Annotated in this window: 46 protein-coding genes and 3 tRNA genes (1 of these 49 running past the window's edge); 25 read left to right on the top strand and 24 right to left on the bottom strand. The window is 74.6% G+C overall.

Features of this window, described 5'->3' with window-relative positions; translation table 11 throughout:
* The 5 genes from ACFQ8E_RS20170 to ACFQ8E_RS20150 form a co-directional block, all read right to left on the bottom strand.
* Positions 1–930: the 5' portion of an ABC transporter permease gene (locus ACFQ8E_RS20170; RefSeq protein ID WP_430552344.1), read on the bottom strand. It extends 39 nt beyond the left edge of the window; 930 of the gene's 969 nt are visible here — the first part of the coding sequence; its start codon is at positions 928–930; its stop codon lies beyond the left edge, outside the window.
* A gap of 5 nt (positions 931–935) precedes the next feature.
* Positions 936–1,916, bottom strand: a complete 981-nt coding sequence (locus ACFQ8E_RS20165) for an ABC transporter permease (protein WP_429730146.1) — start codon at positions 1,914–1,916, stop codon at positions 936–938.
* A gap of 87 nt (positions 1,917–2,003) precedes the next feature.
* Positions 2,004–3,665, bottom strand: a complete 1,662-nt coding sequence (locus ACFQ8E_RS20160) for an ABC transporter substrate-binding protein (RefSeq protein ID WP_430552343.1) — start codon at positions 3,663–3,665, stop codon at positions 2,004–2,006.
* Between the two features lie 160 nt (positions 3,666–3,825).
* Positions 3,826–4,956 (bottom strand): LacI family DNA-binding transcriptional regulator, encoded by a 1,131-nt coding sequence (locus ACFQ8E_RS20155; RefSeq protein ID WP_430552342.1) that lies wholly within the window; start codon positions 4,954–4,956, stop codon positions 3,826–3,828.
* 112 nt (positions 4,957–5,068) lie between these two features.
* Positions 5,069–6,889 (bottom strand): ABC transporter ATP-binding protein, encoded by a 1,821-nt coding sequence (locus tag ACFQ8E_RS20150; protein WP_430552341.1) that lies wholly within the window; start codon positions 6,887–6,889, stop codon positions 5,069–5,071.
* Between the two features lie 152 nt (positions 6,890–7,041).
* Between ACFQ8E_RS20150 and ACFQ8E_RS20145 the strand changes: the two genes are divergently transcribed.
* On the top strand, positions 7,042–7,602 hold the full coding sequence (locus tag ACFQ8E_RS20145) for a TetR/AcrR family transcriptional regulator (protein ID WP_430552340.1): 561 nt from the start codon (positions 7,042–7,044) through the stop codon (positions 7,600–7,602).
* Positions 7,603–7,617: 15 nt separating this feature from the next.
* Here ACFQ8E_RS20145 and ACFQ8E_RS20140 read toward each other — a convergent pair whose 3' ends face one another.
* The 7 genes from ACFQ8E_RS20140 to hemE form a co-directional block, all read right to left on the bottom strand.
* A complete protein-coding gene (locus ACFQ8E_RS20140; RefSeq protein ID WP_430552339.1) occupies positions 7,618–8,133 on the bottom strand; it encodes an isochorismatase family protein in 516 nt (171 codons plus the stop codon).
* Positions 8,134–8,193: 60 nt separating this feature from the next.
* Entirely contained in the window at positions 8,194–9,552 is a 1,359-nt protein-coding gene (hemL, locus tag ACFQ8E_RS20135) for a glutamate-1-semialdehyde 2,1-aminomutase (protein ID WP_430552338.1), read from the bottom strand.
* Positions 9,540–10,505 carry a porphobilinogen synthase gene (hemB, locus tag ACFQ8E_RS20130; RefSeq protein ID WP_430552370.1) on the bottom strand — a complete coding sequence of 322 codons (966 nt, stop codon included), beginning with the start codon at positions 10,503–10,505 and terminating at the stop codon, positions 9,540–9,542. The genes hemL and hemB overlap by 13 nt, the downstream gene beginning before the upstream one ends.
* A gap of 56 nt (positions 10,506–10,561) precedes the next feature.
* Positions 10,562–11,434 carry a uroporphyrinogen-III synthase gene (locus ACFQ8E_RS20125; RefSeq protein WP_430552337.1) on the bottom strand — a complete coding sequence of 291 codons (873 nt, stop codon included), beginning with the start codon at positions 11,432–11,434 and terminating at the stop codon, positions 10,562–10,564.
* Positions 11,431–12,519 (bottom strand): hydroxymethylbilane synthase, encoded by a 1,089-nt coding sequence (gene hemC / locus ACFQ8E_RS20120; RefSeq protein ID WP_430552336.1) that lies wholly within the window; start codon positions 12,517–12,519, stop codon positions 11,431–11,433. Before hemC ends, ACFQ8E_RS20125 begins: the two co-directional genes overlap by 4 nt.
* 237 nt (positions 12,520–12,756) lie before the next feature.
* A complete protein-coding gene (locus ACFQ8E_RS20115) occupies positions 12,757–14,262 on the bottom strand; it encodes a protoporphyrinogen/coproporphyrinogen oxidase (RefSeq protein WP_430552335.1) in 1,506 nt (501 codons plus the stop codon).
* Complete coding sequence (gene hemE / locus ACFQ8E_RS20110; RefSeq protein WP_430552334.1) at positions 14,259–15,413, bottom strand: uroporphyrinogen decarboxylase; 1,155 nt, start codon at positions 15,411–15,413, stop codon at positions 14,259–14,261. Before hemE ends, ACFQ8E_RS20115 begins: the two co-directional genes overlap by 4 nt.
* Before the next feature lie 49 nt (positions 15,414–15,462).
* Here hemE and ACFQ8E_RS20105 point away from each other — a divergent pair, with 49 nt between their 5' ends.
* From ACFQ8E_RS20105 to ACFQ8E_RS20095, 3 genes are all read left to right on the top strand, one after another.
* Positions 15,463–16,896, top strand: a complete 1,434-nt coding sequence (locus tag ACFQ8E_RS20105) for a glutamyl-tRNA reductase (protein ID WP_430552333.1) — start codon at positions 15,463–15,465, stop codon at positions 16,894–16,896.
* 188 nt (positions 16,897–17,084) lie between these two features.
* A complete protein-coding gene (locus tag ACFQ8E_RS20100) occupies positions 17,085–17,459 on the top strand; it encodes an SHOCT domain-containing protein (protein ID WP_430552332.1) in 375 nt (124 codons plus the stop codon).
* A 104-nt stretch (positions 17,460–17,563) separates the two neighbouring features.
* Complete coding sequence (locus ACFQ8E_RS20095; protein WP_430552331.1) at positions 17,564–18,514, top strand: Ppx/GppA phosphatase family protein; 951 nt, start codon at positions 17,564–17,566, stop codon at positions 18,512–18,514.
* A 37-nt stretch (positions 18,515–18,551) separates the two neighbouring features.
* On the opposite strand, the gene ACFQ8E_RS20090 is transcribed toward ACFQ8E_RS20095, so the two are convergent.
* The 4 genes from ACFQ8E_RS20090 to ACFQ8E_RS20075 all read right to left on the bottom strand — a co-directional run bounded on the left by ACFQ8E_RS20090 (position 18,552) and on the right by ACFQ8E_RS20075 (position 21,610).
* Positions 18,552–18,839 carry a DUF6510 family protein gene (locus ACFQ8E_RS20090; RefSeq protein ID WP_430552330.1) on the bottom strand — a complete coding sequence of 96 codons (288 nt, stop codon included), beginning with the start codon at positions 18,837–18,839 and terminating at the stop codon, positions 18,552–18,554.
* Complete coding sequence (locus ACFQ8E_RS20085; protein ID WP_430552329.1) at positions 18,839–19,549, bottom strand: FAD-binding oxidoreductase; 711 nt, start codon at positions 19,547–19,549, stop codon at positions 18,839–18,841. The genes ACFQ8E_RS20090 and ACFQ8E_RS20085 overlap by 1 nt, the downstream gene beginning before the upstream one ends.
* On the bottom strand, positions 19,546–20,139 hold the full coding sequence (locus ACFQ8E_RS20080; protein WP_430552328.1) for a molybdopterin-dependent oxidoreductase: 594 nt from the start codon (positions 20,137–20,139) through the stop codon (positions 19,546–19,548). Before ACFQ8E_RS20080 ends, ACFQ8E_RS20085 begins: the two co-directional genes overlap by 4 nt.
* Positions 20,140–20,242: 103 nt before the next feature.
* Positions 20,243–21,610 (bottom strand): CoA transferase, encoded by a 1,368-nt coding sequence (locus tag ACFQ8E_RS20075; RefSeq protein ID WP_430552327.1) that lies wholly within the window; start codon positions 21,608–21,610, stop codon positions 20,243–20,245.
* A 63-nt stretch (positions 21,611–21,673) separates the two neighbouring features.
* Between ACFQ8E_RS20075 and ACFQ8E_RS20070 the strand changes: the two genes are divergently transcribed.
* The 5 genes from ACFQ8E_RS20070 to ACFQ8E_RS20050 all read left to right on the top strand — a co-directional run bounded on the left by ACFQ8E_RS20070 (position 21,674) and on the right by ACFQ8E_RS20050 (position 27,280).
* A complete protein-coding gene (locus ACFQ8E_RS20070; protein ID WP_430552326.1) occupies positions 21,674–22,507 on the top strand; it encodes a DUF5926 family protein in 834 nt (277 codons plus the stop codon).
* Between the two features lie 243 nt (positions 22,508–22,750).
* Positions 22,751–23,671 carry a glycosyltransferase family 2 protein gene (locus ACFQ8E_RS20065; RefSeq protein WP_430552325.1) on the top strand — a complete coding sequence of 307 codons (921 nt, stop codon included), beginning with the start codon at positions 22,751–22,753 and terminating at the stop codon, positions 23,669–23,671.
* Between the two features lie 128 nt (positions 23,672–23,799).
* Positions 23,800–24,957 (top strand): ROK family protein, encoded by a 1,158-nt coding sequence (locus tag ACFQ8E_RS20060; RefSeq protein ID WP_430552324.1) that lies wholly within the window; start codon positions 23,800–23,802, stop codon positions 24,955–24,957.
* Positions 24,954–25,910, top strand: coding sequence for a ChbG/HpnK family deacetylase (locus tag ACFQ8E_RS20055; protein WP_430552323.1), 957 nt, complete (start codon positions 24,954–24,956; stop codon positions 25,908–25,910). The genes ACFQ8E_RS20060 and ACFQ8E_RS20055 overlap by 4 nt, the downstream gene beginning before the upstream one ends.
* Positions 25,907–27,280 (top strand): MFS transporter, encoded by a 1,374-nt coding sequence (locus ACFQ8E_RS20050; RefSeq protein ID WP_430552322.1) that lies wholly within the window; start codon positions 25,907–25,909, stop codon positions 27,278–27,280. The genes ACFQ8E_RS20055 and ACFQ8E_RS20050 overlap by 4 nt, the downstream gene beginning before the upstream one ends.
* Here the strand turns inward: ACFQ8E_RS20050 and ACFQ8E_RS20045 are convergent.
* A complete protein-coding gene (locus ACFQ8E_RS20045; protein ID WP_430552321.1) occupies positions 27,226–28,482 on the bottom strand; it encodes an MFS transporter in 1,257 nt (418 codons plus the stop codon). The genes ACFQ8E_RS20050 and ACFQ8E_RS20045 overlap by 55 nt on opposite strands.
* Positions 28,483–28,725: 243 nt before the next feature.
* Here ACFQ8E_RS20045 and ACFQ8E_RS20040 point away from each other — a divergent pair, with 243 nt between their 5' ends.
* Complete coding sequence (locus ACFQ8E_RS20040; protein WP_430552320.1) at positions 28,726–30,330, top strand: SulP family inorganic anion transporter; 1,605 nt, start codon at positions 28,726–28,728, stop codon at positions 30,328–30,330.
* Positions 30,331–30,386: 56 nt separating this feature from the next.
* Positions 30,387–31,406 carry a prolipoprotein diacylglyceryl transferase gene (lgt, locus tag ACFQ8E_RS20035; RefSeq protein WP_430552369.1) on the top strand — a complete coding sequence of 340 codons (1,020 nt, stop codon included), beginning with the start codon at positions 30,387–30,389 and terminating at the stop codon, positions 31,404–31,406.
* On the opposite strand, the gene ACFQ8E_RS20030 is transcribed toward lgt, so the two are convergent.
* Both ACFQ8E_RS20030 and ACFQ8E_RS20025 read right to left on the bottom strand, forming a co-directional pair.
* Positions 31,289–36,001 carry a hypothetical protein gene (locus ACFQ8E_RS20030; protein ID WP_430552319.1) on the bottom strand — a complete coding sequence of 1,571 codons (4,713 nt, stop codon included), beginning with the start codon at positions 35,999–36,001 and terminating at the stop codon, positions 31,289–31,291. The two genes, lgt and ACFQ8E_RS20030, sit on opposite strands and share 118 nt — an antisense overlap.
* 71 nt (positions 36,002–36,072) lie before the next feature.
* Positions 36,073–37,188 (bottom strand): diacylglycerol/lipid kinase family protein, encoded by a 1,116-nt coding sequence (locus tag ACFQ8E_RS20025; protein ID WP_430552318.1) that lies wholly within the window; start codon positions 37,186–37,188, stop codon positions 36,073–36,075.
* Between the two features lie 212 nt (positions 37,189–37,400).
* On the opposite strand from ACFQ8E_RS20025, the gene serS reads away from it, so the two are divergent.
* Both serS and ACFQ8E_RS20015 read left to right on the top strand, forming a co-directional pair.
* Positions 37,401–38,672 carry a serine--tRNA ligase gene (gene serS / locus ACFQ8E_RS20020; RefSeq protein ID WP_430552317.1) on the top strand — a complete coding sequence of 424 codons (1,272 nt, stop codon included), beginning with the start codon at positions 37,401–37,403 and terminating at the stop codon, positions 38,670–38,672.
* Positions 38,669–39,505, top strand: coding sequence for an HAD family hydrolase (locus ACFQ8E_RS20015; protein ID WP_430552316.1), 837 nt, complete (start codon positions 38,669–38,671; stop codon positions 39,503–39,505). Before serS ends, ACFQ8E_RS20015 begins: the two co-directional genes overlap by 4 nt.
* On the opposite strand, the gene map is transcribed toward ACFQ8E_RS20015, so the two are convergent.
* Positions 39,489–40,271, bottom strand: coding sequence for a type I methionyl aminopeptidase (gene map, locus ACFQ8E_RS20010; RefSeq protein ID WP_430552315.1), 783 nt, complete (start codon positions 40,269–40,271; stop codon positions 39,489–39,491). The two genes, ACFQ8E_RS20015 and map, sit on opposite strands and share 17 nt — an antisense overlap.
* A gap of 224 nt (positions 40,272–40,495) precedes the next feature.
* On the opposite strand from map, the gene ACFQ8E_RS20005 reads away from it, so the two are divergent.
* The 3 genes from ACFQ8E_RS20005 (at position 40,496) to ACFQ8E_RS19995 (ending at position 43,946) form a co-directional block, all read left to right on the top strand.
* Positions 40,496–41,887 carry an ABC transporter substrate-binding protein gene (locus tag ACFQ8E_RS20005; protein ID WP_430552314.1) on the top strand — a complete coding sequence of 464 codons (1,392 nt, stop codon included), beginning with the start codon at positions 40,496–40,498 and terminating at the stop codon, positions 41,885–41,887.
* A 110-nt stretch (positions 41,888–41,997) separates the two neighbouring features.
* On the top strand, positions 41,998–42,987 hold the full coding sequence (locus tag ACFQ8E_RS20000; RefSeq protein ID WP_430552313.1) for a carbohydrate ABC transporter permease: 990 nt from the start codon (positions 41,998–42,000) through the stop codon (positions 42,985–42,987).
* Positions 42,984–43,946 (top strand): carbohydrate ABC transporter permease, encoded by a 963-nt coding sequence (locus ACFQ8E_RS19995; protein ID WP_430552312.1) that lies wholly within the window; start codon positions 42,984–42,986, stop codon positions 43,944–43,946. The genes ACFQ8E_RS20000 and ACFQ8E_RS19995 overlap by 4 nt, the downstream gene beginning before the upstream one ends.
* A gap of 94 nt (positions 43,947–44,040) precedes the next feature.
* Here ACFQ8E_RS19995 and ACFQ8E_RS19990 read toward each other — a convergent pair whose 3' ends face one another.
* Positions 44,041–44,496: a DUF805 domain-containing protein gene (locus ACFQ8E_RS19990; protein ID WP_430552311.1), complete on the bottom strand. Its 456-nt coding sequence runs from the start codon at positions 44,494–44,496 to the stop codon at positions 44,041–44,043.
* 248 nt (positions 44,497–44,744) lie between these two features.
* Here ACFQ8E_RS19990 and ACFQ8E_RS19985 point away from each other — a divergent pair, with 248 nt between their 5' ends.
* Entirely contained in the window at positions 44,745–45,575 is an 831-nt protein-coding gene (locus ACFQ8E_RS19985) for a DMT family transporter (protein WP_430552368.1), read from the top strand.
* A 19-nt stretch (positions 45,576–45,594) separates the two neighbouring features.
* On the opposite strand, the gene ACFQ8E_RS19980 is transcribed toward ACFQ8E_RS19985, so the two are convergent.
* Together ACFQ8E_RS19980 and ACFQ8E_RS19975 are read right to left on the bottom strand one after the other, a co-directional pair.
* Positions 45,595–46,188 carry a bacterial proteasome activator family protein gene (locus tag ACFQ8E_RS19980; protein ID WP_430552310.1) on the bottom strand — a complete coding sequence of 198 codons (594 nt, stop codon included), beginning with the start codon at positions 46,186–46,188 and terminating at the stop codon, positions 45,595–45,597.
* A gap of 66 nt (positions 46,189–46,254) precedes the next feature.
* Positions 46,255–47,232, bottom strand: coding sequence for an NAD(P)H-quinone oxidoreductase (locus ACFQ8E_RS19975; RefSeq protein ID WP_430552309.1), 978 nt, complete (start codon positions 47,230–47,232; stop codon positions 46,255–46,257).
* 181 nt (positions 47,233–47,413) lie between these two features.
* Here ACFQ8E_RS19975 and ACFQ8E_RS19970 point away from each other — a divergent pair, with 181 nt between their 5' ends.
* The 5 genes from ACFQ8E_RS19970 to ACFQ8E_RS19950 all read left to right on the top strand — a co-directional run bounded on the left by ACFQ8E_RS19970 (position 47,414) and on the right by ACFQ8E_RS19950 (position 53,231).
* Entirely contained in the window at positions 47,414–51,163 is a 3,750-nt protein-coding gene (locus tag ACFQ8E_RS19970) for an ATP-binding protein (RefSeq protein WP_430552308.1), read from the top strand.
* A gap of 33 nt (positions 51,164–51,196) precedes the next feature.
* Positions 51,197–51,646, top strand: a complete 450-nt coding sequence (locus ACFQ8E_RS19965) for a roadblock/LC7 domain-containing protein (protein WP_079573344.1) — start codon at positions 51,197–51,199, stop codon at positions 51,644–51,646.
* Positions 51,647–51,656: 10 nt separating this feature from the next.
* Positions 51,657–52,073 carry a DUF742 domain-containing protein gene (locus ACFQ8E_RS19960; protein ID WP_429730019.1) on the top strand — a complete coding sequence of 139 codons (417 nt, stop codon included), beginning with the start codon at positions 51,657–51,659 and terminating at the stop codon, positions 52,071–52,073.
* Between the two features lie 406 nt (positions 52,074–52,479).
* Positions 52,480–53,034 carry a GTP-binding protein gene (locus ACFQ8E_RS19955; protein WP_429731380.1) on the top strand — a complete coding sequence of 185 codons (555 nt, stop codon included), beginning with the start codon at positions 52,480–52,482 and terminating at the stop codon, positions 53,032–53,034.
* 112 nt (positions 53,035–53,146) lie between these two features.
* A tRNA-Ser gene (locus tag ACFQ8E_RS19950) sits at positions 53,147–53,231 on the top strand.
* A gap of 68 nt (positions 53,232–53,299) precedes the next feature.
* Here the strand turns inward: ACFQ8E_RS19950 and ACFQ8E_RS19945 are convergent.
* Positions 53,300–55,138 carry a GMC family oxidoreductase N-terminal domain-containing protein gene (locus ACFQ8E_RS19945; protein ID WP_430552307.1) on the bottom strand — a complete coding sequence of 613 codons (1,839 nt, stop codon included), beginning with the start codon at positions 55,136–55,138 and terminating at the stop codon, positions 53,300–53,302.
* A gap of 112 nt (positions 55,139–55,250) precedes the next feature.
* On the opposite strand from ACFQ8E_RS19945, the gene ACFQ8E_RS19940 reads away from it, so the two are divergent.
* The 3 genes from ACFQ8E_RS19940 to putP all read left to right on the top strand — a co-directional run bounded on the left by ACFQ8E_RS19940 (position 55,251) and on the right by putP (position 57,282).
* Positions 55,251–55,342: transfer RNA gene (locus tag ACFQ8E_RS19940), tRNA-Ser, on the top strand.
* 156 nt (positions 55,343–55,498) lie between these two features.
* Positions 55,499–55,571 (top strand) — tRNA-Arg (locus ACFQ8E_RS19935).
* A gap of 199 nt (positions 55,572–55,770) precedes the next feature.
* On the top strand, positions 55,771–57,282 hold the full coding sequence (gene putP / locus ACFQ8E_RS19930) for a sodium/proline symporter PutP (protein ID WP_430552306.1): 1,512 nt from the start codon (positions 55,771–55,773) through the stop codon (positions 57,280–57,282).
* Positions 57,283–57,671: the final 389 nt, after the last annotated feature.

The raw sequence follows: 57,671 nt of genomic DNA, 5'->3' as shown, positions 1-57,671 counted from the left end.
CCCGTCGACGCCGAAGTTCACGAGGGTCATGGAGGTCGCCAGCAGCGCGATGCACAGGCCCGGGGCGAACAGGAGGATCCACTGGCCGGTGAGGATCGCCATCGAGTTCTGGGCCCAGAAGATCATCGAGCCCCAGCTCACGGTGGCCATGTCGCCCAGGCCGAGGAACGACAGGCCGGACTCGGCGAGCACCGCCGACGTCGCGGCGCCGAAGAACGACCCCGCGATCATCGAGGTCATGTTCGGCAGGATCTCGCGGAAGATGACGCGGGCCGAGCTCTCGCCGGAGAAGATCGCCGCCGTGACGAAGTCGCGCGAGCGCAGCGACTGCGTCTGCGAGCGCAGCACGCGGGCGCCCCAGGCCCAGCCGGTGATGACGACGACCAGGATGATCATCGGCAGCCCGCCGTTCTGCAGGTACGCCGCGATGATGATCATCAGCGGCAGGCCCGGCATCACGAGGAACAGGTTGACGAGGAAGTTGACGACGTCGTTGCCCCAGCCGCGCAGGTAGCCCCACGACAGGCCGATGACGACGGCGACGAGCGTCGACAGGCCGCCGGCGACGAAGCCGACCAGCAGCGAGACGCGGGCGCCGTAGATCACCTGGGACAGCACGTCCTCGCCGGCGCCGGTGGTGCCGAGCCAGTGCGCGGCGCTGCCGGGCTCGTTGCGGGCGAACGAGTCGTCGTGCGGGGAGTACGGGGCGAGCAAGGGCGCGAAGATCGCCATGAGGACGAACATCCCCAGGATGACGAGCCCCACGCGGGCCTTGGGGTTGGCCCAGACGGTCGCGAACGCGCGGCCGAGCACCTGGCCGGTGCGGCCGAGGCGGGTGCGGGCGGGCCGGGAGGGGCCCTGCACGGACTCGGGGGCGGGGCCCTCGGGGTCCGGGATCGTCGCGGTGGTCGTGGTGGTCGGGTCAGCCATCGGGGTCACCGCCTCGTTCGGGGGTCGAGGACGCCGTAGAGGATCTCCACCAGGAAGTTCGCGAGCAGCACGCTCACGGTGATCATGAGGAAGAGCGCCTGCATCAGCGGGAAGTCCTGGTTGGTGACGGCGTTGAACAGCAGGTAGCCGACGCCGGGGTAGGCGAACACCTGCTCCACGAGCAGGGACCCGCCGACGACGCCGCCGAGGGCCATGCCGAAGCCGGTGAGGTTCGGCAGGATCGCGTTGCGGGCGGCGTAGCGGATCGCGACGGTGCGGCCGCGCAGGCCGTTGGCCTCGGCGAACGTCACGTAGTCGTCGCCGAGCGTGTTGATCATCGTGTTGCGCATGCCGAGGATCCAGCCGCCGAGCGAGGTGATGAGGATCGTCACCGCGGGCAGGGCCGCGTGGTACAGCACGTCGCCGAGGAACTCCCACGACAGGTTCGGCACCGCGGTGGCGGAGTAGGCGCCCGAGGTGGGGAACCAGCCGAGCACGTAGCCGAGGAAGAAGACGATGAGGAGCGCGGTCCAGAAGTAGGGGAACGCGGAGAGGAAGCTGCCGGCCACCGTGGGCAGGGAGTCCATCCAGGTGCCGCGCTTCCAGGCCGCCCCGATGCCGATCAGGGTGCCGAGCACGAACGCCACGACGGTGACGGCGCCGACCATGATCAGCGTCCAGGGCAGGGCGCCGGCCACGAGCTCGGAGACCTGCTGCGGGAAGAAGGTGTACGACACCCCGAAGTCGAGGTGGATGACGTTGTTCAGGTACGTGACGTACTGGTCCCAGATGCTGCCGCCGGGCACGCCGAGCTGGGCCTCGATCGCCGCCTGCACCGACGGCGTCACGGGGCCGTTCTGGGCGAGCTTGGCGATGGCCGCGTCAGCGGGGGAGCCGGGCATGAGGCGCGGGATGACGAAGTTCAGCGTCACCGCCGCCCACAGCGTGAGGACCAGCAGGCCGAGCTTGCGGAGCGCGTAGCGCAACGGAGCCTCCGGGTCGGTCGGTTCGGTGGGGCAGGGGGTGCCGGCCGGGCCTGACGACGGTCGTCGGGCCCGGCCGGCGCGCGGGGGTCAGCCCTGGGCGGGCTGGAGGTGCGTGAGGATCAGCAGCGGGGTGGAGTCCCACGTCTTGGGGGAGGCGTAGGGGTCGTCCGCGCTGGGCCAGCCGGTGAAGTTCTTGTTCGAGAACAGGCCCCACGAGCCGCCGTAGAACAGGGCGATCATCGGCAGCTGCTCGTACGTGATCTGCTCGAGCTGGTGCGTGATCTCGAGCTGCTTCGCCTCGTCGGTGGTCACCTTGAGCTCGGCGAGGAGCTCGTCGGCCTCCTTCGACTCGAAGCGGCCGAAGTTGCCGGCGGAGGTCTTGCCGACGGGCAGCAGGAACTCCGAGCCCATGAGGCCGTTGTAGTCCTGGAACGGCTGCCCGGTGCCGCCGACGGTGCCCATGATCATGTCGAAGTCGCCCGTGCGGAGCTCCTTCTGGTACGCGGCGGCCTGCGGCTGCACGACGCTGACGTCGATGCCGATCGCGGTGAGCTGGCCCTTGACCTGCTCGACGCCCTGCAGCCAGTCCGACCAGCCGTTCGGGGTCGTGATCGTGATCTTCAGCGGCTTGCCGGACGAGTCGACGAGCTTGTCGCCCTTCTTCGTGTACCCGGCCTTCTCGAACGACGCGAGGGCGGCGTCCGTGTCCTGGTCGATGTACCCCTGGTTCGGGATCGACGTGTCGAGGATCGCCTCCTGGTTGGGCAGCATGAGGCCGGTCTGGCTGGCCCGGTCGACGTAGCCCTGCTCGGCCTTGTCGGCGATGACCTGCTTGTCCAGGGCCAGCGCGATGCCCTTGCGGAAGTCGACGTCGTCGTACGGGGCCTTCGTCATGTTCGGGATGAGGGAGATCGCCGCGCCCGCCGGGAACCAGTAGGTGTTGTTCTCGGGGTCGGCCTTGACCCAGGTGTCCTCGACGTCGCTCATGAACGCGTAGGCCCAGTCGTAGCCGTTGTTGACGATGTCCAGCTCGGAGTTGGCGGCGGGCTGCACGAGCTCCTCGACGGCCACCTTGTCCGCCTGCCAGTACGACGCGTTCTTCTTCAGCGTGTACTGGTTCGGCGTGAACTCGCCGAGCGTGTAGGGGCCGGACCCGACGGGCTCCTCGTTGGTCCAGGTGACCGGGTCGTCGACCTCGGACCAGATGTGCTCCGGCACGATGAGCTGCTGGGCGAGGATCTTCGCGGCGGGGACGTCCTCGGTCTGCAGGTGCGCGACGACGGTCGTGCCGTCCACCTCGACCGACTTCAGGTGCGACCACGCGCCCTTGAGGTCCATCTCGGGGTGCTTCTTGACGAGGTCGAAGGAGTACTTGACGTCCTCGGCGGTGAGGGGCTCGCCGTCGGACCACGTCACGCCGTCACGGATGGTGAAGACGACGGTCTTCGCGTCGGGCTGCTCGTACCCCGTGGCGAGCCAGGGGGTCTCCTCGCCGCTCATCTCGTTGATGATGACCAGCGGCTCGTACATGTACGTCGTCGTGTTGCGCTTGCCGGACGAGTACGGGTTGAAGTTCCGGTCGAACGTCGGCGAGCCGTTGTCGGCCGCGATGAGCATCGACGTCGCGCCACCAGCGGCGCCGTCGTCCCCCTTGTTCTGCACCGGTGCCGAGCAGGCCGCCGTGGCCAGCACCGCGACGGTGGCCGCGATGGCGGCCAGGCGCCGCCCCGAGCGCGCTGTGCGCGTCATGGACATCCACTCCTCTTCGTCGAGGCCTCTCCTGTGAGGGCCCGCGCACGCCGGGGTCGGCGTGCGACGTCCCGGCGAGTGTATGCGCATACATTTCGGAGCGGCAAACCGTGTGGCCAGTGGCCCGGACGTGCTCCGTGGCCCTCCCGGGCGGCAGGGGTCACGAGCAGCCGCAGCTCTCGCGCAGCAGCACGCGCACGGGCAGGTTCACCGTGGCCGCCGGCGACGACGGGTCGGCCAGCCGGGTACGGAGCAGCTCCACCGCCGCGCGCCCGAGCTCGACCATCGGCTGGCTCACCGTGGTGAGCCGGGGGATCGAGGCCTGCGTGGCGTCGATGCCGTCGAACCCGGTGAGGACGACGTCGCCCGGGACGTCGACGCCCGCCTCGGTGAGCACGTCGAGGAAACCGAGCGCCGTCTGGTCGTTGGAGCACACCAGCGCGCGGGGGAGCGCGTGCCCGGTGGTCCCCGTGCCGCGGCCGGTCACGTGGGCCGCGAGCATCGTGCGGGCGAGGTCGCGCGCCCCGGCCCGCGTGAAGTCGCTGCGGGCGGCCGGCTCGTCGGGCACCTCGAGCCCCGCCGCGGCGAGCGCGTCGCGGAAGCCCTGGAAGCGCTCGTGCGCGTCGGGGGAGTCGAACGGCCCGCCCACGAACGCGAGGTCGCGCAGGCCGTGGTCGGCGATCAGGTGGTCCACCAGGGCGCGGGTGCCCGCGCGGTTGTCCACCGAGATGTGGTCGTAGGCGTCGTCCTGCGGCGGACCGGCCATCACGACGACGGGGACCCGGCGCGCGATGTGCGCCAGCAGGTCGTCGGGCACCGACTTCGACAGCACCGCCAGGCCGTCCACGCGGCCGGCGAGCTCGTTGACCGCCTGCGCGCGGCGCAGCCCGCGCGCCACGCCGATCATCACCGCGTGGCCGGTGCGCCACGCCTCCAGCTCCGCGCCGCGCATCACCTCGCCCAGGTACAGGTTGCTCCACCGCGCGGTCACCGGGCCGCCGACGTCGCGCACCACCTCCACCGCCTCGCCCACCCGCACCGGGTCGGGCAGGTCGGCGACCTCGTCGATGCCGTCGACGTCGGGGAAGCACAGGCCCAGCACGCCCGTCGAGCGCGCGGCCAGCCCGCGTGCCGCTCCGGACGGCACGTAACCCAGCTCGCGGATCGCCTCGTGCACCACCGTGCGGGTGCGCTCGCGCACGTCGTCGGGGCGCCGCAGCACCCGTGAGACCGTCGCGATCGAGACCCCCGCGCGCTGCGCGACGTCGTACACCGTGGGGGCCTTCGCCACCGGAACTCCTTGACCGCATGCGTCGCCCGCACGGCCGTGCGAGCGGTCCCACGATAGTGACTGCGCATACATCCCGGCATCGCGGCCGGTCAGCGCCCCGCCGCGGGTGCTGTCAGGCGGCGGGGGCGGGCTCGGCGTCGACGGCGATGCGCAGCGCCGCCACCAGGTCGCGGTACAGCTCGTCCGTGGCGTGCAGCTCCTCGTGGGTGCCGCTCGCGCGCACGCGGCCGCCCTCCATGACGAGGATCCGGTCGGCGTCGAGCACCGTGGACAGCCGGTGCGCGACGGTCACGACGGCGCCGTGCCGGGTGTGCGCGCGGATCGCGTCGTGGATCGCCGCCTCGGTGAGGCCGTCCACCTGCGACGTCGCCTCGTCGAGCAGCAGCACGTCCGGCTCCTTGAGCAGCGCGCGCGCCAGGGCGATCCGCTGCCGCTGCCCGCCCGAGACGGCCGACGACACCAGGGAGGTGTCCAGGCCGTCGGGCAGGGCGTCGAGGTCGGCGGCCAGGCGCACCGCCTCGAGCACCGCGCGCACCTCGTCGTCGGTGGCGTCGGGGCGGCTGAACAGCAGGTTCTCCCGGATGGTGCCCGGCACCACCGGCGTCTCCTGCTCCACGTAGGCGAACCGGGCGCGCACCTGCGCGTGGGTCAGGTCGCGGTACGGCACGCCGTCGAGCCGCACCTGGCCGCCGGTCGGCTCGAGGAAGCGCAGCAGCAGCGAGAGCAGCGTCGTCTTGCCCGCCCCGGAGGGGCCGACGAGCGCCACGTGCCCGCGGCGCGGCACCTCGAGCGTGACGTCGTGCACCACCGGCGTGTCCTCGGCGTAGCCCGCCGTGACGCCGTCGAGCACGAGGACCGGCCTGGCCGGTCGGTCCCGGTCGTCGTCGCCGTCGTGGTGCGCGGCCCCCGCGGCGCGCGGCGCGACGGCCGGGCGCGCGGCGTCGTCCTCCTCGAGCTCCATCGTCCCGACCTCCCGGATCCGCTCCGCCGCGGCGAGGCCGGACTGGAGGGTGGTGAACGCCTGGGTGAGCTCCGAGATCGGCCCCACGATGTTGAACGCGTAGAGCAGGAACGCCACGAGGCTGGAGACGGCGAGCAGGTCCTGCGAGACGCGCCAGGCGCCCAGACCGAGGATCACGATGATGGCGAGCTGGATGCCGCCCCACGAGACGGTCCACGCGACCGCCTCGGTCTTGACCGCCGTCACCGCGTGCTTCCGCGCCTCCCGCGCGTCGCCGAGGATCTTCGTCCCCTGGCGCTCCTCGGCCCCGCTGGCCTTGACCGTGCGCACGGCGCGCACCGCGCCCTCGACGGCGCCGCCCAGGCGGCCCACCGCCTCCTGCGTGCGGTGCTGCGCCTTGCCGATGCCGGGCAGGAGCAGGCCCATCGCGACGGCCACGACGACGATCGCCACGACGGTGGAGCCGAGCAGCGTGAGGTCGAGGACCGCCATGAGCACGAGCGTGCCGACCAGCGAGATGAACCCGTTGACGAGGCTGACCAGGCTGTTCGACGTCGCCTCGCGCAGCAGCAGGGTGTCGGAGGTGACCCGGGTGACGAGCTCGCCGGCCGGCTTGGACGTGATGGCGCCGACCTTGGCCCGCAGGTAGCGCGTGACGATTGACGACCGGGCCTCGTAGACGACGTCCTCCGCGAGGCGGCCCAGCAGGATCCACTGGAACAGCCCCACGACGGAACCGACGACCATGAGCGCGAGCAGCCAGGCGACCGGCCCGCCCAGCGACGCGCCGGTCGACAGGGTGTCGAGCACCCACTTGGTGACCATCGGGGTGGCGAGGCTCATCGCGGTGGCCAGCAGGCCGAGCACCAGCCCGAGCGCGAGGGTGCGGCGGTGCGGGCGCACGAAGCCGAGCAGGATGCGCAGGCGCTCGCGGCCGGACGTCTCGGGGGTCGGCGGTGCGGTGGCGGTCATGCTGTCAACCATCGTTGACGCTCCTCGGTCTCGTCAACCCTGGTTGACGCTACTGGCGGCGGTTCGCTGCGGTCGGCCGGATTCCAAAGTGGAACACGAGTGTTCCAACCCGGTCAAGCACTATTCCATTCCGCGGGTGTAGCGTTCGCCGCATGACGGAGGTGCAGGACGTCGAGACGGGAGCCCGCGCGCGCACGCGCCGAGCGATCGTCGAGGCCGCGGTGACCCAGCTCGCGCGCGACCCCGGGGTGGCCCTCGGGCAGGTCGCCGACGCCGCAGGGGTCGGCCGCACCACGCTGCACCGCTACTTCCCCGAGCGCTCCGACCTGCTCGAGGCCGTCGGCGCCGAGACCGCGGCGCGGCTGGAGGAGGCCCACGACCGCGCCCGGCTCGACCAGGGCACCGCCCGCGAGGCGCTGCGCCGGCTCTGCCCCGAGTACCTGCTGCTCGGCGACCACCTCACGCTGCTGTTCACCGAGGTGGTGCCCGACGGCCCCGCCGACGGGTGCGCGGACGACGACCCGATGGTCGCGCTGGTCGAGCGCGGGCGCGCCGACGGCAGCCTCGACCCCGAGCTCAGCCCGGCGTGGGTGATCGGCACGATCTGGGCGCAGCTCTACCTGGCCTGGGAGACGCTGCGCGAGGGCCACGAGTCGCGCCACGACGTCGTGCAGCAGCTGATGCGCACGGTGGACAAGGCGCTCGCCCCCTGACGGGCCCCCGCGCGGTCAGCCGTGCAGCGCGACCTGGTCGTGCGGGGCGACGCCGTGCGAGCGGCCCGGGTACCGCAGCCCGGAGAAGTACAGGGTCGTGTGGGCGACGATGTGCTCGGCGGGGACGGCGACGCCCTCCCACACGGCGTCGGTCGTCGTGTGGGCGTCGCTCACCAGGGTGACGTCGAGACCGCGGGCGGCGGCGGCCTGCGTGGTGGTCCGGATGCAGTAGTCGGACTGCGCCCCGGCGACGACGAGGCGCGTCGCGGCGAGGTCGTGCAGCACGACGTCGAGATCCGTGCCCGCGAACGCGTCGCGGTACGCCTTGCGCACCAGGGGCTCGCCGGGGGCTCGCTCGAGGGGCGCGGCGAGCTGCCAGCCCGGGGTGCCCTCGGGCAGGTCGCCGTGGTCCTGCACCCACACCACCGGGGTGCCCGCACGGCGTGCGCGGTCCACCAGCGCGGCCGTGCGGCGCACGACGCCGTCGGCGTCGAGGCACCCGTCGAGCACCCCGACCTGCAGGTCGATCACCAGCAGCACGGTCCGCCCGGTCGCGGTCGACCGGGGCGCCGGAGTCGTGTCCACCGTCGGTCAGGCGGTCGCCGCCGCGGCGGCGCGGGCGCCGGCCGGCAGGGCGTCGAGGATGCGGTTCACGGCGGCGTCGTCGTGCGCGGCGGAGACGAACCACGCCTCGAAGACCGACGGCGGCAGGTTGACGCCCGCGTCGAGCAGGGCGTGGAACAGCGCGCGGTAGCGGTACGCCTCCTGCGCCTGGGCCTGCGCGTAGTCGCGGACGCCCTCGGCGGCGGCGAACGGCCCGAAGAACGTCGAGAAGAGGGAGCCGGCGCGCTGCACCCGGTGCTCCACGCCCTCGGCGGACAGGGCGTCGCCGAGCGCGGTGGCGATCGTGTCCGCGACGGCGTCGACCCGCGCGTAGACGCCGTCGTCGGCCAGGCGCAGCGTCGTGAGGCCGGCGGCGACGGCCACCGGGTTCCCGGAGAGCGTGCCCGCCTGGTAGACGGGTCCGGTGGGGGCGAGCTGGTCCATGATCGACGCCGGGCCGCCCAGCCCCGCCACGGGCATGCCGCCGCCCACGACCTTGCCGAAGGTGATCAGGTCGGGCGTGTACCCCTCGCCGCCCTCGCGACGGATCCGGGCGTTCTCCAGCCCCCACCAGCCGGACGGGCCGACGCGGAAGCCGGTGAGCACCTCGTCCATGACGAACAGGGCGCCGTGCGCGCGCGTGACGCGCCGCAGCCCCTCGTTGAACCCCTCGGCCGGGGGCACCACGCCCATGTTGGCGGGGCTGGCCTCGGTGATGACGGCGGCGATGCGCGAGCCGTGCTGCGCGAACGCGGCCTCGACGGCGGCGAGGTCGTTGTACGGCAGCACGAGGGTCTCGGCCGCCGACGCCTCGGTGACCCCGGCGGTGCCCGGCATGGCGAGCGTCGCGACGCCCGACCCGGCCTCCGCCAGCAGCGCGTCGACGTGGCCGTGGTAGCAGCCGGCGAACTTCACGACGAGCGGGCGACCGGTGACGCCGCGCGCCAGGCGGACGGCCGTCATCGTCGCCTCGGTGCCCGTGGAGACGAGGCGCACGCGCTCCGCGACGGGCACCCGGCGGCGGATCTCCTCCGCGAGCTCCACCTCGGCCACCGTGGGCGCGCCGAACGACAGGCCGCGCGCCGCGGCGTCCTGCACGGCCGCGACGACCTCGGGGTGCGCGTGGCCCAGCAGCGCCGGCCCCCACGAGCAGACGAGGTCCACGTACTCGCGCCCCGCGACGTCCGTGACGTACGGGCCGCGCGCGCTCGCGAGGAACCGCGGGTCGCCGCCCACCGAGCCGTACGCCCGGACGGGGGAGTTCACGCCCCCGGGGATGGCGGCCTGGGCGCGCAGGAACGCGGCGCGGTTGTCGGTGGTGTGCGTGCTGGCGGTCACTTGATCCACTCCGCGATCTCGTTGGCCCAGTAGGTGAGGACGACGTCGGCGCCGGCGCGCTTGATGGCGGTCACGGACTCGAGCACGGCGGCCTTCCGGTCGATCCAGCCGTTCGCGGCGGCCGCCTCGATCATCGCGTACTCGCCCGAGACCTGGTACGCCGCGACCGGCACGTCCGACCGGTCCGCGACGGAGCGCAGCACGTCGAGCGACGTCCCGGCCGGCTTCACCATGACCATGTCCGCGCCCTCGGCGAGGTCGAGGTCCGCCTCGCGCAGGCCCTCGCGGGCGTTGGCGGCGTCCATCTGGTACGTGCGGCGGTCGCCCTGGAGGGAGCTGTCGACGGCCTCGCGGAACGGGCCGTAGAACGCGCTCGCGTACTTGGCGCTGTAGGCGAGGATGCTCACCTGGTCGAAGCCCGCGTCGTCGAGCGCGTCCCGGATGACGGCGACCTGGCCGTCCATCATCCCGGAGGGCGCCACGACCTCCGCGCCCGCCCGCGCCTGGGCGACGGCCATCGCCGCGTACCGGTCGAGGGTCGCGTCGTTGTCCACGGAGCCGTCGGCGGCGAGCACGCCGCAGTGGCCGTGGTCGGTGAACTCGTCCAGGCACGTGTCCGCCATGACGACGGGGCCCGGGCGCCCGGACGAGCCCGCTGGAGCCTCCGCCTCGACGGCGGCGACGGCCTCGCGCGCGACGCGGATGCCGCGCTGGAGGATCCCGTCGGGGTCGTCGCCGGCAGTGCCCGTCGCGTCGCGCTCGGCGGGGATGCCGAACAGCATGACGCCGCCCAGGCCCGCGCGTGCCGCGTCGGCGACGGCGTCGCGCAGCGTGGCCTCGGTGTGCTGCACCTGGCCGGGCATCGACGTGATCGGCGCGGGCTCGGCCAGGCCCTCCTTGACGAACAGCGGCAGCACGAGGTCCGCCGCGTGCAGGCGGGTCTCGGCGGCCAGGCGCCGCATCCGGGGGGTGGTGCGCAGGCGGCGCGGTCGGTACACGATGCCGGTGCCCGAGGTGCTCACGGGTGCTCCTTCGCTGAGGTGTCGGGCGCACGGTTCGTTCCCGTGGGCCGAGTGTCTGACAGTGCCGGGTCTGACGGTGCGAGCCCTGACAGCGCCCGCTCGACGGCGGCGGCGAGCGCCTCGTCGGTGGGGTGCGCCGCGACCGCGGCGACGTGCAGCCCGGCGTCGCGGGCGGCGTCGGCCGAGGGCGTGCCGATGGCGACGACGGGCGTGCCGGTGCCCGCCTGCGCGGCGATCTCGCGCGCCACGGAGCCGGACGAGACGACGACGACGTCGAAGCCGCCGGCGCGGGCGCGCTCCGCGAGGTCCGTGGGCAGCGCGTGGCGCACGGTGCGGTACGCCGTCACGACGTGCGGCGCCCAGCCGCGGTCGGCGAGCCCGTCGTCGAGGGTCGGGCGGGCGAGGTCGCCGAGCGGCAGCAGCACGGCCGGTGTCTCCGGGTCCGTGACTGCCGGGTCGGGGAACGCCGCGACCAGGCCGGCGGCGGTGGCGTCGTCCTCGGGCACGAGGTCGGTCGTGACGCCGACCGCGGCGAGGGCACGGGTCGTCGCGGGCCCGACGGCGGCCCATCGCGCGGGGGTCTCCGCGAGGCTCGTGCCGGTCCGGGCGGCGGCGTCGGCGAGCGCGTCGACGGCGTTGACGCTGGTCACGACCGCCCAGACGTAGGCGCCCCGGGCCAGGCCGCGGACGGCGTCGTCGAGCGGGGCGAGGTCGTCCGCCGGCGCGCGCTCGATCACGGGGGCCGCGACGACCTCCAGCCCCAGGTCGCGCAGCCGTGCCACGAGGCCGGCGCCGCGCTCCGGCGCGCGCGCCACGAGGACGGACCTCGCCGGGGGCGAGGTGGCGGGGGTGGCGTCCTCGGCGGTCACGCGCCCTCCGGGTCGTCGGTGCCGGTGGGGGTGTGCAGGGGCTCGACGTCGGACCGCGGCGCGACGTCGTCGTCCTCCGCGGTGCGGGGCTCGCCCGTGCCGCCCACCAGCGGCGCGAGGCGGGCCGCGCCGTCGGCGAGCAGCGACTCGGCCACGCGGACGCCCAGGGCGGTCGCGGCGTCGTCCTGCGTGGCCCGGTCGCGGGGGCCGGCGTCCGCGGCGAGGGCCGCCGACGCGCTGTGCGTGAGCTGCTCGGTCCCGTCGACGCGCGCGACGACGGCGGTGAGCTGCAGCTCGCCCGCCTCGACGCGGGCGTGCGCGCCGACCGGCGCCGCGCACCCGGCCTCGAGCCGCGCGAGCACCGCGCGCTCGGCCAGCACCGCGAGCCGCGTCGGGCGGTGGTCGAGGGCGGCGAACGCGTCGGCCAGGGGGGTGCCGGGCGCCAGGTCGGCGGTGCGGGCCTCGACGGCGAGGGCGCCCTGCCCGGGGGCGGGGGCCACGACGACCGGGTCGAGCGCCTGCGAGACCACCTCGGTGCGGCCCAGCCGGGACAGGCCGGCGAGCGCGAGCACGACGGCGTCGAGGTCGGCGTCCGGGCCGAGCGCGCGGGCCAGGCGGGTCTCGACGTTGCCGCGGATGTCCACCAGCTCGACGTCGGGCCGCGCGGCCTGCACCTGCGCCGCCCGGCGCGGGGATCCGGTGCCGACGCGGGCGCCTCGGGGCAGGGTGTCGAGCGTGAGGCCGTCGCGGGCGCACAGCGCGTCGCGCGGGTCCTCCCGCTCCGGGGTGACGATCGTGAGCTCGGCGGGCTGCGCCGTCGGCAGGTCCTTGAGCGAGTGCACGGCCACGTCGCAGCGCCCGTCGAGCAGCGCCTCCCGCAGCGCGGTGACGAACACGCCCGTGCCGCCCAGCGAGGCGAGCGAGCCCGTCTTCACGTCGCCCTCCGTGCGGATGCGCACCAGCTCGACCGGCCGGCCCAGCAGCTCCTCCAGCCGGCGCGCGACCAGGCCGGACTGCGTCGTCGCGAGGGCGCTGCCGCGGGTGCCGAGGCGCAGCGGGGCGGGGGCGGTCTCGGGGGTGCTCACCGGTCCAGTGTCGCGCAGCGGCACGGCCTGTGGACAACTCCCGGGCGGCCCGGAGGCCGATCTCACACGCTTCTCCCGTCGTCATGACGCCGGGTCATGACGATGCGTCACCACCGCCCCCGCGTTGTCAGGATGTGCGCCGGGCACACCGCGCGCTCATCCTGACAGCTTGAGGTGCGGGCGACCCGTCAGGACCCGCGCCCGGGATACCCCGGGCCCGTCCTGACAGGTCGCGGGTCAGAGGGCGGCGACGGCGGCCTGCGCGTGCGCGACGATCGCCGCGAGGCCGGTACCGGCCACCCAGCCGCCGGTCACGGCCAGCCCCGGCGTGTGCCCGACGGCGGCGGTGAAGGCGCCGACCTGCGCGCGGTAGTCGGGGGTGGGCGGGGGGAGGGAGCCGGCCCAGCGCTGCAGCAGGTGGTCGCGGACCCGGTCGGTGAGGTCGACGCCGAGCAGCGCGGACGCGTCGCGGGCGGCCTCGTCGGCCGACGGCGGCTCGGTCGCGGTGCCGATCCGGCCGTACGACAGCCGCACCACGTGCACCCCCGGCCCGGCCACGGCGCGCACGCGGTCGGCCAGCCACGGCCACTTCGCGGTCGCGTGCGTCAGCGCCTTGGCGCGCACCTCGTCCGCCCCGGCGCCGTCGGGTGCGACGAGGAGCCCGGAGCCGCGCGGGGCGTCGTCGAGCTCGGGCGCGTCGAGCAGGAGCGTCGCGAGCCAGATGTCGGCGCCGGCCTCCGGCGTCGGCGCGGGCACGGACCCCGGCCCGACCGCGCCCGGAGCCGTCACCCACGGGGCCAGCAGAGGTGCGACCTGCGGCGTCGTCACGACCAGCCGCGGCGCGCGCACGGTGTCGCCGACGGTCGTGGTGACCTGCCAGTCCGCGCCGACCCGCTCCACGCCGTCGACCTGCTGCCCCACGCGCACGGCCGCGTGGATCGGGCCGGTCGCGTCGGTGCGCGGGGAGTCGGCGAACTCCTCGGCGCTCGCGGCGATCTCACCGGTGAGGGCCTCGACGATCGCGTGGATGCCGCCGTCGATGCCGCGCACGGCGGACCCGGCGGGCGCGGCCGCCCGCAGCTCCCCGACGGCGCGCGACAGCGACGCGGTGCGCGCGAACGCGTCGAGCAGCCCGGGTGCGACGGCGGCCACGTCGAGGCGGTCGAGCGGCGCCGAGTGCACCCCGGTGGCGACGGGCGCGACGAGCCGGTCGGCCACGCGCCGTCCGAGCCTGGACCGCACCAGCGTCCCGAGGTCCGTGGTGTCGGCGACGAACCGCGGCAGCACGCGGTCCAAGGCCGCTCGTGCGACGCCGGGCCTGCCGATCGCGCGGCGGACGTCGGGCGCCCACGGCACGGAGGGGATGCCGAGCACGCCGGCCTTCGGCAGCGGGAAGGCGTGACCCGCGGCGTACCCCCACGCGGACAGCGGGGCCGGGCTCACGACGTCCAGCCCGAGCTCCTCGGCCAGGTCCGTGACGGCGGTGCCGCGCGCCGCGAACGACTCGGCGCCGAGGTCGAGGCGCACGGGCAGCGAGCCGAACGCGCCGCCGCGCACGGGCCCGCCCACGCGGTCGGACGCCTCGAGCAGCACCACCTGCAGGCCGCGGTGGACGAGGGTGCGGGCCGCGACGAGCCCGCCGATCCCGCCGCCGACCACCACCGCGTCGACGTGCTCGGGCGGCCGGGCGGGCCGGCCGGAGGGCACGTCGTCGGGGGCGCCGAGCGGCGGGAGGGGCGTCACAGCGCGTGCACCAGCTCGACGACGCGCGTGAGCACGGTGGGGTCGGTGTCCGGCGGCACGCCGTGGCCGAGGTTGACCACGTGCCCGGGGGCCCCGGCGCCGCGCGCGACGACGTCGCGCACGTGCGCCTCGAGCACCGGCCACGGGGCGCCCAGCAGCGCGGGGTCGATGTTGCCCTGCACGGGGACGGCGCCGCGCGGGTGGTCGGCGAGCAGGGCGGCGGCCTCGTCCAGCGGGGTGCGGTAGTCCACGCCGACCGCGGGGTGCGTGACGCCGGCGGCGTCGAGCACGTCGCGCAGCGCCGGCAGCAGGTGCCCGGTGCCGGTGCCGAAGTGGATGGCCGGGAGGCCGCCGTCGTCGCCGGGGAGACGCAGGTCGGCGACGTGCGCCAGCGCGGCGGTCGACGACGGCGCCACGTGCGCGGTGTAGTCGGCCAGGGACAGGGAGCCCGCCCAGGAGTCGAAGAGCTGCACGGCCGAGGCGCCGGCGAGCACCTGCGTGCGCAGGAACCGGCCGGTGAGCTCGGCGGTCCAGGCGGTGAGGCGGGCCCACGTCTCCGGGTCGGCGTGCATGAGGGTGCGGGCGGCGAGGTGGTCGCGCGACGGCCGGCCCTCGACCAGGTAGGCGGCGAGCGTGAACGGCGCGCCGCCGAACCCGAGCAGCGGCACGTCCCCCAGCTCGGCCACGGTGAGGCGCACGGCCTCCGCGATGGGGGCGAGCGCGCCGTCGTCGAGCGTGCGCGACGTGAGCCGGGCGACGTCCTCGGCCGTGCGGTACGGCTGGTCCATCACGGGCCCCACCCCGGGCTTGATGTCCACGTCCACGCCCGCGAGCCGCAGCGGCACGACGATGTCGCTGAAGAAGACGGCGGCGTCCACGTGGTGGCGGCGCACGGGCTGGAGGGTGATTTCCGCGGCGAGCGGTGGCCGGAGGCAGGAGTCGAGCATCCCTACCCCCTGACGGACCTCGCGGTACTCGGGCAGGGAGCGGCCCGCCTGCCGCATGAACCACACGGGGGTCACGTCCGGACGCTCGCCCCGCAGGGCACGCACCAGCGGGGAGCGCGTCGTCCGGCCGTCGACCAGCGGGTGGCCGGCGGGCAGCGGGTGGGTCTCGCGGCTGGGCTCGGGGGCGATCGTGGGGGATGTCACGGTTCATGATTCTGCCCCGCTTGTTCGGCCCTCTTAAAGTGGAGCCACTGTGGTACTCCTCTCTCTCACCGCCTCGCACCGCGAGCTGGACCTGGACGCGCTCGAGCGGCTGTCCACCGGGTCCGGCTCCGTCGGGCGCGTCGCCGTGGGGTCGTGCGGGCCGGTGCAGGGCGCCGTGGTGATCTCCACGTGCAACCGTTTCGAGCTCTACCTGGACGTCGACGCGCCGCTGCAGGGCGACGCCGTGCGGCACACCACGCGGCACGTCGCGGCGCTCGTCGCCGCCGGCTCCGGGGTGTCCGAGGAGGTCGCGGCGGACTCCTTCACGGTCCGGACCGGGCCGGAGGTCACCTCGCACCTGTTCACCGTGGCCGCGGGGCTGGACTCGATGGTCGTGGGGGAGCGGGAGATCGCCGGGCAGGTGAAGCGCGCCCTCTCCGAGGCCCGGACGGACGGCACCACGTCCAAGACCCTCGAGCTGCTGTTCCAGACGGCGTCGCGCACCTCGAAGCGCGTCGGCACGCGGACGGAGCTCGGCGCCGCAGGGCGGTCCGTCGTGTCGCTCGGCCTCGACCTCGCCGGGCGGGACGTCGTCCCGGGCTCCGCTGGCCGGGACGTCCCGGGCGGCCGTGCCGACCAGGACGGGTCGTGGCGGGGCGTGCGGACGGTGCTCATCGGCACGGGCTCGTACGCGGGGGCGTCGGTGGCGGCCCTGCGCGCCCGCGGCTGCGACGACGTGCGGGTGTACTCGCGCTCCGGCCGCGCCGAGGCCTTCGCGGCGGGCCACGACGTCGTGGCGGCGCCGGACCTGGTCGAGGCGCTCGCCGACGCCGACCTCGTGGTCTCGTGCTCGGGCGCGCGCGGCCGCCGGCCCTCGGGCGGCGTCGCGGACGGGCAGGCCGAGGCGTCCCTGGAGTACGTGCTCGACGCGGCCGCCGTGGTGCGCTCGCGGGAGCGGGCCGCGGCCGCCGCGGGCGACGAGCCGGAGCCGCGCCCCCTGGTGGTGCTCGACCTGGCGCTGCACCGCGACGTGGACCCGCGCGTCGCGGACGTCGAGGGCGTGCTGCTGTACGACCTCGGCACGCTCAAGGCGCACGCCCCGGCCACCGCCGCGGACGTCGTCGACCGGGCCCGCCGGATCGTGGACGACGCGGCCGCGGGCTTCGAGGAGACCCGCCTGGGCCGCGCGGCGGACGCCGCCGTCGTGGCCCTGTTCGACGCGGCGGAGGTCGAGGTCCGGCGCGAGGTCGACGCGGCGGTCGACCGCCTCACGACCGAGCTCGCGGCACGCGGCGGGACCCCCGACGAGGCCGACGTCGACGCCATCGCGCGCGACGTCCGCAGGCGGGTGCACGCCGCCCTGCACGGCGAGATCGTGGCCGTGCGCGCGGACGCGCTGGCCCGGGCGCGGGCCGAGGAGGCCGCCGTCGTGGCGGGCGCCGAGGAGCTCGTCGAGGGCGCCGAGCGCACCGGTCGCCGCTGACGGTCCCGTTCCGACGCAGCACTGTCGCGAACCTCCCACAGAGCCCGGTTCGCCGGGTGGGGGCCCAGATCACCCTGTTTCAGCGCGCGCGTCCGGCATGTCAGCACTAGCGTGCCGAAAGCGGGCACCTGGCCGCCCCTGTCGGCCGTCGACGGTGTGGGAACCGCCTTCGAAAGGACGCGCTGAACATGGACACCTTCTGGGACTTCTTCTGGTACCTCGTCTGGATCTTCCTGTTCGTGGCCTACCTGATCGTCCTCTTCCAGATCCTCACCGACCTGTTCCGCGACCGGGACCTGTCGGGCTGGTGGAAGGCGGTGTGGGTCGTCTTCCTGATCTTCGTGCCGATGATCACCGCGCTGATCTACCTCATCGCCCGCGGCCGGGGGATGTCGGAGCGTCAGCTCGCGGCGGTGAAGGAGGCCAAGGCCGGCACCGACGCGTACATCCGGGAGGTGGCGGGCTCCCCGGCCGAGCACATCTCGTCGGCGAAGAAGCTGCTCGACGAGGGCACGATCACGCCCGAGGAGTACGAGCGCCTCAAGGCGAAGGCCCTCTCCTGACCGCCCACCGCTGACCGGCTCACGACGCCCGGCCCCGCCCCGCGGGACCGGGCGTCGTCGTGCGCGGGTCCCGGTGTCCGACCGCGCCGCTACGCTCGGCTGCCATGAGCAGCGCAGCCCCGGCCCCGGCGCCCCGCCTCGGCGTGATCGACATCGGCTCCAACACGGTGCACCTGCTCGTGCTGGACGCCCGGTACGGCGTGCGGCCCGTGCCGCACGCGGAGCGCAAGATCACCGTGCGCCTGATGCGCTATCTCGACGCCGACGGCGCGCTGTCCGACGAGGGGCGGCGGGCGATGCTGGCGGCCGTCGACGACGTCATGGAGCTCGCGCGCGAGTCGGCGGTCGACGAGCTGCTGCCGATGGCGACCTCCGCACTCCGGGACGCGGCCAACGGTGCCGCGGTGCTCGCCGAGATCGCCGGGCGGGTGGGCCGCGAGGTGGTGGTGCTCTCCGGCGAGGACGAGGCCCGGCTCACGTTCCTCGCCGCCCGCCGCTGGCACGGGTGGGCGGCCGGGCGGCTGCTGGTGCTCGACGTCGGCGGCGGCTCGCTGGAGATCGCGTCCGGCGTCGACGAAGAGCCGGACCTCGCCGCGTCCGTGCCGCTCGGCGCCGGACGGACCACGCGCGAGTACCTGCCCGACGACCCGCCCCCGCCCGAGCAGGTGCAGGCCCTGCGCGTGCACGCCCGCGCGCTGCTGGCGCCCGTCGTCGACCGGCTCGCCACCGTGCCGGCGCCCGACCACGTGGTCGCGACGTCGAAGACGTTCCGCTCGCTCGCGCGGCTGGCCGGCATGCAGGTGGAGGCCGTCGGCCCGGACGACCGGTGGCGGATGCGCCTCGTCCAGCTCGCGGACTGGGTGCCGCGCCTGGCTCGCCTCACCGCCGAGGGACGCACCGCGCTGCCGGGCGTGACGCCCGAGCGCACGTACCAGATCGTCGGCGGCGCGGTCGTGGCGGAGGAGACCATGCGCGCGCTCGGCGTCGACGAGGTCGAGATCTGCCCGTGGGCGCTGCGCGAGGGCGCCGTGCTGCAGTGGCTCGACCACCTGTAGGCGCCCGACCTGCGGGCGCCCGTCGGCAGGGCCGGGATCAGCGGGAGGGGCCCTGCACCCATGCCGCGCCGGACGCCGACACGCGGACCCCGTCGGGGCGTTCGACGACGACGAGCAGGACGGCGGCGCAGGTCGCGCAGCGCACGACGCCGCCCATCGCGGACAGGTGCACGGTGGTGCGGGCGAGGACGTCGGTGTGCCCGCAGCTCGCGCAGCGCACGACGGCGCGCGTGGTCTCGAAGGCGTAGACCTCGCTCAGCGCGCCGGCCAGGGCCGACCCGTCGAGGGCGGGCCCGTCGGGGAGGGTCGGCTCGGGGGACGACATCAGGCACCTCCGAAACGCTCGGTGCGGACCCGGTCGGGCGGGTGCCCGAGGCCGGTGAGCAGCCCGGCCGCCGCCTCCACGAAGCCGGTGGGGCCGCAGACGAACACGGAGGTGCCGTCGGCGGGCCCGAAGCCCGGGGCGACGAGGTCGTCGGTCGTGATCCGGCGCGGCGGCGCCGGCCAGCCCGGCGGGGCCTCGCGGGTGAAGACCCAGCGCACGTCGAACCCCCGGTCGGGGGTGTCGACCTCCCCGCGCTCGATCGCGTCGGCGGGCGTGCGCACCGAGCACACGAGGCGGAACGGCGCCCGGCGCCCGGTGCTGCGCCGGGCGCGCAGCATCGCGAGGAACGGCACGACGCCGGACCCGCCGGCCACGAGCAGCACCGGGGCGGTGTCGGCGTCGTGCCACACGAAGTACCCGCCGAGCGGGCCGCGCACCTCGAGCTGGTCTCCCGGCCGGGCGTCGCGGACGAGGTAGGGCGACACCTCGCCGTCGGGCACCTCGTCCACCACGAGGTCGACCCGCTCGTCGTGCCCCGTCTCGGCGAGGGAGTAGGCGCGGGTGGCCTGGTAGCCGTCGGGGGCGGTGAGCCGCAGGTCGACGTGCTGGCCGGGCAGCGCGCCGACGAACCCCGGCGCCGACAGGGTCAGGGCGCGGGCCGTGCGCGTCAGCGGTCGTGCGCCGACGACCGTCGCGACGTGCCAGCTCACGCGTACCGCTGCTCGAGCCAGGGGTCGCCGTAGGCGTGGTAGCCGTTCTGCTCCCAGAAGCCCAGGTCGTCGTCGTCCATGAGGTCGAGGCCGCGCAGCCACTTGGCGCTCTTCCAGAAGTACAGGTGCGGCACCAGGAGCCGGGCCGGCCCGCCGTGCACCGGCTCCAGCGGCTCGCCCTCGAACTCGAACGCCACCCATGCCTGCCCGTCGAGCAGGTCCTGGAGCGGCACGTTCGTCGTGTACCCGCCGTACGAGCGCGCCATGACGAACTCCGCGCTGGTCTCGACGTCGGCCAGCAGGGTGTCCAGGGAGACGCCGCGCCAGGTGGTGCCGAGCTTGGTCCAGTGCGTGACGCAGTGGATGTCGGTCACGACGTCCTCGGCCGGCAGCGCCATCAGCTGCTCCCACGTCCACGAGACGCCCTCGCCCGTCTCGGTGCGGACGGTGAGCTCCCAGCGGGACTCGTCCACGTTCGGGGTCGGCCCCGCCGACAGCACGGGGAAGTCGTCCGTGACGAACTGCCCCGGCGGGACCTGGTGCTCGGGCTCGGGGCGCCGGCCCCCGAAGCCCCGCGTGACGATGCCCATCGACGTCCCCTCTCGCGGGTGCCCGGCCCTGCGGTGTCGGTCGGCCGGTGCTGGTCCGATCAGACCAGAGGCGCGGCCGTCTCGCACGTGCCGCGGGTGAGGATCATCCGCGCGCGGGTCCTGTCGACCACGCGGCGTGGTCGGCGCCCCACGGGCGCGCCGGCGCCGGGTGGTCGTCGTGGCCGGGCAGCGCGGGGCGGGCGGTCGTGACGCGCGGTCGGCGGCCGTGGCTCACGACCGACTCCGGGCCGGGCTCGGCGGCCGGCGGGGACCCGGGGGCCCGGGGGTCGGCGTCGAGCAGCCACGCGGCGGTGCGTGCGAGCGCCGCCGCGACGTCGCGGCCGCGCCCGTCGGCGCCGCGGGCGACGAGCGCGTCCACGACGCCGGCGGCGAGCAGGTAGCCCGTCGCGTGGTCCAGCGCCTGCGCGGGCAGCGCGCCGGGAGCGACGCCGTCCGCGGACTCGAGCAGCGCGACGCCCGACGCCGCCTGCACGATCGAGTCGAAGCCGCGCCGGTGCGCCCACGGCCCGGCGTCGCCCCAGGCGGACACGTGCGCGACGACGGCCCCGGGCGGTGGCACGAGCCCGAACCGGTCGAGCGCGCCGGGACGGTAGCCGGTGACGAGCACGTCGGCGTCGTCGAGCAGCGCCTGCGCGCGCTCGCGGTCGCCGGGGTCGCGCAGGTCGAGCAGGGTGGTGCGCTTGCCCTGCCCGACGTCGAGGTGCTGGTGGCGGATCTCGGCGGGCACGGGCGGGTCGACGCGCAGCACGTCGGCACCGAGCGCGGCCAGCGCCCGGGTGGCGACGGGGCCGGCGATGACCCGGGTGAGGTCGAGCACGCGCACGCCCGCGAGCGGCGTGGCCCCGCCCGGGAGGACGGCGGGTCGTGCGACGACGTCGTCGCGCGCCTCCGTCCGCACCAGGGGCCCTCGCCCCGCGGCCCGGCCGGGCGCGGACGCGCGCCACTCCGGCTCGGCGCGCACGCGGACGGCGATCGCACCCGCGGCGGCGGCATCGTCCTCCAGCGCCGCGGCGGAGGCGTCCGCGAGCCGGGCCGCGAGGGCGTCGCGGCCTGTGCCGTCGGGCATGCCGAGCAGGTGTAGCAGCCGGGCCCGGTGGTGCGGGTAGTTGGCGTGCGTGCGCACCCAGCCGTCGCGGGTGCGGAAGAAGCCGGACAGCGGCGCGAACCCCGGGACGGGTCGCCCGTCGAGCCGCAGCAGCCGGTCGGAACCGAACGACGCCGCGACCCGGGCCGGCGCCGGCCCCCGCTCCACCAGCGGGCCCGTCGCGCCCGCGCGTCGGGCGGCCGAGGCGAGGGCCGCGACCGACCCCAGCGCCAGGTCCAGGGCGGGCAGCGTGGCGGCGAGCCAGGCGTCCCGCGCGCCGTCGAGCGGCGGGACGTCGTCGTCGGGCGGGGCGCCGTCGCCGAGGCCTGCCCGGTAGTCCGCCACGAGGCGGCGCCACGGCTCCATCCCGTCACCGTACCCACGCCCGGCGAGGGCGGAGGGGGTGGCCGGGCCGATAGGATCGCGGGCATGGCCAAGAGCTCTGCGACCGCCCCTGTCCTGCGTCCGTTCGAGGGTCTTCCCGGGGAGGCCGACTGGGTCGCGCTGCGCGAGGTCGTGCCGTCCGCCACGGCCACGGCGCGCACGACCGCCGACCACGGCGGGAGCGACGTCACCGTCACGACCGTCCTGCCCGGCGGCTGGTGCGCGCTGCACCGCGAGGACGGCACGGTGCTGCTCGCGCTGCAGGGCCTGGGCGCGTCCGACGACCTCAGCCGCGACCTGGCCGCCGCGCTCCTCGCGGCGCTCGCCGCCGAGCCCGGCTCGGGCGTGCTGCCCGAGGACCTGCCGGCCCCGGCGGACGACGACCCGCGCCTCCAGGACGTGCTCGACCTCGAGGTCCCGTTCGAGGTGACCGTGCACGACGGCTACGACTACTGGATCGACGCCGGCACGCAGATGACGGACGAGATCCGCGAGTCCCTCGACGAGGCGGCGGAGTCGTCCATCCCCACCGTGAAGCTGGCCTCGGTCCCCGCGGCGTACTGGTGCCGGATGTCGCGCGAGTTCCTGCGCTGGGCGCGCACGGAGGACGAGGATGCCGTCGTCGACGCGATCGCGCGGCTGCACGCGCGCCGCGAGTCGGGTCTCGTGGGCGGCAAGTTCCTCGGGATGTTCCGCGCCTGCGGGCTCGTGGTGCCGGTCTGGGAGCTGCCGCGCGGCACCGAGGCGGCGGAGCTGGAGGAGCCGGTGGCGGAGCTCGCGGGCAGGCTCGAGGAGGCGCTCGCGGTCACCGAGCCGCTGGACGCGAACGAGCGACGGGCCCGGGCCGGTATCGTCTCCCGACAGGTGACGTTGCGCTGACGCGGCGCCGCCCGGCGGCCTCGGTCGCCGGCGGTACCCCGCGACGTCGCGGGCTCCGCACGATCTTCACGGACCGTCCCGGTCGACACCGTTTCTTGACCCTAGGTCGGGCGTTCCGGGGGAGTACAGTTTCTCAGGAAAAGATTGCTCTTCTGATCCCCGGTGATTCCCCCAAGGGGGCACCGCACAGCACGCCGGCGGACCGCCGGCCGACACGGGCGAGAACCCAACAGGCAGGGAGTCGTGAACACGGACCACGGGGCGACCCGCACGGGCGCTGAGGTGTCCACCAGCCAGGACGAGGCCGGCGAGCGGAACTCCGTCGCCGGCGGAGACGGCAGCGTCGCGACGACGCGCGTGGGCGCGCTGCCGGTCGCCAAGACCCCGCGGCCGCCGGCCGCGCAGGGGCGGCGCAACCCGCAGCGCGTCGCGGTGATCATCCCCGCGAAGGACGAGGCGGCGCGCATCGCGGCGACGGTGCGCTCGGCCCGCGCGATCCCGCACGTCGACCTCGTGCTCGTGGTCGACGACGGCTCGACCGACGACACGCAGCACGTCGCGCGCGACGCGGGCGCCGTCGTCGTCCGGCACTCGCACAACCGTGGCAAGGCGGCCGCGATGGAGACCGGCGCGGCGGTGGTCGCGATGCGCGACGCCGACGGCCGCGCCCCGCGGCTCCTGCTGTTCGTGGACGGGGACCTCGGCGACACCGCCGTCAACACGGCGCCCCTCGTCGCCCCGGTGCGCGAGGGCGTGGCCGACCTCGCGATCGCGCTGCTGCCGAAGCAGACCGGGGCGGGCGGCCGCGGCATCGTCGTCGGCACGGCGCGGCGCGCCATCCAGCACCTCACCGGGTGGAGCCCCAGCCAGCCGCTGTCCGGCATGCGCTGCCTCACCCGCGAGGCGTTCGAGGCGGCGACGCCGCTGGCGCACGGGTGGGGCGTCGAGACGGGCATGACGATCGACCTCCTGCGGCAGGGGTACGTGGCCGTCGAGGTGCCGTGCGACCTCAAGCACCGCGCGTCGTCGAACGACCTCAAGGGCCAGCTGCACCGGGCCGGGCAGTACCGGGACGTGGTGCTCGCGGTCAACGCGCGCCGCGTGCGCGGGGCGGTGGACGCGGTGCGCGGCATCGGGCGCTCGCACGAGAGCGCGCAGTCCTGACCGGGGCTCTCGGGTGCCGATCTGGTGCCTGAGCAGCGCCGACACCTCGCGTCGACAATGTCGCCGGGGCGTGGCTAGGCTCGCAGCGCCGGGACGAATGCGTCCCGTCCCGCCCCGACGGAGGCCAGATGCCCACCACCCCTGACACCGGAACTCCCGGCCCGCTGCGCGGGTCCGACGTCCTGGAGGTGCTCGACGCGCTGGTGACGCACGGCCCCGCCGACGAGGCCTCCGCGGCCGAGGCGACGGGCCTGCCGCGCCCGACCGTCGCGGCCGCGCTCGCAGCGCTCCGGGCGAGCGGCGCGGCTGCCGCCGACGACACCGAGGGCGGGTTCCGGGTGGACCCGGACGCCGCGTTCGGGCTGGGGGTGGACGTCGCCCGCGACCGGGTGCGGGTGGCCCTGGTGGACGCGACCGGCGCCGTCCGGGCGCGGGCGGAGCGGCGGGACGTGCAGCGCACCCCCGTGGCACGGGCGCGGGCTGCGGCGGTGCTGGCGAACTCCTGCCGGGAGGACGTCGAGGCGCGGCTCGAGCCGGGCCGCCGCGTCGAGGTGAGCCGCGCGGTCGTGGCGTTCCCCGCCGTCGTGGGCGCCGACTGGACCACGGTGCTGCACGTGCCCGGGTACGAGAAGGGCGGCACGGCCCTGCACGACGCCCTGGTGGACGCCCTGGGCTGCCCCGTGACGCTGGACAACGACGTGAACCTGGCCGCCGTGGCGGAGCAGCACCGGGGGGCCGGGCGCGGGCGCTCGTCGTTCGTGACGGTCTCGTTCGGCGAGGGCTTCGGGGCGGGCATCGTGCTCGACGGCCGGGTGCACCGGGGCGCCGCGGGCATCGCGGGCGAGGTGGCCTTCCTGCCGCAGCCGGGGCACGCCCTCGGCGAGCAGGTGCTGGGCGACGCCGCGATCGCCGCGCTGGCGAAGGACCACGACCTGCCGGAGGACATCACCGTCCGTGAGCTGCTCGACCGTGCGGAGCACGGCGACGGCGTGGCCGACGAGGTCGTCGCGGAGCTGGCGCGCCGGGTCGCGGTCATCGTCGCGTCGCTGGCGATCGTGCTCGACCCGGAGGCCTTCGTCCTGGCCGACCAGGCCGCGCGCCCCGCGATCCACGAGCGGGTCGCCACCTACCTCCGCGACCGCATCAGCGTCCTGCCCGTGCACGTCGACGCCTCGCCGCTCGGGGCGGACGGCGCCGTGCTGGGCGCCGCGTGGGCGGCCGGCGAGGCGCTGCGCGCCCGCGTGGCCGAGGCCGCGGCGTCGGCCGTCGACGGGGTCGCCCGGTGAGCGCGGCCGACGCGCCGCCGTCCGACCTCGTCGCCCGGCTCGGGCTCGCCCCCGATGCCCGCGCGATCATCCTCAACGCGGACGACCTGGGCATGTGCCGCGCCGCCAACCGCGCGATCCTGCCGCTGCTCGGCGACGGGTTCCTGGACTCGGCGACGGTGATGGTGCCGTGCCCGTGGGCGCCGGACGCCCTCGCGGCGGCCGCGGCCGACCCCGGGCTGGACGTGGGCGTGCACCTGGTCCTCACCAGCGAGTGGACCCGCTACCGGTGGCGCCCGCTCACCGGCACGGGCACGTCGCTGGTGGACGACGCGGGCTACTTCCCGTCGGCGGTCGACGTCGTCGAGCGGCAGGCGCGCGACGAGGACGTCGCGGCCGAGCTCGCGGCGCAGCTCGACGCGGCCCTCGACGCGGGGGTCGACGTCAGCCACCTGGACAACCACATGGGCTCGGTCTACGGGCTGGCCACCGGGCGCTCGTTCCTGCCGCAGGTCCTCGGGCTCGCGGCGACGCGCGGCCTGCCGTTCCGGCTGCCGCGCTCGCTGGACGGCCTCGGGGCGATGGGCGCCGACCCCGACGCGCCGGGGTCGCAGGCGATCCTCGACACCGCGACCGCGGCTGCCGACGCGGCGGGCGTCGTCATCCTCGACCGGCTGTGGACGCACCCGTTCGAGCTGGCGGGGGAGGGCACCTCCGACGCGGAGGGGTACGAGGCCGTGAAGGCGGGCTTCCTCGACCTGCTGCGCGGCGTGCACCCGGGCGTCACGGAGATCTTCCTGCACCCGATGCTGCACGACGACGAGCTGCGCGACGCCGTCGACTACGCGGCACCCAAGCGCGGCTACGAGGAGCGGCTGCTGCGCGACCCGGACGTGGCCGCCGTGATCGCCGCGGAGGGCGTGGTCCGCATCGGCTGGCGCGACCTGCGTGCCGTGCAGCGGGGCGAGCGGTGAGCGGCACCGAGGCCAGGACGGGCGGGCTCGCCCGGCTGCGCGACCGGCGCCTCGAGGGGGCGCCGACCCGGGCGCAGGCCGTGGCCTACGGGGCGTCGGCCTTCCCGGCGAACCTCATGCTGCAGACGTTCTCCGCGTTCGTCGTCTTTTTCTACGTCGACCACCTGGGCGTGCCCGCCGGCTGGGTCGCGGGCGCGATGGTGGCGCACGGCGTCCTCAACGCCGTCCTCAACCCGGTGGTGGGCGCGGCCTCCGACCGTCGCCGCACGCGCTGGGGCCGGCGGGTGCCGTGGATCGTGCTGGGCATCGTGCCGCTCGTCGTGTCGTTCGCGCTGGTGTGGGCCCCGCCGTCCCTGCCGCCGGCGGGGCTGGTCGTGTGGTTCCTGCTCGTCGTCGCGGTGTTCGACGTCGCGTACGTGGCGGTCGTGCTCAACGTGTCCGCGCTGTTCCCGGAGATCTTCCGCACGACGGCGGAGCGGGCGCGGGGCAACAGCCCGCGGCAGCTCTTCGCGCTGGTCGGGATGATCCTCGGCACGGCGGGCGCGCCGCTGCTGTACGACGCGATCGGCTGGGCCGGGATGGGCGTGGCGCTCGCCGTGGTGTGCGCCGGGTTCTTCGCCTGGTCGCTGCTGGGGATGGTGGAGCGCGACGCCGACGACGCAGTCCGGGCCCGGGAGTCCGCCGTCGGGCTGCGCGACCAGCTGCGGTACACGTTCGCCAACCGCGCGTTCGTCACGTACGTGCTCGGGTCGCTGCTGCTGCAGAGCACCACGGCGGTGCTGCTGGCCGGGATCCCGTTCTACGTGAAGTACACCGTGGGCGGCACGGACGCCGACGCGACGCTGCTGCTGGCTCCGATCTTCGTGGCCGCCATCCCCGCGATCTGGGGCTGGTCGTGGGTGGTGCGGCGGCTCGGGCCGCGCACCACGATGCTCGCCGTCGTCGCCGTCTACGGGCTCGCGACCTGCCTGTACCTGCTGCCCACGACCGTGCTCGGCGCGGCGGCGGCGGGGCTCGCCGTGGGTCTCGGCGTCGCCGGCCTGATGCAGGTGCTGGAGGTGGCCCTCGGCCAGGTGATCGACGACGACGAGCGCCGCACCGGGCTGCGCCGCGAGGGCATGTACTTCGGTGCCAACGGTTTCGTGGTGCGCGGGTCCGTCGTGGTGCAGGCGGTCGTCGTGGCCGGCGTGCTGGCCGCGAGCGGGTACGTCGAGGGCGTGGCCGTGCAGGTGCCCGAGGTGGCCACCGGCATCCGCCTGCTCATCGGCGGCGTGCCCGTGGTCCTCGCGGCCCTCGCCTTCGTCTGCTTCTGGCTCTACCCCTTGCGCTCGGCGGCGCCGAGCGCGCCGGCTCCCGCCGTCACGCCCTGATCCGGGCCGGCGTCCCGGCGGGCGACGAGCCGGTTGAGCCGTTCGGACATGAGCAGGCCGAGGGCCACGAGCACGGCGAGGAACAGGGGGAACACCCAGGCTCCCGCCCAGGTCGAGAGCACGCCGAAGACGGGCGGCGCGAGGGTCGAGCCGGTGTAGGCCGCGGCCATCTGGATCCCGATGATCGCCTGGGAGCTGCGGGCGCCGAAGTTGGCCGGCGTGGAGTGGATGATCGCGGGGTAGATCGGTGCGCACCCGAGGCCCGCCACCACGAGCCCGGCCAGGGCGGGGACCGGCGTGCCGACGGGCAGGCCGATCAGCAGGACCCCGAGGCCGACCGCCGCGAAGCCGCCGCGGATCAGCTGCTTGTCGCCGACGCGGTCGGCGAAGAAGCCGGCGAGGAACCGCCCGGCGGTGATGCCGAGGAGGAAGAGGGAGGCGAACGCGGCCGCGGTGGCGTCCTCGACGCCGCGGTCGGTGACCAGGTACGTCGAGGCCCACAGGATCGCGGTGCTCTCGAGCGCGCAGTAGGCGAAGAACGCGGCCAGGACCAGGGCGACCCCGGGGATCCGTAGCGCCTGCGCGAGCGGGACGTGAGAGCCGCCGCTCCCCGACGGCCCGGCGTCGGCGGCGTGGTCGGCCTGCGGGGCGGGCCGGGCCTTCTTCCAGAGCGGGATGCTGAGGATCAGCACGGCCGTCAGCACGGCCTGCGTGACACCCACGATGCGGTAGGCGCTGGACCAGCCCAGGCCCGAGGTGAGGGCGTAGCTCATGATGAACGGGCTGATCGACGCGCCGAGGCCCCAGAAGCTGTGCAGCCAGTTCATGTGCCTCGCGGCGTAGTGCAGGGCCACGAAGTTGTTGAGCGCGGCGTCCACCGCGCCCGCTCCGAGCCCGTACGGGACGGCCCACAGGCACAGCAGCCAGAACGAGCCCGAGACGGAGAAGCCCACGAGCGCGGCGGCGGTCAGCCCGACGCTGACGGCGGTGACGACGCCGGCGCCGAACCGCCGCGTCGTCCGCTCGGACGCCAGGCTGGAGAGGATCGTCCCGCCGGCGATGATCATGGTGATGATGCCCGCGAACGCGACGGGGACGCCGAGGTCCTGGTGCATGACGGGCCAGCCGGCCCCGACGAGGGAGTCCGGGAGCCCGAGGCTGACGAAGGCGACGTAGATGATCGCCAGGAGGAGCGAGTACACGGCGGGGCGGTCGCCTTTCACGGGCTGTCGGCTGGGGACGGGCGACGACCATCGTCGCAGCCCGGCGGGCGGCGTGCCCCGCCGTCCGCCGCTCCCGCCGTCCCACCGGCGGGCACCGAGCCGTTCGCCCGAGGGGGCGGCCGGGTAGAGTCTGCGCGCGCCCGGCCGTCGAGCCCGCACGTCGTGGCGCCCCCGCCCCACGTCGCGACGACGCGCGTCCCCACCCGATCGAACGGAGACCGCGTGCCCCGCGACCAGCGCGCCGACCACCCCGCCGACCACCCCGCCGCCCTGACGGAACGCTCGGCGCGCTCGGTCGCCGGGCCGCCGGAGGCGGGGTCCGAGGGCTCCTTCCGCGCGGCGTTCTCCTCGGCCCGCCGCCTGCGCACGGAGGTCCTGGCCGGCCTGGTGGTGGCCGTCGCGCTGATCCCCGAGGCGATCGCGTTCTCGATCATCGCCGGCGTCGACCCGCGGATCGGCCTGTTCGCCGCGTTCACGATGGCGGTGACGATCTCGTTCGTCGGCGGCCGCCCGGCGATGATCTCGGCCGCCACGGGAGCGGTCGCGCTGGTGGTCGCGCCCGTCGTGCGCGACCACGGCCTCGACCACCTCGTCGCGACCGTCATCCTGGGCGGGATCCTCCAGGTGGTGCTCGGCCTGCTGGGCGTCGCGAGGCTCATGCGGTTCATCCCGCGCTCCGTGATGGTCGGCTTCGTCAACGCGCTGGCGATCCTCATCCTCACCTCGCAGGTGCCGCACCTGGTCGGCGTCCCGTGGGCCGTCTACCCGCTCGTCGCGGCGGGCATCGCGCTCATCGTGCTGTTCCCGCGCCTCACCCGCGTCGTCCCCGCCCCGCTCGTGGCGATCGTGCTCCTCACGCTCGTCACCGTGGGCGCCTCCCTCGCCGTCCCCACCGTGGGCGACGAGGGCGCGCTGCCCGACTCGTTGCCCACCCTGTTCCTGCCCGACGTCCCGCCCACCCTCGACACGCTGCGGATCATCGCCCCCTACGCGCTCGCCATGGCGCTGGTCGGGCTCATCGAGTCGATGCTGACCGCCAAGCTCGTCGACGACATCACGGACTCCCGCTCGAACAAGACCCGCGAGTCGTGGGGGCAGGGCGTCGCGAACGTCGTCACCGGCCTCTTCGGCGGCATGGGCGGCTGCGCCATGATCGGCCAGACCATGATCAACGTGAGGGTCTCGGGCGCCCGCACCCGCCTGTCGACGTTCCTCGCCGGCGCCTTCCTCCTGGTCCTCGTGGTCGGGCTGGGGGACGTCGTCGCGATCATCCCGATGGCGGCGCTGGTCGCCGTGATGATCATGGTCTCGGTCGGCACGTTCGACTGGCACTCGGTCCGGCCCTCGACGCTGCGGCGCATGCCCCTCTCGGAGACGGCGGTCATGCTGGCCACCGTCGCCGTCACCGTCGCCACCCACAACCTGGCGTACGGCGTCGTCGTCGGGGTCGTCGTCGCGGCCGTCCTCTTCGTGCGCCGCGTCGCGCACCTGACCACGGTCACGCGCCTCGACGCCGACGAGGCCGCCGGCGAGGCCGCCGGCGAGGCCGCCGGAGACCCCGGCGAGCGCGTCTACGCCGTCGTCGGCGAGCTGTTCTTCGCCTCCTCGAACGACCTCGTCTACCAGTTCGACTACGCCCGCGACCCGGGACGCGTCGTGATCGACCTGACCGACGCGCACGTGTGGGACGCCTCCACCGTCGCCGCGCTGGACGCCGTCCAGCACAAGTACGCCGAGCACGGCACGACGGTGGAGTTCCGCGGCCTGAACGCCGACAGCGCGCGGCGGCTCGAGCGCCTCGCGGGCCGGCTCGGCGCCGGCCACTGACCTCGGCGGTGGCCCGGAGGACGACACCCGCACGGTAGGTTCGGGCCATGCCCCCCATGCCCTCGATGACCGCGATGCCCGCTGTCGGAGGACTCCCCACCTCGATCCCCAGCCCCGACCCCGCGTGGGCGGTGCTCGAGCTCGGGCCGTTCTCGGTCCACGTCTACGCGCTGTGCCTGCTCGCCGGCATCGCGCTGGCCACGTGGATCACGCACCGGCGCCTGGTCGCGCGCGGCGCGAGCCCGGAGGTGACCCTCGACATCGTGATGTGGGCGGTGCCGCTGGGCATCGTCGTCGCGCGGATCTACCACGTGCTCACCCACCTGGGCGACTACTCGGACGGCACCGGGCCGTGGGGCTACTGGGAGTGGGTGCGCATCTGGGACGGCGGGATCGCCATCTACGGCGCCCTCCTCGGCGGCGCGCTCGGCGTGTGGATCGGGTGCCGGCGGGCGGGCCTGCGCTTCTGGTCGTTCGCGGACGCGCTCGCGCCCGGCATGCTCGCGGCCCAGGCGGTCGGCCGGCTCGGCAACTACATGAACCAGGAGCTGTTCGGGGCGCCCACGACGCTGCCCTGGGGCCTCGAGATCGACCACCCGGTGGCCGGGTTCCCGGACGACACCCTGTTCCACCCGCTGTTCCTCTACGAGATGCTCTGGAACCTGCTGGGCGTCGCCGTCCTGCTCCTCGTCGAGCGGGCGGTGCGGCGGCGCGCCGAGGTCCGGGCGGACGCCGTCGGCGAGCCCGGGTACGGGCTGCGCTGGGGCCGGCTGTTCGCCCTGTACCTGGTCTGGTACGGGCTCGGTCGCAGCTGGCTCGAGGCGCTCCGCATCGACCCCACGAGCAACGAGTGGCTCGGCGTCCCGGCGAACATCTGGACGTCGTTCGTCGCCGTCGCGCTGGGCGTGGCGCTGTTCGTCGTCCGGGGCCGGCAGCACCCGGAGCCCGAGACGTCCGTCTACGTGCCGGGTCGCTCCCCCTCGTCGGACACGGCAGAGGCCCCTGACGACGCCGACACCTCCGCCGGCGCGGGTCCCTCGGACGACGCCGGCACCCGCTCGGGCGACGCCGGCTGACGCGGCTCGTCGGGGTCGCCGGTCATCCACGACCGCAGCACGATCGACCCGACGAGCGGCACGGCGGCGGCGAGCATGATCGAGACCATGCGGATGCCGTAGTCGTTGACGACGGCGCCGCCGACGCCCGCGATGATCAGGCTGACGAGCACGGGCCGCAGCAGCGGCCAACCGTCCTCGGTGCGCTGCAGCCACCGTGCCCGCAGGCGGGGCCCGCCCCACAGCACCGCGGCGAGGCCGACGAGGACGGCGAGCGCCAGCCACGCGGGCACGCCGCCGCCCAACGAGCGCAGGGCGTAGCCGGCCTTGCGGGCGATGGTCTCGAGGGCGGTGCCGTCGACCACGGACTGCACGAACGCGCCGAGGTGCGTGCGTTCGGCCGGGGGCCGCAGCCAGTCGACGACGCCGATCGCGGCGACGAGCGCCACGCCCGCGAGCCCGGCGAGGATCAGCCGCTTCCACGTGACGCGGGCCTCGACGACGCCGAGCACGAGGACGACGAACACGGGCACCAGCACGAGTCCGCCGCCGACGTCGGCGCCGAGGGTGGGCCAGACGCTCACGACCAGGGTCACGAGGCCGACCGCCGAGGCGACCACCCCGGCGGGGATCCTGCCCCAGCGGCGCCGCACGGCCGTGGCGAGCCCGGCGGCCGCGACCACGGCGGCCGTCGCGTAGATCGAGTACGTGGGGTTGCCGAAGCCGTAGTAGCGGCCGCCCAGGGTCGGGGCGGAGCCCAGCGGGCTGCCGCGGTGCAGGGGCGTGCCGAGCACCGCGTCGATCGTGAGGACGAGGAAGGTGAGCGTGGCGATCACCGTCGCGCCCGCCCACGCGGGCCGGCGGGGCGCGAGGGCGCCGACGAGCGCCACGACGACGGTGCTCAGGCCGAGCGTCACCCAGAGGGACGTGGCGGGCTCGGCGAGGCGCCACCAGCCCCACGCGGTCATGAGGAACGCGGCGGCGGGCACCGCGGCGCACACCAGCAGGACGGCGTCGAGCACGCGCGCCGACCTCCCCGCGGCCCGCGGCCACGTGCGGCGCAGGCGCGGCAGCAGCAGGACGACCAGGGCGAACGCCGCGAGCCCCACGTAGGCCGGGGTGGTCGTGACCGTGCCGGTCGTGACCCGCAGCATGTGGTCGCGCTCGGTGAGGCCGGCGAGCTCGCGCACGGTGGCCCCGGTGCCACCGGGGCGCTCGGCGGCGAGCTCGATCGGCGAGCCGCTGAGGTCGGCGGGCACGGGCAGGCCGAACGCCGTGACGAGCGTGGTCGGCACGTCGAGCAGCCGCACGACGCCCAGCCAGTGCGTGGCGCCCGACGTGAGGTAGGCGGGCGCGTCGTCCGCGTCCGCGTCGGCCACGCCGATGCCGAGGGACGGGCGACCGGGGGCCGGGTTGCCGACGTCCATCACCAGCACGGTCGCGTCCGCGGGCACCGCCGCCAGCACCCGGCCGACGGTCGCGTCGACGGTGCGCAGGGCAGCATCGCGGGCGGGGCCGTCGGCCGTGGCGTCGTCGGTCAGCGGGACGAGGCCCGTGTAGACGTCGGGGTCCGGGTGGTACGGCGCGCTGCCGGCGTCGACCAGGGTGACGGGGCAGGAGAAGGTCCCGGCCGGGTCGGCGAGCGCCGCGTCGAGGTCGCGGTAGCGGGCCACCGTCCCGTCGCGGCCGGCGAGGGCGAGGGCCGCGCCGGGGGCGACGGCGGTCGCGCAGACGCCGCCGTCGTCGAGGGCGTCGCCGAGCACGCCGAGGGTCGGGCGGAACTCGGACGACGACTGGAGCGCGGCGAGGTCGTCCCACCCGTCGACGGTCGCGGCGCCGTCGTCTCCCGTGCCGCCGCCGGCGTCGTCGGGCGTGACGTCCCACGGCGCGCACGACCAGGCGCCGTCCGTGGTCTGGCCGGTCACGGGGCTGCGCCCGGAGGACAGGCCGAGCCACCCGGCGGCCGGGCACGTCGCCGAGGCGCCGCCGACGGCGGGCGTCACGCCGGCACCGCTGGCGCCGTCGCGCAGCAGCTCCCACAACGTCGGCGTGGCGGACGGGCTGACGTCCTCCCAGCGCACGCCCTGCGTCCCGACGATGACCACGGGGTGCGCGTCGTCGACCACGGGGGTCCCCGTGCCGGAGACGTCGCCGGCCCGCGCGGACCCCGAGCCGGGCAGCGCCGTGGTGCCGACGAGCAGCGCGACGAGCAGCCCCGCCGACGCCCCGACGAGCACGGCCGGCACGCGGGAGAGCACCGGCCCGGCGGCGCGCGCGGCGTCGTCCCGGGGTGCCGCGGCTGCCCTGCTCGCGTCGTCGGCGTGGGCGAGCCGCCCGGCGAGCAGCACCGGCACCGCGAGGGCGAGCACGATGGCGGCCACCGCGACGCCGGAGTCGTTGAGCAGGGTGCCGACGGCGGCCGTCACGACCAGCGCGACGACGAGCCGCCACAGCACCGGGTCCTGCCGGTACGCGCGGGCGAGGCCGTCCAGGCGCGCGCGTCCCGGGGCGAGCACGGCCCACGCGGCGGCGACGCACACGAGCAGCGCGGCCGCGCCGGCGGGGTTGGCGACCGTGGCCCAGGCGCCGGCGGCCTTGCCGGCCACGACGCCGAGGGCCTTGCCCTCGACGACGGACTCGACGAAGCCGCCGAGGTGGCTGCCCGGTCCGGGCAGCAACCAGTCCACGACGGACACGACGGCGACCAGGAGCACGGTCCCCGCGGCGACGAGGAGCACGCGCCGCCACGTGATCCGCACCCCGGCGACGCCGAGCGCCAGCACGGCGAAGCCCGGGACGAGGGCCAGGATGCCGCCGAAGTCCGCGCCGAACGGCGGCAGGCCGTCGACCAGCACGGTCACCACGCCCACGGCGGCCACCGTCCACCCGGCCCGCGCGGGGCTGCCGCCGCGGGCGCGCACGGCCGCCGCGAGCCCCGCGGCGAGGACCAGGCCGACCACCGCGTAGACCGCGAAGACGGTGTTGGAGAAGCCGTAGAACCGCGCCCCGAGCGACGGCGCGGGGCCCAGCAGCGAGCCCTGCTGCAGCGTCGTGCCGGTGAGCCCGTCCACCGTGACGACCAGCCAGGTCACGCCGGCGAGGCTGGTCGCGAGGCGCCACGGCGACGGCGGCAGCAGGCGGCGCGCGAACCACGCGACCAGCGCGGCGACCAGGGCCGCGACGGTGAGCGCCAGCACCAGCGTCGTCACCGGTGACGGCGCCGCCCACCAGCGTGACAGGGTCGCCAGCGACGCCGCGACGGGCAGGCTCGACGCCACGACGAGCACGGCGAGGCCCACGCGTCGGCCGTACCGCGGCCGGGTCGGCCGGGCGGCGTCGGGCCCGTCGAGGCGGGCGCCGCGGCGGCCGGCGAGCAGCAGGGCGCCCACCACCACGACGTCGGCCAGGCCGACGAGCCCCAGCACCAGCGGGGACAGGCGCGGCACGGTGTCCGTGAGCACGCTGAGGTACTGCCGGTTCTCCACCGTGCGGGAGACGGAGATGCGGCGGTCGTCGCCCCGCTCCAGCGGGGACCCGGTGAACGGCGCGAGGGCCGGGGCGAGCGTGTCGTCGGCCTCGTCGGTCCCCTCGCCGGTCGAGGTCTCGTCGTCCGTCGCGGCGTCGTCCTCGGGCGCGGTCCCGGACAGGGCGCCCCCGGTCACGGTGTCGGCGAGGGTCGCGGACAGGTCCGCCAGCACGACCACCCCGGCCCAGCGGGACGACGTCGAGGTGAGCCACGTCGCGCTGCCGCCGGGCGACGTCCAGTCCACGACCACCTGGAGGTCGGCGGGGCCGAGCGGCGTGTCGGAGATCCCCGCCACCACGAGACGCCCCCCGGCGGGCAGCAGGCCGGCGAGCCGGCCCACCTGGGCGTCGAGCTCCTCGACGGCGGCCGTGCGCTCGTTCGCGGCGTCGGGCAGCACGCCCAGGTCGACGACGGTGGCCGGGCACTCGGCCACCTGCGCGGCCGTGAGCCGCCCCGCGTCGGGGAGGTAGCGCGCCACGTCGCCGGAGGCGTCGGCGAGCGCGACGGCGGCGCCCGGGCCGACGGCGGTCGCGCAGGCCCGCGCGACGTCGGTGACCTCGCCGAGCGCGCCCGGTTCGGCGGCGTTCGGCGTCAGGGGGTCGCTCGCGGCGAGCTCCGTCCACCCCGGCACGTGCGTGCGCTCCGTGCCGTCCGCGGTGCCGTCCGCGGTGCCGCCCGCCGTCGTGCGGGGCACGGGCACGGTGGTGCAGCCGAGCGCGGGGGCGCCGTCGTCGGGGGCCCGCCCCGGCTCCTCCTCGTCGGCGTCCGCACCCTCGACGAGGGTGGGCTGCGCGACGGCCTTGCTGCCCGCGGACAGGGTCAGCCACCCCTCGACCGGGCAGGTGGGGGTGAGGGTGCGCACCGCGATCGACGCGACCGAACCGCCCCCGATGAGGCGCCACAGGTGCGGGGTGCGCACCGCGTCGACGTCCGACCACTGCAGGCCCGACACGCCGGCGAGCACCAGGGGGGTCTCCGGCGGCTCGGCGTCCGCCGGCGCCGGGGCCGCGGACGCCGCCGGCGCTCCGAGCAGGAGGGCGGCGAGCAGGGCGAACGTCGACGCGACGAGCGCGCGGGCGGGGCGGATCACGCGGGCCAGCCTATGCACCGCCCGGTCGCGGGGGCCGCGTGGTCGCCGCGGGACGCCGGACGTTCACGCGATCATCCCGTCCGGACCACGAGCGCGCCGGGCTCGACCCAGGTCTCCAGCTCGACCGCGTTGCCCAGGGGGTCGCCGTCCACCTGCGCCTGCTCGCCGTCGTCCACCCGGATCACCGCGCGGCGGGCACGGGTGTGGTCGATCCGGCCGATCTTGCCGGGCAGGTCGTTGCGCACGCCGAGGCCCTGCGCCACGACCTCGCCGAACAGCTGCGCCCACCCGGCCAGGCCGCCGCGGGTGTCGATGGCGGCGACGTCCAGCTCGCCGTCGTCGATGACCGCGTCGGGCAGCAGCGTGATGCCGCCCGGCAGCCGGCCGCAGTTGCCGACCATGATGCTGCGCAGCCGCGCCTCGACGGGCTCGCCGTCGTCGAGGCGGATGGTCGCGCGCATCCGCCGGCCGTGCAGGTGCCGCGCCCCGGCGAGGAAGTAGGCCACCCAGCCGACCTTGGCCTTGAGCTGGTCGTCCGCGTCGGCCACCATCGCGGCGTCGAAGCCCAGACCCGCGATGACGAGGAAGAGGTGCGCCTGGTGGGGGTCGCCGTCGACGAGGGGCTCGGCGTCGGGGGCGAACTCGCTGACCCGGGCGCGGCCGACGTCGATGGCGCGGTCGGTGCCGCCCAGGACGATGGCGACCGCATCGGTCACCGACGTGAGCGGCAGGTCGAGGTTGCGGGCGAGCAGGTTCCCGGTGCCGACCGGGATGAGGCCCATCGGTCGGCCGGTGCCGGCCAGGACCTCCGCCACGGCCCGCACGGTGCCGTCCCCGCCCGCGGCGACCACGACGTCCGCCCCGTCGGACAACGCCCGCCGGGCCTGGCCGGTGCCGGGGTCGTCCACCGTGGTCTCGTAGAACAGGGGGTCGGGCAGGGCGGCGTCGCCGCACACCCGCTCCACGACGGCGCGCACGTCCGCCGCGCCCTCCTTGGAGGGGTTGATGACGACGGCGAGCCGCATCCCGCGGGCCTCGCCCTCCTGCGCGCGCCCGGCGTCCCGCGCCGCGAGGACGTGCTCTCGGGTGCGGGCCCTGCGCCACAGCACCAACGTCGCGGCGAGCGCGCTCAGCACGAGGGCCAGCGCGACGACCAGCGCGACGATCTCCGCGTACTCGTCCGGCATGACGGCAACCTACGACGGATCGGGCTGCCGGACCCGGCGAAGTCGCCCATCTCACGCCGAGGTGGCACCGAACCCGCCGAGGTAGCACCGGACCCGCCGAGGTAGCGCCGGACCCGCCGAGGTAGTCCGGCACCGCGGACCACCGCGGACCACCGCGGACCACCGCGGATATCCGTGGGGCCGTGCGCGGCCCGGCCGTTAGGCTTGCGGGCGTGATCGACCTCCGACTGCTGCGCGACAACCCCGACGTCGTCCGTGCGAGCCAGCTGGCCCGCGGCGACGACCCCGCCCTCGTGGACGCGGCGCTCGACGCCGACGCGCGCCGTCGCTCCTCCCTCACGGAGTTCGAGTCGCTGCGCGCCGAGCAGAAGGCGCTCGGCAAGAAGGTCGCCCAGGCGCAGGGCGAGGAGAAGGCCGAGCTGCTGACCCGCACCAAGCACCTCGCGGAGCAGGTCAAGGCGCGCCAGGCGGAGGCGTCGGGCGCCGAGAAGCAGCTGGACGAGCTCCTCTACGGCATCGCGAACGTCGTCGAGGGCGCCCCGCCCGGGGGCGAGGACGACTACGTCGTCGTCAAGGAGGTCGGCACGCCGCGCGACTTCGCGGCCGAGGGCTTCGCCCCGCGCGACCACCTGGAGCTGGGCGAGGGCCTCGCGGCGATCGACACCGCGCGCGGCGCCAAGGTGTCGGGCTCGCGGTTCTACTTCCTCACCGGCATCGGGGCGCGCCTCGAGCTGGCCCTGCTGAACGCGGCGGTCGACCAGGCGGTGGGTGCGGGCTTCACGCCGATGATCACCCCGACGCTGGTCAAGCCGGACACCATGCGCGGCACCGGCTTCCTCGGCAGCCACGCGGACGAGGTGTACCACCTGGAGAAGGACGACCTGTACCTGGTCGGCACCAGCGAGGTGGCGCTCGCGGGCTACCACGCGGACGAGATCATCGACCTCTCGGCGGGCCCGAAGCGGTACGCGGGCTGGAGCGCCTGCTACCGCCGGGAGGCCGGCGCCGCGGGCCGCGACACCCGCGGGATCATCCGCGTGCACCAGTTCCACAAGGTCGAGATGTTCAGCTACTGCGACCCGGAGGACGCGGCCGCCGAGCACCAGCGCCTGCTGGCCTGGGAGGAGGCGATGCTCGCCAAGGTCGAGCTGCCCTACCGCGTCATCGACACCGCCGCGGGGGACCTCGGCACCTCCGCCGCGCGCAAGTTCGACTGCGAGGCGTGGCTGCCCACCCAGGAGCGTTTCCTCGAGCTCACCTCGACGTCGAACTGCACCACGTTCCAGGCCCGCCGCCTGGGCGTGCGCGAGCGGACCGTCGACGGCACCACGCGACCGGTCGCCACGCTGAACGGCACGCTGGGCACCACCCGCTGGATCGTCGCCATCCTCGAGAACCACCAGCAGGCCGACGGCTCGGTCCGCGTGCCCGAGGGCCTGCGGCCCTACCTGGGCGGCCTCGAGGTGCTCGAGCCGGTCGCGTGAGCGGGCAGCCGGCTCAGCAGGCCACCCGGCGGCTCGTCGCCCTCGACATCGACGGCACCCTGCTCGGGTACGACGGCGGCCTGTCGCCCGCGGTGCGCGACGCCGTCGCGGCGGTCCAGGCGGCGGGGCACCACGTGGTGCTGTCGTCGGGCCGGTCGCTCATCGCGATGACGCCGGTGGCGGAGCTGCTCGGCATCACGACCGGCTGGATGGTGTGCTCCAACGGCGCGGTGACCGTGCGCCTCGACGCGGGCCTCCCGCACGGCTGGGAGCTCGACGAGGTGCGGACGTTCGACCCGGGCCCGGCGCTGCGCCTGCTGCGGGAGGAGCTTCCCGACGCCCGGTACGCCGTCGAGGACATCGGCGTCGGCTTCCGCATGAACGCCCTGTTCCCCGAGGGCGAGCTGGACGGTGTCCACCAGGTCGTCGACTTCGAGCAGCTGTGGGCGCGCGAGGTGACGCGCGTCGTCATCCGCAGCCCCGAACGGACGCCCGAGGAGTTCAGCGCGATGGCCGCCCGGATCGGGCTGGGCGACGTCACCTATGCCGTCGGCTGGACGGCCTGGATGGACGTGGCCCCGAAGGGCGTCACGAAGGCGTCCGGCCTGGAGCGGCTGCGCGAGCGGCTCGGCGTCGACCCCGCGGACACCGTGGCCGTCGGCGACGGGCGCAACGACGTCGACATGCTGCGCTGGGCCGGTCGCGGCGTCGCCATGGGGCACGCCGACGCCGTCGTGCGTGCGGCCGCGGACGAGGTCACCGGGACGGTCGCCGAGGACGGCGTCGTGCCGGTGCTCCTCTCACTGCCCCGGGGGGTCAGCCCCGCGCGGTGAGGACGACCGGGCCGTCGTTCGTGACGGCGATGGTGTGCTCGCTGTGGGCGCCGCGGGAGCCGTCGGCGGAGCGGAGGGTCCACCCGTCGGGGTCGGTGAAGATCTCGTCGGTGGTCTCGAGGAACCACGGCTCGATGGCGATGACGAGGCCCGGCTTGAGCGGGAAGCCGCGGCCGGCGCGGCCGTCGTTCGGGATGTGCGGGTCGCCGTGCATGGTGCGCCCGACGCCGTGGCCGCCGAAGTCGGTGTTGATCTCGTAGCCCGCGCCCCGCGCCACCTTGGCGATCGCGGCGGAGATGTCGCCGACCTTGTTGCCGACGGTGGCGGCGGCGATCCCGGCCTCGAGCGCCGCCTCGCTGGTCTCGATGAGCTTGGCGTCCGCGGCCGCGCGCTGCGGCGAGGCAGAGGTGCCGACCACGAACGAGACGGCCGAGTCGGCCACCCAGCCGTCGACCGACGCGGCGAAGTCGAGCGTCAGCAGGTCCCCGTCGCGCAGGGCGTAGTCGTGGGGCAGCCCGTGCAGGACGGCGTCGTTCACGGACGTGCAGATCACCTTGCCGAAGGGCATCGCGCCGAAGGACGGGTGATAGTCGATGTAGCAGGACTCGGCGCCGCGGTCGCGGATCATCCGGTGCGCGACCGCGTCGAGCTCGAGGAGGTTCACCCCGACGTCGGCGGCGTCGCGGACAGCCGTGAGCACCTCGGCCACGAAGCTCCCCGCGGGGCGCATCTGGTCGATCTCTCGCGGGCTCCTCAGCTCGATCATGGCGGTCCTCTCGGAAGGTACGTGACGGGGGTCCGGGTCCCAGGGTGTCACGAATCGTCACCGAGTCGTGACCGTGAAACGACTTGCAGGAACTTGCACCTGCAGGTGGGGGTGCGGTGAACTCTGGAGGGAGGCAGTATCCCGGTCAGGGGGACCAGGGGATCACGGGCCGCCGATCGGCGGGAACACCTCCGTGGACCACGACGCAGTGGAGGAGCTCGGCAATGACCAGACGAACGACGACGGCGCGGCGACGCGTACTGGCGCTGGCGGCAGGCGGTGCGGGCCTCGCGCTCGTGCTGGCGGCGTGCAGCGACCCCGACGGCGAGGGTGGTGTCGGCGAGGAGGAGACCAGCGCCTCCAGCGCGGAGATCGACTGCTCCGCCTACGACGAGTTCGGCGACCTGGACGGCAAGACGGTGAGCGTCTACACGTCGATCGTGGACCCGGAGGGCGCCACCCAGCAGGACTCGTACAAGGCGTTCACCGAGTGCACGGGCGTCAAGATCGACTACGAGGCGTCGCGCGAGTTCGAGGCGCAGCTGCTGGTCCGCATCAAGGCGGGCAACGCGCCCGACATCGCGTACCTGCCGCAGCCGGGCCTGCTCAACACGATCGTCAAGGACTACCCGGACGCCATCCAGCCGGCCCCGGACGCCACCGCCAAGAACGTGGACGAGTTCTGGAACGAGACCTGGAAGGGCTACGGCACGGTCGACGGCACCTTCTACTCCGCGCCGCTGGGCGCCAACGCGAAGTCGTTCGTCTGGTACTCGCCGTCGATGTTCTCCGACGCCGGCTACGAGGTGCCGCAGACGTGGACCGAGCTGATGGACCTCACCCAGAAGATCCACGACGACACCGGCGGCCAGGTCTGGTGCGCGGGCGTCGAGTCCGGTGACGCGACCGGCTGGCCGGGCACCGACTTCATCGAGGACATGATGCTCCGCACCGCGGGCGTCGAGGACTACGAGAAGTGGTACACCCACGAGATCCCGTTCAACGACCCCAAGGTCGTCAAGGCGTGGGACACGGCGGGTGAGATCCTCAAGAACCCGGACTACGTCAACGCGGGCCTCGGCGGGGTCGACTCCATCGCGACGCAGTCGTGGACCGACGCGGGCAACGGCATCCTCGACCAGCAGTGCTGGATGCACCGGGCGGCGAACTTCTACCAGACGCAGTGGCCGGAGGGCACCGAGGTGTCCGAGGACGGCGACGTCTTCGCCTTCTACCTGCCCACCGACCAGACCGACGTCAAGCCGATGCTCGGCGGCGGCGAGTTCGTGGCGGCGTTCAACGACCGGCCCGAGGTGCAGGCCTTCCAGACCTACCTCTCCAGCGCGGACTGGGCCAACCAGAAGGCCCTGTCCACCCCGGACGGCGGCTGGGTCAGCGCCAACAACGGGCTCGACCCGAACAACCTCTCCACGGAGTTCGACCAGTACGTCGCCGGGGTGCTGGCCGACCCGAACACGGTCGTCGCGTTCGACGCGTCCGACCTCATGCCGGGCGAGGTGGGTGCCGGCACGTTCTGGACCGGCATCGTGAACTGGCTGACCGGGTCGAGCACCCAGGAGGTCACCGACAAGATCGAGGCGTCCTGGCCGAAGTGAGCCGGCTCGCCGCGTGATCCCGCTCGACCGCGCGGTCCGGGGGCGTCGTCGGACGTCCCCGGACCGCGCGCCGCTCGCGTCTCCGTCCCGACTCCTCGAGGAGGTCATCGATGACCTGGTTGCTCGAGCCTGACACCACGGGGCAGAAGTTCTTGCTCATGGTGGTCGCCGTGGTGCTCTTCGCCGCGGTGATGGGCCTCATCCTGTTCCTGGTGGACCGGCCGAAGCGCATCCCGTCGTGGGTGGTGGCGGCCGGCTTCGTCGGCGTGCCGCTGCTCTTCCTCGCGTACGGGCTGCTCCGCCCCGGCCTGATCACCCTCTGGCAGTCCTTCTTCAACCGCAACGGCACCGAGTTCATCGGGCTCGACAACTACGTCACGGCGTTCACGCAGAGCCAGTTCCAGCAGGTGCTGCTGGTCACCGCCGCCTGGGTGATCCTCGCGCCCCTGCTGAGCGCGGTCATCGGCCTCGGGTACGCGGTGCTGGTCGACCGCACCCGGTTCGAGAAGCTCGCCAAGGCGCTCGTGTTCGTGCCGATGGCGATCTCGATGGTCGGCGCCTCGATCATCTGGAAGTTCGTCTACGAGTTCCGTCCCGACCAGGCGAACATCAACCAGATCGGGCTGCTCAACCAGCTGCTGGTGTGGGTCGGCCTGCCGCCCCAGCAGTTCCTCATCGGCCAGCCGTGGAACACCTGGTTCCTCATCGTGGTGATGATCTGGATCCAGACCGGGTTCGCGATGACGGTGCTGTCCGCGGCGATCAAGGCCATCCCGGACGACATCGTCGAGGCCGCCCGCCTCGACGGGCTGCACGGCTTCGGGATGTTCCGCTACATCACGGTGCCGAGCATCCGGCCCGCCCTCGTGGTGGTGCTCACCACGATCGCCATGGGCACGCTGAAGGCCTTCGACATCGTCCGCACGATGACGGGCGGCCAGTTCGGCACCCAGGTGGTGGCCAACGAGTTCTACACGCAGGCGTTCCGGCAGGGGAACCAGGGACTGGCGGCGGCGCTCGCCGTGGTCCTGTTCATCCTGGTGATCCCGATCATCGCGTACAACGTGCGGCAGATGCGCAAGTCGGAGGAGATCCGATGACCTCGACCCCCACCCCCGGCCAGGCCGTCGCCGGCTCCGCTCTCGACGACGACGTCCCTCAGGCGGGCGTCCGCAAGCTCTCGCGCTTGGAGCGCCGGGCGATCGCCACCAAGGGCAAGCTCAGCTCCCCGTGGGCGTCCGGGATCGCGATCATCATCGCCATCCTGTGGACGATCCCGTCGCTCGGGCTGCTCATCACGTCGTTCCGCCCGCAGGAGGACATCCGCCGCACGGGCTGGTGGACGGTGTTCGGCGACCTGTTCACCGGGGACGCCCAGTTCACGATGGACAACTACAACGAGGCGCTGTACGGGAACAGCAACGACCTGTCCACGTTCTTCGTGAACTCGTTCGTCATCACGATCCCCGCGGTGCTCATCCCGATCACGCTCTCGCTGCTCGCGGCGTACGCGTTCGCGTGGATCAAGTTCCCGGGCCGGAACTTCCTGTTCGTGGCCGTCTTCTCGCTGCAGGTCGTCCCCTTGCAGATCGCCCTGGTGCCGCTGCTGGCGGACTACGTCGACTGGAACGTCAACGGCAGCTTCTGGACGGTGTGGCTCTCGCACTCGATCTTCGCGCTGCCGCTGGCGATCTTCCTGCTGCACAACTTCATGAAGGACATCCCGGCGTCCCTCGTCGAGGCGGCCCGCGTCGACGGGGCGGGGCACGTCAAGATCTTCTTCCGCGTGCTGTTCCCGCTGCTGGTCCCGGCGATCGCGTCGTTCGGCATCTTCCAGTTCCTGTGGGTGTGGAACGACCTGCTCGTCGGCCTGACGTTCGCCGCCCCCGAGTATCAGCCGCTGACGGTGAAGATCGCGGAGCTGGCCGGCACGCGAGGAGGGGACTGGTATCTGCTCACCGCCGGAGCGTTCATCGCGATGGTCGTGCCGCTGATCGTGTTCATCGCGCTCCAGCGGTTCTTCGTCCGCGGGATGCTCGCGGGCGCGGTCAAGGGCTGACGGCCCGCGAGGGGCGCACCGCACGCACGGACGACGACGGCGGCCCGGGCACCCGCCCGGACCGCCGTCGTCGTGCGTCGTCCGCCCGCCGCGGTCAGACCGCGGGCGGGGGGACCGGCGCGCCGTACGGCGCGGCCGGGGTGGCCTGCAGCCCCCTCGGGTCCGCGCCGAAGCGGTTCGGCCCCACGGTGCCGGCCGTCACGTAGAAGACCAGCATGATGATCGGGCCGGCCAGCGGGATGAAGGTCATGAACCAGAAGAAGCCCGACTTGTCCTGGTCGTGGAGGCGGCGCACCATCACGGCGAGCGTCGGCAGGACGAAGGCCAGCCCGGTGAGGCTCATCAGGCCCGAGACGACGTAGAAGGCCGCGCCGTAGGTGCGGGTCGCCGGGTCGAGCGTGGCGTTGCCGGCGATGCCGAGCAGGACGCCCTCCACCAGGAACACGAGCACCACGAACAGGTACCAGAACCAGAACTCGGAGCGACGCGCGCGGCCGGAGAACGTGGCGTACTGCGAGAAGACGGACTTGATGGCGTCCGGGAAGGACATGACGGCCTCACAGGGTCGATGGGGAGGGCGACGGGCCGATGGCTCCGCGAGCGCGCGCTGTCGCGCGCCGGCCTGACAGCCCCGCGAGCGTAGGGCGCGTGCGCACGTGACGTCCAGGGGTCGTCCACGTCCTGTCCACATCGTGGGTGGGGAGTCCTCCCCGTCGCGGGTTCGGGCCGGATGTGCTGCGCCCGTATGCTCCGGGAGTGTCGACCGCCGCCCCCTCCCCGCGCGGAGCGCTGGACCGCGTGCCGGCCCCCGCGCTGTTCCTGGTCTCGGGGCTCACCCTGTACGCGGGTGCGGCCGTCGCGGTCGGCCTCTTCGACCGCCTGGGGGCGCCGACCGTCGGCTGGTGGCGCATCGCCCTCGCCGCCGTCGTCCTCCTCGCGTGGCGGCGCCCGTGGCGACGACGCTGGACCCGCCGGGACCTCGTCGCGGCGGCGCTGTTCGGCGTCGTCCTCGCGGCGATGAACGTCGTGTTCTACGTGGCCGTCGACCACCTGCCCCTCGGGGTCGCCGTCGCGATCGAGTTCCTCGGCCCGGTGGCGGTCGCCGCCGTCACGGGGCGCGGCTGGCAGGAGCGGGCGGCCATCGTGGTGGCGGCGGCCGGCGTGGTGCTGCTCGCGGGCGTCACCCTGGGCTCCGGGATCCCGCGCGAGGACGCCGTGATCGGGCTGACCGCCGTCCTCGTGGCCGCCGCGTGCTGGGCCGGCTACATCGTCCTGGGCAAGCGCGTCGCCCACGCCGGGTCCGGTGTCGACGGGCTCGCGGTCGGCATGGCGGCGGGCGCCGTCGCCGTCGCGCCGTTCTTCGCGTGGTCGACGCCCGAGGTCGTGACCGACCCGCCCCTGCTGCTGTTCCTGCTGGTGGTGGCGATCTGCTCGTCCGTCGTCCCGTACGTGCTGGACCAGGTGGTGCTGCGCCGGGTCGGCATGGCCACGTTCTCGGTGCTGCTCGCCCTCCTGCCCGCGACCGCCGTCCTCGTCGGCGCGGTCGTGCTGCGACAGGTGCCCACCTGGCCGGAGCTGGCCGGCCTCGCGCTCGTCTCCGGCGCGATCGCCATGACGGCGCGGTCCTGACGGCGGTCCCTCGGCGGCCCTACAGGTACTGACCGGGGGAGGGCCGCCGGTCGTCCTGCCCCGGCTGGCCCGGCTGCCCCGGGCCCGCCGGCCCACCGGGGCCGAACGGTGCAGGGTGCGCCCCGGGCGGCAGCGCGCGCCGCATCTGCGAGAGCTGCGCCTGCGCGGCCATCTGCTGGGCGACCAGCGCCGTCTGGATGCCGTGGAACAGGCCCTCGAGCCAGCCGACCAGCTGGGCCTGCGCCACCCGCAGCTCGGCGTCCGACGGCACGCCCTCGTCCGAGAACGGCAGCGTGATGCGGTGCAGCTCCTCGACGAGGTCGGGCGAGAGGCCCTCCTCCAGCTCGGTGAGGGAGCGCTCGTGGATCTCGGCGAGCCGGGTGCGGGCGGCGTCGTCGAGCGGGGCGTCGCGCACCTCGTCGAGCAGCCGCTTGATCATGCCGCCGATGCGCATCACCTTGGCGGGTTCCTCGATGCGGGACGACTCCTCCGCCGGCGCGACCTCCTCGGCGGGGGCGGCGACCCCTTCGGGCCCGGTGGCCTCCCCGTCCGGGGTGACCACGCGCGGAGCCGTGTCGTCGGTGTCGCGAGTGCCGTCGTCGCTCTCGGTCATGCTCCCCAGTGTGGCCCACGGGACGGACAGGGGCCGGTCGGGCCGGCCGGACGGCGGTCGAGGGTGTCAGGGCACCAGCAGCACCTTGCCGAACACGGCGCCGGACTCGAGCAGCTCGTGCGCGGCCGGTGCCTCGGCGAAGGGCACCCGGGCGTGCACCACGGGCCGGACCCGGCCGTCGGCGACCAGGGGCCACACCCGCTCGCACACGGTCGCGACCAGCGCCGCCTTCTCCTCGGCGCTGCGCGGGCGCAGCAGGGTCCCGGTGACCCACGCGTGCTTGGCCATGAGGGCGTTGAGGTCGAGCTCGCCCCGGCGTCCCTGCTGGAGCCCGATGACGACGAGCCGGCCGCCGGGGGCGAGCGCGCGCACGTTGTCGGCGAGCCCGCCGCCCCCGAGCACGTCCAGCACGACGTCGGCCCCGCGCCCGTCGGTCGCGTCGCGCACCGCGGCCACGACGTCCTGCGTGCGGTGGTCGACGGCGACGTCCGCGCCGAGCTCGACGCAGCGGGCCGCGCGGTCCGGGCCGCCCGCGGTGGCGACCACGCGCGCCCCGAGCGCTGCGGCGAGCTGGATCGCGACGCTGCCGACCCCGCCCGAGCCGCCCTGCACCAGGAGCGTCTCGCCGGCGTGCAGCCGGCCGGTGTCGACGAGGTTGGTCCAGGCGGTGCAGACGGCCTCCGGCAGCGCGGCGCCGTCGACGAGGTCGACGCCGTCGGGCAGCGGCAGCAGCTGGGTGGCGCGCGCCACGACCTGCTCGGCGTAGCCCCCGCCCTCGAGCAGCGCGACCACGCGGTCACCGGGCGCCCAGGTGGTCACCCCCGGCCCGAGCGCGCGGACCGTACCCGAGATCTCCAGGCCCGGCCACTCGGGAGCGCCGGCCGGCGGAGGGTAGTTTCCGGCACGTTGCAGCAGGTCAGCGCGGTTGACCCCCGCAGCAGCCACATCGATCAGAACCTCGCCGTGGCCCGGTTTGCCCAGGTTGACGAGGGATAGGGTGAGTTTCCCTGGACCGCCAGGTGCCGATATCGTGACCGCTCGCACACCGATGGAGCCTACTCGCGTGCCTGGAAGCCCAGCCGGGCGCGGGGGGTGGTGCCGGACGTGATGGCACCCACCCGAGGATCGGACGGCGACGGCCGGCCGCCTCGACGAACAGTGTTGGAGAGAGGTTCAGATGCTCCGCAGGTTGGGCGTTCGCGGGAAGATTCTTGCGACACTCGCCGTGCCGATCTTCGTCCTGGCGTTGACGGCGGGCTGGATCACCTGGCAGTCGCTGCAGGAGAACCGCAGCGCCGAGCAGACCGCGGCCCTCATGGAGTCGCTGCAGCTGCAGGACGACGCCGGCTCCGCCGTGGCCGCGGAGCGCGCCACGAACATCGCTGCCGACAAGGGGATCCCGGGCGCCAAGAAGGCGCTCGTCGAGGCGCAGGAGGCGACCGACCGCGCGCTCGACGAGCGCGACGAGGCGCTCGAGGTGCTCGACATCAGCGCGCTGCCCACCAACGTGCAGGACGCGGTGAACCGGACGCTCCGCGACCGCACGGTCCTCGACGACCTGCAGCGCAACGTCATCTCCGGCCAGCTCTCGGAGTCGCGCGCGACCGAGCGGTACACTGCGCTGAGCGAGAACGCGCTCGACGTCCCGCGCGCCGTGGCGCAGAGCAGCGACGACGCCGGCCTCACGCGCCGCATCAACGCCTACGTCTCCCTCGACGAGGCGATGCTCGCCAACACCATGGAGCGACCGGTCGCCGGCGCGGCCCTGAACTTCCTCGCGCAGGGCGATGCCCCGCCGTCGGACCTCAACGGCCGCATGGTGAGCCTGCTGCAGACCACCGACGCCCTGATCGCGACCGCGCAGGAGCAGCTCGACCTGATCCCGGGCGGGCTCGAGGTGCCCGGCTACGAGGCGGACCTCGACCGGGCCCGCCTCCAGCTGCGGTACCTGAACTTCTCCGGCATCGACCCCGAGGTCGCGAGCCAGTGGAACGAGCTCTCGCAGGGCTGGGTCGAATCGACGCAGCCGGTGCGCGACGAGTCCCGCGACGGTGTGGTCGAGTACTCGAAGGACCTCGCGGGCAGCGCCCAGACGGCCGCGCTGCTGACCGGAGCCGCGGCGTTCGGTGTCGTGCTCGTGTCGTTCCTGCTGGCGCTGCTCATCGCGCGCCGCATCGTGCAGCCGCTGGCCCGCCTGACCTCCGCGACGGCGGAGGTGCGCGACCGTCTGCCCCGCATGGTGGAGCAGATGGCCGTGCCCGGGCAGGCGCCGTCGATCGACCTCGTGCAGGTGCCGGTCGAGTCGAGCGACGAGATCGGGCGTCTCGCGGCCGCGTTCAACGAGGTGAACGAGACCACGATGGTCGTCGCGCGCGAGCAGGCGGCGCTCCGCGGCTCCATCGCGGAGATGTTCGTCAACGTGGCCCGCCGCGACCAGGTGCTGCTCAACCGCCAGCTCTCCTTCCTCGACGAGCTCGAGCGGTCCGAGGAGGACCCGAGCACGCTGTCGAACCTCTTCCGCCTGGACCACCTGGCCACGCGAATGCGCCGTAACGCCGAGTCGCTCCTGGTGCTCGCGGGTATCGACTCGGGCCGTCGCGTGCGCAACCCGATGCCGATCTCCGACGTCGTGCGTACCGCGTCGTCCGAGATCGAGCTCTACGACCGCGTCCGCCTCGACCTGGGCGTGGACCCGCACATGCTCGGCCACAACGCGCTGAGCTCCGCGCACCTGCTGGCGGAGCTGCTGGAGAACGCGACGATGTTCTCCGAGCCGCACACGCCCGTCGAGGTGTCGACGTCGCGCGACGAGCGCGGGGTCGTCGTCATGGTCCGCGACCACGGGCTCGGCATGAGCCCCGAGGAGCTCGCGGACGCGAACACCAAGGTCTCCAGCCGCTCCGCGTCGGACGCCGTCGGCGCCCAGCGCCTCGGCCTCTTCGTGGTCGGCCGCCTGGCCGACCGCCTCAACGCGCAGGTCCGGTTCCAGACCGGGGCGTCGGGGTCGGGCACGGAGGTCACCGTCGTCTTCCCGACGGAGCTGTTCCTGCCCGACGACGCGCTGCCGCTCCCGCAGCCGACCGACCCGCTGGAGGCGGCCACGCAGAACGCCGCGGCCGACCTCGGCGGCCAGATCGCGGAGGCGTTCGAGGAGCACACCTCCGGGCCGGTCGCCGCGGTGCCCTTCGAGGCTGCGGAGCCCGCCCCGTCGTTCGGGGTCCCGGACGCGGTGGAGCCCCCCACGATGCCGACCCCGGCGGTCGCCCCGGTCGCCCCCGTGGCGCAGGCGGCCCTCCCGGTCGAGCCCGAGCCGCCGGCCGCGGTGCCCGTCGACCTGGACGCGCTCACCGACGGCACGACGTCGATCGGCATGCCCCGCCGGCGGCGCTCCGGCGTCGGTTCCGGTGACGCCGTGACGCGGCCGGACACGGGCCCGATCGTGCTGCCGCCGCTCGCGACGCCGGACCTGCCGGACCTCGTGGACGAGACGACCACCGACTCCTGGCGGCCGCCGGCGGAGGTCGAGGCCTCGGCGGGCTCGCTGCCGAGCCGGCACCGCGCGCAGCCCGAGCCCGTCGCCGAGCCGGAGCCCGTGTCGGCACCGGTCCTCGGCGTCGACCAGCGGGCGGGCCTGTTCTCGAGCTTCCGCTCGATGGGGTCCCTCGACGTCTCCGAGACCGAGAGCACGCTCCAGCTCGACGCGGTGACGGAGGACCCTGCGGCCCTCCCGGACGAGCTCGCCCCCCTGACGCCGGCCGCGCCGGCGCCCTTGCCGCCGGCCCTCGTCGAGCCCGTCGCGCCGGTCTCCGTGCAGGACGTCCCGTTCGCGGCCGCGCCCGCGCCGGTGCCCGTCGATCCGCCCGTCGACGCGCCCGTCGAATCGGCTGCGGCGGAGCCGTTCGCGCCCGTGCAGCCGGAGCCGTACCGACCGGCCACCGAGGCGGCGCCCGCCGTGGCGCTGCCGACGCGGGACGTCGCGCCCGCCGCCCCGGTCGAGCCCGCACCTCCGGTCGTGGAGCCGGTCCGGCACGAGCCCGCGCCCGTCCCCTACGCGGAGCCCGTGGCGTCGTCGTTCGACCCGGTCGTGCGCGAGGTCACGGAGCCTGCGGCGGGGCCGGTCTCGGCTCCCGTCCCCGGGCCGTCGTTCGACCCGGTGACGCCCCCGTCCTCGGGCCCGTTCGCGCCGACGGACTCGCTCGCGCCGACGGAGGCGCAGGGGCGGGACGCGTTCCAGGAGCTGCCGCCGTTCGAGGACCTCATCGCCGACCTGCCCGGACGTCGTGCCGGCCGCGAGGCGCCGACGCAGGGTGGTCGCAAGCGCGGCCTGTTCGGACGCAAGCCCTCGGCAGAGGAGCCCGCGGCCCCGGCGGCCCCGACCGCGTCGCCGTTCCCGCCGGCCCCGCAGGCCGCGCCGGAGCCGACCCGGCCCGAGGCACCGGCCTTCGGGGCGGCCCACGCGTACGAGACGCCGCAGGACGACGCACCGCGGCACGCGCCGGTCGACGACCCGGCGCCCTCGGCGGCGACGTCGTACGGGGGCTCGGTGCTGCCGCTGCGCCCGACGGAGCCGGCGGGGTACGACCCGCTGGACCCGCACTTCGTCCCCGACACCGTCGAGGCGCGGTCGGAGTGGATGGCCTCGGCCGTCCTGTACGAGGAGATGTCCACGATGCTGCAGCGCGGCGTCTTCCAGGAAGGGAACGTGACTTCGACGAACGAGCAGACGTACCGCCCGACGACGGTCGCGAACGAGGCCGGCGGCCTCGCGCGACGCCAGCGGGCGGGGGAGTCGACAGCGTCGACCGAGCGGTTCACGGCCCGCATCGAGCGGGACCCGGAGCAGCTGAGGTCGCGACTGTCGGCGTTCCAGTCCGCCACGAGCCGCGGCCGGAACGACGCCGGGGCCGTCAGGGCCTCGACGCAGGCCGCCCCTACCGTGAATGATGTCCCTGGATCCGCGCCGCACCAGCGGTGACCTGCGCCTTCGGCGTATCGACGAGGAGGAAGCGTGACCCTCAGTACTGAAGCGACCAACTTCGGGTGGCTTCTCGACAACTTCGTGCGCACCGTCCCGGGCAGCCGCCACACCCTGGTGGTCTCGGCGGACGGTCTGCTCATGGCGATGTCCGACCAGCTCGACCGCACCAGCGGTGACCAGCTCGCGGCGATCGTCTCCGGCATGTCGAGCCTGACGCGCGGGGCGGCGCGTCAGCTCGACGGCGGCAACGTGCGGCAGGCCGTCATCGAGATGGACAACGGGTTCCTCTTCCTGATGAACGTCTCGAACGGGTCGGTCCTCGCCGTGGTGGCCGAGTCGTCCTGCGACATCGGGCTCATCGGCTACGAGATGGCGCTGCTCGTCTCCCGTACCGAGGCCACGCTCACCCCGCAGCTGATCTCGGAGATGCGCGGGAACCTTCCGGTGGACGGCTCGACGCGCTCCGCGCGGGTGGGATGAGGTCGCGACCATGACGCACGCATCGTTCGGTTCTCTGGGTGCGCACTCGGCAGACGGCTACGAGGCCTCGACGGTGCGTCCTTATGCGGTGACCGGTGGCCGCGTCCGATCCGCCCTGTCCGACCTGCCGCTCGAGGCGCTGGTCGAGGTGATGCCCGGTGCCGTCACGAGCGTCGGGCTCACCCCGGAGAAGCGGGCGATCCTGCAGCACGCCGCGCACACCTACGTCTCGATCGCGGAGCTCTCCGCGCTGCTGCGACTGCCCCTCGGCGTCGTCCGCATCCTGGTCGCGGACATGCAGGAGGAGGGGCACATCACCGTGCACACCTCGACCCCGGTGAACGTCCACACGGGTCACGGCAGTTCCCACTCGGGCCTGTCTCTGAGCGTCTTGGAGAGTGTTCTCAATGGCATTTCCGCCCTCTGACAGCCCGGCGCCCGGAGCCTCCGGGGGCATGTCCCCGGCGTGGGCTCCGGTGTCCCCGGCCTTCGGTGCCGTGAGCGCGCCGGTGGCCGGTGGCGCGCCGGCGGCGGTCGGCGTCCCGCAGCGGCAGAGCGTGCTGGGCAGCGCCCCGGCCGCGGCCCAGGACGCGCGCCCCGCGGCGGCGCCCCAGGGCCCGATCACGTCGGTGCCGTCCGCCTCGGCGGCTCCGTCCGGCGCGGCGGCGCGGCCCGTGGCGCAGCAGGTGCCCGCGAGCCCGCCGCAGGCCGCCGCGCCCCAGGCGCCGGCCGCCCAGCCGGCCACGGCGCCGCAGCCCCCTGCCGCACGTCCGGCCGACGGGGCTGCCACGCAGGCGGCCGCGGCACCCGCGCCGCCCGCCGGCGCCCCGACGGTGACGAAGATCGTCGTGGCCGGTGGCTTCGCCGTCGGCAAGACGACGTTCATCGGCTCCATCTCGGACGTCGAGCCGCTCAACACCGAGGCCGCGATGACCGAGCACTCGGTGGGTGTCGACGACGCGGGCGGGGTCTCCGACCGCAAGACGAGCACCACCGTGGCCATGGACTTCGGCCGGGTGAACCTGCCGGGCAACCTGTGGCTCTACCTGTTCGGCACCCCGGGGCAGGACCGCTTCCTGTTCATGTGGGACGACCTCATCCGCGGCGCGATCGGTGCCGTCGTGCTGGTCGACACGGACCGCCTGGAGCAGTGCTTCCCGGCGATCGACTACTTCGAGTCGCGGGGCGTGCCGTTCGTCGTGGGCGTCAACTGCTTCGACGGTGTGGCCAAGCACCGGCTCGAGGACGTCCGCGAGGCGCTGCAGATCCCGGCGCACGTGCCGATGCTCTACACGGACGCGCGGTCGCGCGCGGCGACCAAGCAGACGCTCATCGCCCTCGTGCAGCTCGCGATGCGTCAGCTGCGCTCGGGCGGCGGCGCGGCCTGAGAGCTGCTCGCCCGTCGCTCCCGCGGCCCCGGAACGCCTCGGCGACCGGGGCCGCGGGCGTATGCCGGCCGGTACACTGCTGTGCCGGACGAGCGCCCGTGCGGCCGTCCCGGGAGGGCTGACAGAGCGGCCTAATGTGACGGTCTTGAAAACCGTTGTGCAGCAATGCACCGGGGGTTCGAATCCCTCGCCCTCCGCCCGACGACGCCCCGACGGTCACACCGTCGGGGCGTCGTGCTGTCGGTGCCGGATCAGGGGTGCCGCGTCAGGCGTGCCGGATCTCGACGAGCGGCAGCCGCAGCGCCCCGGGCGCGGCCCCGGGGACGACAGGCCGCAGGGGCGCCGTCGGCGGCACGACGGCGTACCTCGCGCTGGGAGCGGGCCGGGCATCGGCCTCGTCGCGGTTGGGCCACAGCGCGCAGGCCCGTTCGGCCTGCGCGGTGATGGTCAGCGACGGGTTGACGCCCAGGTTCGCGGTGACGGCGGACCCGTCGAGCACGTGGAGGCCCGGGTGGCCGTGGACGCGGTGGTAGGGATCGATCACGCCCGCCTCCGGCGTCTCGCCGATGGTGCACCCGCCGAGGATGTGCGCGGTCATCGGCACGTCGAACGGGTCGCCCGCGCTGCCGCCGGCGAGACCGCCCATCCGGTCGGCCATCGCGCGCACGGCGTGGTGCGCCACGGGGATCCACGTCGGGTTCGGGGCGCCGGTGCCCTGCCGGGAGGTGAGGCGCCGCCCCAGCGGCCCGCGGCGCGTGAACGTGGTGAGCGAGTTGTCGCGGCTCTGCATGACGAGGGCGATGACCGTGCGCTGCGACCAGCCGCGCAGGTCGTACAGCGCGGGCAGGTGCCGGCGCTGCCGCCACAGCTCGCCGAGCCAGCGTCGCCAGCGCGGCCCCTCGCCGGGCCCGACGCCGTCGACGAGCACCGTCTGCAGCAGTCCCATCGCGTTGGACCCGCGGCCGTACCGGACGGGCTCGACGTGGGTCTGCGGGTCCGGGTAGAAGGACGACGTGATGGCGACGCCCTCGGAGTAGTCGGGCTCGCCGACCTGCCCGCGGCGGGCGGGCCGCATGGCGCCGAGCAGCGCCTCGGAGTTGGTCCGGGTGAGGTGACCGAGCCGGTCGGACAGGCGCGGCAGGTCCCCGCTGTCCCGCATCGCGTGCAGGAGGCGCTGCGTGCCGAGCGTGCCGGCGGCGAGCACGACCTGCCGGGCACGGTAGGTGCGGCGGCCCGCCCAGCGGCGACCCGTCCGGTGGGTGCGGATCTCGTACCCGCCGCCGGGCCGCGGCACGACCGCGGTGGCCGTGGTCAGCGGGTGCACCCGCGCGCCGGCGCTCTCGGCGAGGTGCAGGTAGTTCTTCACGAGCGTGTTCTTCGCGTTGTGCCGGCAGCCGGTCATGCACTCGCCGCAGTGCAGGCACGGGTTGCGGTCGGGCCCGGCGCCCCCGAAGAAGGGGTCGGGGACCGCGGGGCCGCGGGCGCCGCGCGGCCGGTCGTCGCCGTCCGGGCCGAGGTACACGCCCACCCGCACCTTGCGGAAGGTGTGCCCCACCCCGAGGTCGTCGGCGACGTCGCGCATCAGCTCGTCGGCGGGGGTGGTGCGGCGGTAGTCGACGACGCCGAGCATCCGCTCCGCCTGGTCGTAGTACGGCTCGAGCTCGGCCTTCCAGTCGGTGACGTGCGCCCAGGCGGGGTCGGTCCAGAAGGCGTCCAGCGGCCGGTACAGGGTGTTCGCGTAGACGAGCGAGCCGCCGCCGACGCCGGCGCCGGCGAGGACCAGCACGTCCCGCAGGCGGTGGATCCGCTGGATACCGAAGCAGCCGAGCGCCGGCGCCCACAGGAAGCGCCGCAGGTCCCAGGAGGTGCGCGGCAGCTCGTCGTCGGCGAACCGGCGCCCGGCCTCGAGCACGCCCACGCGATAGCCCTTCTCGGTCAGGCGCAGGGCGGCGACGCTGCCGCCGAACCCGGAACCGATCACCAGCACGTCGTAGTCGTCCGGTGCGTCGCCGGGCGGCGGGGAGGGGGTGGTGGGGTGGTGCGGGCCGTCGTCCGTGCCCTGGTGGGCGCGCTGCGGGTGGTCCTGGTCGTCGTCGTCCAGCATGCGGCAGACCGTAGCGCGGTCGGGGGTGTGGTGGGGACGACGCCGCGCGGCTTTGCCCCCGGGCAGCGTCGCCGGTTAGTCTGGGCGCCGCGGTGTTGCTGTGTTGCCGCGAGGAGACGTCGCATAGTCTGGTCTAGTGCGCCACCCTGCTAAGGTGGTAACGGGGCAACCCGTTCGCGGGTTCAAATCCCGCCGTCTCCGCCAGGAAGGCTCCGGCTGCTGAACGCCCGGGGCCTTTTCTGTTGCCCCGGCAGGAGCCCTGCCGGTGTCGTGCATCACGATGCGGCACCTCGGTTTGGGGAACCGGCTCGAGGGCTGTAATGTTCTCGTCGGTCGGTGCGAGAGCGCCGGCCAAGGACTGCGCCCGTAGCTCAACGGATAGAGCATCTGACTACGGATCAGAAGGTTGGGGGTTCGAATCCCTCCGGGCGCACCGAAAGGCACAACGGCTCGATCCTCACCAGGGATCGGGCCGTTGGTCGTTTCGGAGCCATCGAGGTGGCAACGGGGTGGCACCGCAGCGAGGTCAGCGCCGACCGCGTCCCGACCTGGCCCCGGTCCGTCGTGCATGCGGCGGTCGGCGCGTCCAGCGCCAGACGCTGCACCACACGACCGAGAGGGTGATCGATCGCATGAGCGATCAGACCTGGCAGACGATCGCGATCGTCGCGTACCTGGTGGCGATGCTGGGCATCGGCTACGCCGCGTACCGCCGCACGGACGACCTGGACGACTACATGCTCGGGGGGCGCAAGCTCCGGCCGGGCGTGGCGGCACTGAGCGCCGGCGCCTCCGACATGTCGGGCTGGCTGCTGATGGGACTGCCGGGGGCGATCTACGCCACCGGTCTCGTCGAGGCGTGGATCGCGATCGGCCTCACCGTCGGCGCCTGGCTCAACTGGAAGTTCGTGGCGCCCCGCCTGCGGGCCTACACGGAGGTCGCGAGCAACTCGATCACGATCCCCAGCTTCTTCGACAACCGCCTCCATGACCCCGCGCACCTGCTGCGCATCGCGGCCGGCCTCATCGTGCTGGTGTTCTTCACGTTCTACGTGTCGTCCGGCATGGTGGCCGGTGGCACCTTCTTCGAGAGCTCGTTCGGCCTCGACTACCTCACCGGGCTCCTGGTCGTGGGAGGGGTGACGCTGGCCTACACGCTGTTCGGCGGGTTCCTCGGTGCCACGTGGACCGACGTCGCGCAGGGGCTGCTGATGCTCGCGGCCCTCGTGGCCGTGCCGGTCATCGCGATCGTGGACCTCGGCGGCTGGGGCGCGGTGACCGAGGGCATCCGTGCTGCCGACGCCGCCACCGGTACCCACCACCTGTCCTTCTTCGCCGGCGCCTCGGCCACCGGGGTGATCTCCGCGCTCGCGTGGGGCCTGGGGTACTTCGGGCAGCCGCACATCATCGTGCGCTTCATGGCGATCCGCAGCCCGCAGGATGCGAAGGCCGGTCGCCGGATCGGGATCGGGTGGATGTTCCTCACCGCGCTCGGGGCCGTGCTGACCGGACTGGTCGGCGTCGCCTACGCGACCGTCAACGGTCTCGCGGTGGACAACCCCGAGACGATCTTCCTGGTGCTGGCGCAGCTCCTCTTCCACCCGCTGATCGCGGGGCTGGTGCTCGCGGCCGTGCTGGCGGCGATCATGTCGACGATCTCGTCGCAGCTCATCGTCTCCTCGTCGGCGCTCGTCGAGGACCTCGTCAAGATGACCGGGCTCCGCCTGAGCACCCGCACCGAGGTGATGCTGGGACGGGCGGGCGTGCTCGTCGTCGCCGTGGTCGCCGGCCTCATCGCCCTGGACCGCACGTCGTCGATCCTCGATCTCGTCGGGTTCGCCTGGGCGGGCTTCGGCTCCGCGTTCGGACCCGTCGTGATCCTCAGCCTGTACTGGCGCCGCCTCACGCGATGGGGCGCCCTGTCCGGGATGCTCGCGGGCGCGGTCGTGGCCTTCGCCTGGGGAAGGTCGTCCCTCGCGGACTCCCTCTACGAGATCATCCCGGGCTTCGCGCTAGGCCTGCTCGTGGCCGTGGTGGTCAGCCTCCTGACGCCGCGGCCGGACGGCACGGTGCTCGACGAGTTCGACTCGGCGCGCCGGCTGGCGCGCGGTGACCGGCCTGAGCCGGAGACCGTGACCGCCTGATCGGGGGCCCACGCGGCACCGGCCGGACGCCCGTGGCCGGACGTGGCGCGCGCCACGTCCGGCCACGTTGCACGGAGCGGCCCGCCCGGGTAATGTTCTACGACGTCAGCCCGACGGGCCGACGGACACCGAGGAGACAGCCGAGAGGCTGGGTACCGGTGGCCGGGCCGGGACTGAAAACCCACACCTTCAACGGTCGGGATGCTTCGCGCATTCTTCCCGGTGGGATCGGATCGTCTTTTCGACCTCCCTTCGATCTTCGGATCAGGGATTTGGAAGAGGGAAAACGGTCTGGTAAGTTTGAGGGGTTGCCCCGGCGGGGTCGGAACGGTTGGTTCTGGTTCTGCGGTGTGCGTCGGTTGTTTGAGAACTCAACAGTGTGTTTGATA

Origin of the sequence: Isoptericola sp. NPDC056573 (assembly GCF_042793335.1) — a bacterium.
Lineage (GTDB): Bacteria > Actinomycetota > Actinomycetes > Actinomycetales > Cellulomonadaceae > Isoptericola.
The sequence above is the reverse complement of the archived record's forward strand: the minus strand, read 5'-3'. Positions and strand labels throughout refer to the sequence as shown.

Coding starts and splice junctions, on each gene's coding strand:
- ACFQ8E_RS20160 (WP_430552343.1), bottom strand. CDS start 3,665: ATGACGCGCACAGCGCGCTCGGGGCGGCGCCTGGCCGCCATCGCGGCC.
- ACFQ8E_RS20150 (WP_430552341.1), bottom strand. CDS start 6,889: ATGACCGCCACCGCACCGCCGACCCCCGAGACGTCCGGCCGCGAGCGC.
- ACFQ8E_RS20145 (WP_430552340.1), top strand. CDS start 7,042: ATGACGGAGGTGCAGGACGTCGAGACGGGAGCCCGCGCGCGCACGCGC.
- hemB (WP_430552370.1), bottom strand. CDS start 10,505: ATGCGGCGCCTGGCCGCCGAGACCCGCCTGCACGCGGCGGACCTCGTG.
- ACFQ8E_RS20100 (WP_430552332.1), top strand. CDS start 17,085: ATGGACACCTTCTGGGACTTCTTCTGGTACCTCGTCTGGATCTTCCTG.
- ACFQ8E_RS20095 (WP_430552331.1), top strand. CDS start 17,564: ATGAGCAGCGCAGCCCCGGCCCCGGCGCCCCGCCTCGGCGTGATCGAC.
- ACFQ8E_RS20090 (WP_430552330.1), bottom strand. CDS start 18,839: ATGTCGTCCCCCGAGCCGACCCTCCCCGACGGGCCCGCCCTCGACGGG.
- ACFQ8E_RS20080 (WP_430552328.1), bottom strand. CDS start 20,139: ATGGGCATCGTCACGCGGGGCTTCGGGGGCCGGCGCCCCGAGCCCGAG.
- ACFQ8E_RS20075 (WP_430552327.1), bottom strand. CDS start 21,610: ATGGAGCCGTGGCGCCGCCTCGTGGCGGACTACCGGGCAGGCCTCGGC.
- ACFQ8E_RS20070 (WP_430552326.1), top strand. CDS start 21,674: ATGGCCAAGAGCTCTGCGACCGCCCCTGTCCTGCGTCCGTTCGAGGGT.
- ACFQ8E_RS20060 (WP_430552324.1), top strand. CDS start 23,800: ATGCCCACCACCCCTGACACCGGAACTCCCGGCCCGCTGCGCGGGTCC.
- lgt (WP_430552369.1), top strand. CDS start 30,387: ATGCCCTCGATGACCGCGATGCCCGCTGTCGGAGGACTCCCCACCTCG.
- ACFQ8E_RS20025 (WP_430552318.1), bottom strand. CDS start 37,188: ATGCCGGACGAGTACGCGGAGATCGTCGCGCTGGTCGTCGCGCTGGCC.
- map (WP_430552315.1), bottom strand. CDS start 40,271: ATGATCGAGCTGAGGAGCCCGCGAGAGATCGACCAGATGCGCCCCGCG.
- ACFQ8E_RS20005 (WP_430552314.1), top strand. CDS start 40,496: ATGACCAGACGAACGACGACGGCGCGGCGACGCGTACTGGCGCTGGCG.
- ACFQ8E_RS20000 (WP_430552313.1), top strand. CDS start 41,998: ATGACCTGGTTGCTCGAGCCTGACACCACGGGGCAGAAGTTCTTGCTC.
- ACFQ8E_RS19995 (WP_430552312.1), top strand. CDS start 42,984: ATGACCTCGACCCCCACCCCCGGCCAGGCCGTCGCCGGCTCCGCTCTC.
- ACFQ8E_RS19990 (WP_430552311.1), bottom strand. CDS start 44,496: ATGTCCTTCCCGGACGCCATCAAGTCCGTCTTCTCGCAGTACGCCACG.
- ACFQ8E_RS19980 (WP_430552310.1), bottom strand. CDS start 46,188: ATGACCGAGAGCGACGACGGCACTCGCGACACCGACGACACGGCTCCG.
- ACFQ8E_RS19960 (WP_429730019.1), top strand. CDS start 51,657: ATGACGCACGCATCGTTCGGTTCTCTGGGTGCGCACTCGGCAGACGGC.
- ACFQ8E_RS19945 (WP_430552307.1), bottom strand. CDS start 55,138: ATGCTGGACGACGACGACCAGGACCACCCGCAGCGCGCCCACCAGGGC.
- putP (WP_430552306.1), top strand. CDS start 55,771: ATGAGCGATCAGACCTGGCAGACGATCGCGATCGTCGCGTACCTGGTG.